The 56,922-nt window shown below is 72.1% G+C and carries 54 protein-coding genes and 1 riboswitch (2 of these 55 running past the window's edge); of the genes, 10 read left to right on the top strand and 44 right to left on the bottom strand.

Annotated features, from left to right (window positions below):
- The 14 genes from pyk to AC3WRT_RS13235 all read right to left on the bottom strand — a co-directional run.
- Positions 1–909 carry the 5' portion of a pyruvate kinase gene (gene pyk / locus AC3WRT_RS13300; protein WP_492722616.1) on the bottom strand. It extends 549 nt beyond the left edge of the window, so only the first 909 of its 1,458 coding nucleotides appear in the window; it begins with the start codon at positions 907–909; the stop codon falls past the left edge of the window.
- Between the two features lie 55 nt (positions 910–964).
- Positions 965–2,422 carry a glutamate synthase subunit beta gene (locus tag AC3WRT_RS13295; RefSeq protein ID WP_492722614.1) on the bottom strand — a complete coding sequence of 486 codons (1,458 nt, stop codon included), beginning with the start codon at positions 2,420–2,422 and terminating at the stop codon, positions 965–967.
- Positions 2,415–6,980 (bottom strand): glutamate synthase large subunit, encoded by a 4,566-nt coding sequence (gene gltB / locus AC3WRT_RS13290; protein ID WP_492722612.1) that lies wholly within the window; start codon positions 6,978–6,980, stop codon positions 2,415–2,417. Before gltB ends, AC3WRT_RS13295 begins: the two co-directional genes overlap by 8 nt.
- Positions 6,981–7,179: 199 nt before the next feature.
- Positions 7,180–8,172 (bottom strand): prolipoprotein diacylglyceryl transferase, encoded by a 993-nt coding sequence (gene lgt, locus AC3WRT_RS13285; protein WP_492722610.1) that lies wholly within the window; start codon positions 8,170–8,172, stop codon positions 7,180–7,182.
- Positions 8,169–8,969: a tryptophan synthase subunit alpha gene (gene trpA, locus AC3WRT_RS13280; RefSeq protein ID WP_492722608.1), complete on the bottom strand. Its 801-nt coding sequence runs from the start codon at positions 8,967–8,969 to the stop codon at positions 8,169–8,171. Before trpA ends, lgt begins: the two co-directional genes overlap by 4 nt.
- Positions 8,966–10,225 carry a tryptophan synthase subunit beta gene (trpB, locus tag AC3WRT_RS13275; protein ID WP_492722606.1) on the bottom strand — a complete coding sequence of 420 codons (1,260 nt, stop codon included), beginning with the start codon at positions 10,223–10,225 and terminating at the stop codon, positions 8,966–8,968. The genes trpA and trpB overlap by 4 nt, the downstream gene beginning before the upstream one ends.
- A 2-nt stretch (positions 10,226–10,227) precedes the next feature.
- Positions 10,228–11,055, bottom strand: coding sequence for an indole-3-glycerol phosphate synthase TrpC (gene trpC / locus AC3WRT_RS13270; RefSeq protein WP_492722604.1), 828 nt, complete (start codon positions 11,053–11,055; stop codon positions 10,228–10,230).
- 5 nt (positions 11,056–11,060) lie between these two features.
- On the bottom strand, positions 11,061–11,330 hold the full coding sequence (locus AC3WRT_RS13265; protein WP_492722602.1) for an HGxxPAAW family protein: 270 nt from the start codon (positions 11,328–11,330) through the stop codon (positions 11,061–11,063).
- Positions 11,331–11,388: 58 nt separating this feature from the next.
- Positions 11,389–12,009, bottom strand: a complete 621-nt coding sequence (locus AC3WRT_RS13260; RefSeq protein WP_492722601.1) for a Trp biosynthesis-associated membrane protein — start codon at positions 12,007–12,009, stop codon at positions 11,389–11,391.
- Positions 12,006–13,589 (bottom strand): anthranilate synthase component I, encoded by a 1,584-nt coding sequence (locus tag AC3WRT_RS13255; protein WP_492722599.1) that lies wholly within the window; start codon positions 13,587–13,589, stop codon positions 12,006–12,008. The genes AC3WRT_RS13260 and AC3WRT_RS13255 overlap by 4 nt, the downstream gene beginning before the upstream one ends.
- Before the next feature lie 50 nt (positions 13,590–13,639).
- Positions 13,640–14,032, bottom strand: coding sequence for a phosphoribosyl-AMP cyclohydrolase (gene hisI, locus AC3WRT_RS13250; protein WP_492722596.1), 393 nt, complete (start codon positions 14,030–14,032; stop codon positions 13,640–13,642).
- Positions 14,033–14,074: 42 nt separating this feature from the next.
- Positions 14,075–15,883, bottom strand: a complete 1,809-nt coding sequence (locus AC3WRT_RS13245; protein WP_492722594.1) for an ABC transporter ATP-binding protein — start codon at positions 15,881–15,883, stop codon at positions 14,075–14,077.
- On the bottom strand, positions 15,880–17,748 hold the full coding sequence (locus tag AC3WRT_RS13240; protein WP_492722592.1) for an ABC transporter ATP-binding protein: 1,869 nt from the start codon (positions 17,746–17,748) through the stop codon (positions 15,880–15,882). The genes AC3WRT_RS13245 and AC3WRT_RS13240 overlap by 4 nt, the downstream gene beginning before the upstream one ends.
- A gap of 61 nt (positions 17,749–17,809) precedes the next feature.
- Entirely contained in the window at positions 17,810–18,838 is a 1,029-nt protein-coding gene (locus AC3WRT_RS13235; protein WP_492722591.1) for a GNAT family N-acetyltransferase, read from the bottom strand.
- A gap of 74 nt (positions 18,839–18,912) precedes the next feature.
- On the opposite strand from AC3WRT_RS13235, the gene AC3WRT_RS13230 reads away from it, so the two are divergent.
- Positions 18,913–19,554: a TIGR03085 family metal-binding protein gene (locus AC3WRT_RS13230; RefSeq protein WP_492722589.1), complete on the top strand. Its 642-nt coding sequence runs from the start codon at positions 18,913–18,915 to the stop codon at positions 19,552–19,554.
- 12 nt (positions 19,555–19,566) lie between these two features.
- Here the strand turns inward: AC3WRT_RS13230 and hisF are convergent, their stop codons facing one another.
- Positions 19,567–20,340, bottom strand: a complete 774-nt coding sequence (gene hisF / locus AC3WRT_RS13225) for an imidazole glycerol phosphate synthase subunit HisF (protein ID WP_492722588.1) — start codon at positions 20,338–20,340, stop codon at positions 19,567–19,569.
- 45 nt (positions 20,341–20,385) lie between these two features.
- On the opposite strand from hisF, the gene AC3WRT_RS13220 reads away from it, so the two are divergent.
- The 4 genes from AC3WRT_RS13220 (at position 20,386) to AC3WRT_RS13205 (ending at position 26,689) form a co-directional block, all read left to right on the top strand.
- Positions 20,386–20,973 (top strand): uridine kinase family protein, encoded by a 588-nt coding sequence (locus AC3WRT_RS13220; protein ID WP_492722586.1) that lies wholly within the window; start codon positions 20,386–20,388, stop codon positions 20,971–20,973.
- Between the two features lie 2 nt (positions 20,974–20,975).
- A complete protein-coding gene (locus AC3WRT_RS13215) occupies positions 20,976–22,172 on the top strand; it encodes an MFS transporter (RefSeq protein ID WP_492722584.1) in 1,197 nt (398 codons plus the stop codon).
- Between the two features lie 118 nt (positions 22,173–22,290).
- Entirely contained in the window at positions 22,291–26,148 is a 3,858-nt protein-coding gene (locus tag AC3WRT_RS13210) for an IPT/TIG domain-containing protein (RefSeq protein ID WP_492722582.1), read from the top strand.
- A 43-nt stretch (positions 26,149–26,191) separates the two neighbouring features.
- Positions 26,192–26,689, top strand: a complete 498-nt coding sequence (locus AC3WRT_RS13205; protein WP_492722580.1) for a group II truncated hemoglobin — start codon at positions 26,192–26,194, stop codon at positions 26,687–26,689.
- On the opposite strand, the gene AC3WRT_RS13200 is transcribed toward AC3WRT_RS13205, so the two are convergent.
- The 16 genes from AC3WRT_RS13200 to AC3WRT_RS13125 form a co-directional block, all read right to left on the bottom strand.
- A complete protein-coding gene (locus AC3WRT_RS13200) occupies positions 26,677–27,216 on the bottom strand; it encodes a flavin reductase family protein (protein ID WP_492722578.1) in 540 nt (179 codons plus the stop codon). The two genes, AC3WRT_RS13205 and AC3WRT_RS13200, sit on opposite strands and share 13 nt — an antisense overlap.
- Positions 27,213–27,725 carry a PH domain-containing protein gene (locus tag AC3WRT_RS13195; RefSeq protein WP_492722576.1) on the bottom strand — a complete coding sequence of 171 codons (513 nt, stop codon included), beginning with the start codon at positions 27,723–27,725 and terminating at the stop codon, positions 27,213–27,215. Before AC3WRT_RS13195 ends, AC3WRT_RS13200 begins: the two co-directional genes overlap by 4 nt.
- Positions 27,722–28,567, bottom strand: a complete 846-nt coding sequence (gene hisG, locus AC3WRT_RS13190; RefSeq protein ID WP_492722574.1) for an ATP phosphoribosyltransferase — start codon at positions 28,565–28,567, stop codon at positions 27,722–27,724. Before hisG ends, AC3WRT_RS13195 begins: the two co-directional genes overlap by 4 nt.
- A 13-nt stretch (positions 28,568–28,580) precedes the next feature.
- Positions 28,581–28,844, bottom strand: coding sequence for a phosphoribosyl-ATP diphosphatase (locus tag AC3WRT_RS13185; protein WP_492722572.1), 264 nt, complete (start codon positions 28,842–28,844; stop codon positions 28,581–28,583).
- 44 nt (positions 28,845–28,888) lie between these two features.
- Positions 28,889–29,359, bottom strand: a complete 471-nt coding sequence (ribH, locus tag AC3WRT_RS13180; protein WP_492722570.1) for a 6,7-dimethyl-8-ribityllumazine synthase — start codon at positions 29,357–29,359, stop codon at positions 28,889–28,891.
- Positions 29,356–30,594, bottom strand: coding sequence for a 3,4-dihydroxy-2-butanone-4-phosphate synthase (ribB, locus tag AC3WRT_RS13175; protein ID WP_492722568.1), 1,239 nt, complete (start codon positions 30,592–30,594; stop codon positions 29,356–29,358). Before ribB ends, ribH begins: the two co-directional genes overlap by 4 nt.
- On the bottom strand, positions 30,591–31,196 hold the full coding sequence (locus AC3WRT_RS13170) for a riboflavin synthase (RefSeq protein WP_492722566.1): 606 nt from the start codon (positions 31,194–31,196) through the stop codon (positions 30,591–30,593). Before AC3WRT_RS13170 ends, ribB begins: the two co-directional genes overlap by 4 nt.
- 10 nt (positions 31,197–31,206) lie before the next feature.
- Positions 31,207–32,259: a bifunctional diaminohydroxyphosphoribosylaminopyrimidine deaminase/5-amino-6-(5-phosphoribosylamino)uracil reductase RibD gene (ribD, locus tag AC3WRT_RS13165; RefSeq protein ID WP_492722564.1), complete on the bottom strand. Its 1,053-nt coding sequence runs from the start codon at positions 32,257–32,259 to the stop codon at positions 31,207–31,209.
- 3 nt (positions 32,260–32,262) lie between these two features.
- Positions 32,263–33,021 carry a nicotinamide riboside transporter PnuC gene (pnuC, locus tag AC3WRT_RS13160; RefSeq protein ID WP_492722562.1) on the bottom strand — a complete coding sequence of 253 codons (759 nt, stop codon included), beginning with the start codon at positions 33,019–33,021 and terminating at the stop codon, positions 32,263–32,265.
- Between the two features lie 116 nt (positions 33,022–33,137).
- Positions 33,138–33,266, bottom strand: a riboswitch (FMN riboswitch).
- Positions 33,267–33,369: 103 nt separating this feature from the next.
- Positions 33,370–34,026, bottom strand: a complete 657-nt coding sequence (rpe, locus tag AC3WRT_RS13155) for a ribulose-phosphate 3-epimerase (RefSeq protein ID WP_492722560.1) — start codon at positions 34,024–34,026, stop codon at positions 33,370–33,372.
- A gap of 236 nt (positions 34,027–34,262) precedes the next feature.
- Positions 34,263–35,045, bottom strand: coding sequence for a class I SAM-dependent DNA methyltransferase (locus AC3WRT_RS13150; protein WP_492722559.1), 783 nt, complete (start codon positions 35,043–35,045; stop codon positions 34,263–34,265).
- Positions 35,046–35,095: 50 nt separating this feature from the next.
- Positions 35,096–36,631 carry an RsmB/NOP family class I SAM-dependent RNA methyltransferase gene (locus tag AC3WRT_RS13145; protein ID WP_492722557.1) on the bottom strand — a complete coding sequence of 512 codons (1,536 nt, stop codon included), beginning with the start codon at positions 36,629–36,631 and terminating at the stop codon, positions 35,096–35,098.
- The gene (gene fmt, locus AC3WRT_RS13140) at positions 36,624–37,571 is read right to left on the bottom strand and encodes a methionyl-tRNA formyltransferase (protein WP_492722555.1); all 948 of its coding nucleotides are present in this window, start codon (positions 37,569–37,571) and stop codon (positions 36,624–36,626) included. The genes AC3WRT_RS13145 and fmt overlap by 8 nt, the downstream gene beginning before the upstream one ends.
- Before the next feature lies 1 nt (position 37,572).
- On the bottom strand, positions 37,573–38,118 hold the full coding sequence (def, locus tag AC3WRT_RS13135) for a peptide deformylase (RefSeq protein ID WP_492722554.1): 546 nt from the start codon (positions 38,116–38,118) through the stop codon (positions 37,573–37,575).
- 39 nt (positions 38,119–38,157) lie between these two features.
- Complete coding sequence (locus tag AC3WRT_RS13130; RefSeq protein WP_492722552.1) at positions 38,158–39,432, bottom strand: MFS transporter; 1,275 nt, start codon at positions 39,430–39,432, stop codon at positions 38,158–38,160.
- Positions 39,429–39,965, bottom strand: a complete 537-nt coding sequence (locus AC3WRT_RS13125) for a helix-turn-helix domain-containing protein (protein WP_492722550.1) — start codon at positions 39,963–39,965, stop codon at positions 39,429–39,431. The genes AC3WRT_RS13130 and AC3WRT_RS13125 overlap by 4 nt, the downstream gene beginning before the upstream one ends.
- A 131-nt stretch (positions 39,966–40,096) precedes the next feature.
- On the opposite strand from AC3WRT_RS13125, the gene AC3WRT_RS13120 reads away from it, so the two are divergent.
- From AC3WRT_RS13120 to AC3WRT_RS13100, 5 genes are all read left to right on the top strand, one after another.
- A complete protein-coding gene (locus AC3WRT_RS13120; RefSeq protein ID WP_492722549.1) occupies positions 40,097–41,131 on the top strand; it encodes a methylenetetrahydrofolate reductase in 1,035 nt (344 codons plus the stop codon).
- On the top strand, positions 41,128–41,922 hold the full coding sequence (locus tag AC3WRT_RS13115) for a class I SAM-dependent methyltransferase (protein WP_492722547.1): 795 nt from the start codon (positions 41,128–41,130) through the stop codon (positions 41,920–41,922). Before AC3WRT_RS13120 ends, AC3WRT_RS13115 begins: the two co-directional genes overlap by 4 nt.
- 297 nt (positions 41,923–42,219) lie before the next feature.
- Entirely contained in the window at positions 42,220–42,747 is a 528-nt protein-coding gene (locus AC3WRT_RS13110) for a hypothetical protein (protein ID WP_492722545.1), read from the top strand.
- A 114-nt stretch (positions 42,748–42,861) separates the two neighbouring features.
- A complete protein-coding gene (locus AC3WRT_RS13105; RefSeq protein ID WP_492722543.1) occupies positions 42,862–44,085 on the top strand; it encodes a sensor histidine kinase in 1,224 nt (407 codons plus the stop codon).
- Positions 44,082–44,747: a response regulator transcription factor gene (locus AC3WRT_RS13100; RefSeq protein ID WP_492722541.1), complete on the top strand. Its 666-nt coding sequence runs from the start codon at positions 44,082–44,084 to the stop codon at positions 44,745–44,747. The genes AC3WRT_RS13105 and AC3WRT_RS13100 overlap by 4 nt, the downstream gene beginning before the upstream one ends.
- Before the next feature lie 181 nt (positions 44,748–44,928).
- Here AC3WRT_RS13100 and AC3WRT_RS13095 read toward each other — a convergent pair whose 3' ends face one another.
- From AC3WRT_RS13095 to carB, 13 genes are all read right to left on the bottom strand, one after another.
- Positions 44,929–46,185: a saccharopine dehydrogenase family protein gene (locus tag AC3WRT_RS13095; protein WP_492722540.1), complete on the bottom strand. Its 1,257-nt coding sequence runs from the start codon at positions 46,183–46,185 to the stop codon at positions 44,929–44,931.
- Between the two features lie 59 nt (positions 46,186–46,244).
- On the bottom strand, positions 46,245–48,284 hold the full coding sequence (locus tag AC3WRT_RS13090; protein WP_492722538.1) for a primosomal protein N': 2,040 nt from the start codon (positions 48,282–48,284) through the stop codon (positions 46,245–46,247).
- 16 nt (positions 48,285–48,300) lie between these two features.
- A complete protein-coding gene (metK, locus tag AC3WRT_RS13085; RefSeq protein WP_492722536.1) occupies positions 48,301–49,524 on the bottom strand; it encodes a methionine adenosyltransferase in 1,224 nt (407 codons plus the stop codon).
- Positions 49,525–49,612: 88 nt separating this feature from the next.
- Entirely contained in the window at positions 49,613–50,878 is a 1,266-nt protein-coding gene (gene coaBC, locus AC3WRT_RS13080; RefSeq protein WP_492722620.1) for a bifunctional phosphopantothenoylcysteine decarboxylase/phosphopantothenate--cysteine ligase CoaBC, read from the bottom strand.
- Positions 50,875–51,138 (bottom strand): DNA-directed RNA polymerase subunit omega, encoded by a 264-nt coding sequence (gene rpoZ / locus AC3WRT_RS13075; protein ID WP_020143994.1) that lies wholly within the window; start codon positions 51,136–51,138, stop codon positions 50,875–50,877. The genes coaBC and rpoZ overlap by 4 nt, the downstream gene beginning before the upstream one ends.
- Positions 51,139–51,239: 101 nt before the next feature.
- Positions 51,240–51,860: a guanylate kinase gene (gene gmk, locus AC3WRT_RS13070; protein WP_492722534.1), complete on the bottom strand. Its 621-nt coding sequence runs from the start codon at positions 51,858–51,860 to the stop codon at positions 51,240–51,242.
- Complete coding sequence (gene mihF / locus AC3WRT_RS13065; RefSeq protein ID WP_492722532.1) at positions 51,860–52,177, bottom strand: integration host factor, actinobacterial type; 318 nt, start codon at positions 52,175–52,177, stop codon at positions 51,860–51,862. The genes gmk and mihF overlap by 1 nt, the downstream gene beginning before the upstream one ends.
- 166 nt (positions 52,178–52,343) lie before the next feature.
- Positions 52,344–52,730 (bottom strand): hypothetical protein, encoded by a 387-nt coding sequence (locus tag AC3WRT_RS13060; protein WP_492722530.1) that lies wholly within the window; start codon positions 52,728–52,730, stop codon positions 52,344–52,346.
- Between the two features lie 74 nt (positions 52,731–52,804).
- The gene (locus AC3WRT_RS13055) at positions 52,805–53,284 is read right to left on the bottom strand and encodes a hypothetical protein (RefSeq protein ID WP_492722528.1); all 480 of its coding nucleotides are present in this window, start codon (positions 53,282–53,284) and stop codon (positions 52,805–52,807) included.
- Positions 53,285–53,354: 70 nt separating this feature from the next.
- Positions 53,355–54,194: an orotidine-5'-phosphate decarboxylase gene (pyrF, locus tag AC3WRT_RS13050; RefSeq protein ID WP_492722527.1), complete on the bottom strand. Its 840-nt coding sequence runs from the start codon at positions 54,192–54,194 to the stop codon at positions 53,355–53,357.
- Between the two features lie 33 nt (positions 54,195–54,227).
- Positions 54,228–55,226, bottom strand: a complete 999-nt coding sequence (locus AC3WRT_RS13045) for a dihydroorotate dehydrogenase (protein ID WP_492722525.1) — start codon at positions 55,224–55,226, stop codon at positions 54,228–54,230.
- Positions 55,226–56,116 carry a dihydroorotate dehydrogenase electron transfer subunit gene (locus tag AC3WRT_RS13040; protein WP_492722523.1) on the bottom strand — a complete coding sequence of 297 codons (891 nt, stop codon included), beginning with the start codon at positions 56,114–56,116 and terminating at the stop codon, positions 55,226–55,228. The genes AC3WRT_RS13045 and AC3WRT_RS13040 overlap by 1 nt, the downstream gene beginning before the upstream one ends.
- Positions 56,113–56,922, bottom strand: partial view of a carbamoyl-phosphate synthase large subunit gene (carB, locus tag AC3WRT_RS13035; protein WP_492722521.1) — the end only. The gene runs 2,538 nt beyond the window's last position; only the last 810 of its 3,348 coding nucleotides appear in the window; its start codon lies beyond the right edge, outside the window — the gene reads right to left on this strand; its stop codon occupies positions 56,113–56,115. The genes AC3WRT_RS13040 and carB overlap by 4 nt, the downstream gene beginning before the upstream one ends.

Genomic DNA, 56,922 nt, shown 5'->3' with positions numbered 1-56,922 from the left:
CGCGCCGTCCAGCACGGCGTTGGCGGCGTCGGAGGCCTCGGCGCGGGTCGGCCGGGGGTTCTCGATCATCGACTCGAGCACCTGCGTGGCGACGATCACCGGCTTGGCCTCGCGGCGGGCGAGCTCGATGGCGCGCTTCTGCACGAGCGGCACGTCCTCCAGCGGCATCTCGACGCCGAGGTCGCCACGCGCGACCATGATCCCGTCGAAGGCCGCCACGATGCCCTCGAGGTTGTCGACGGCCTGCGGCTTCTCGATCTTCGCGATGACCGGCACTCGGTCGCCGAACTCGTCCATGATCGCGTGCACGTCGACGATGTCGTCGGCAGAGCGCACGAACGACAGCGCGATCATGTCGACTCCGAGGCGCATCGCGAAGCGGAGGTCCTCGCGGTCCTTGTCGGACAGCGCCGGCACGCTGACGGCCACGCCGGGAAGGTTGATGCCCTTGTTGTTGCTGACCTGCCCGCCCACCACGGTCTCGGTCAGCACGTCGGTGTCGGTGACCTCGACCGCGCGAAGCATCACCTTGCCGTCGTCGATGAGCAGGACGTCGCCGGGAGTCACGTCCCCGGGCAGGCCGGCATACGTCGTGCCCACGATGGTGTCGTCGCCGTCGACCTCACGGGTGGTGATGGTGAAGCGCTGACCCTGGCTCAGCGTCACCGGGCCCCCGGAGAAGCGGCCCGTGCGGATCTTGGGGCCCTGGAGGTCCACGAGGATGCCGACGGCGCGGCCCGAGGCGTCGCTCGCCGCGCGGACGTCGCGGTAGACCTGCTCGTGCACGGAGTGGTCACCGTGGGAGAGGTTGAGCCGGGCGACGTCCATGCCGGCGTCGACAAGGGCGCGCAGCTGGGTGGGAGATGAGGTCTTGGGTCCGATCGTGCAGACGATCTTGGCGCGACGCATGTTTCAACCTTATGGGTGCTGTGACGTGGGTCACCGCGTGGGGTGCCGGTGAAGGTCAGACGGTCAGCGGGCGGTCGGTCGGCGCCACGGGTCGCGGGAGCGAGCTGGAACCCGTCAGCCAGGCGTCGACGCCGGCTGCAGCCGCGCGGCCCTCGGCGATGGCCCAGACGATGAGCGACTGGCCGCGACCGGCGTCGCCGGCCACGAAGACGCCGGGAACGGAGCTCATGAAGTTCTGGTCGCGCCGGACGTTGCTCCGCTCGTCGAGGTCGACGCCGAGCTGCTCGACGACCCCCGGTCCCTGCGGCCCGAGGAAGCCCATCGCGAAGAGCACGAGCTGAGCCGGTATCTCTCGCTCGGTGCCCGGCTTGGCGCTCGGCCGGCCGTCCACGAACTCCACCTGGGTGAGGCGCAGCGCGGCGACGTTGCCGTCATCGTCGCCGAGGAACTCCGTGCTGCTGACGGCGTAGACCCGCTCGCCGCCCTCCTCGTGCGCGCTCGCGACGCGGTAGAGCATCGGGTAGGTCGGCCAGGGCTGGTTGGCAGGGCGCTCCTCACCGGGCTGCGGCATGATCTCGAGGCTCGTGACCGAGGCCGCACCCTGACGGTGCGCGGTGCCGATGCAGTCGGCTCCGGTGTCGCCGCCACCGATGACGATGACGTGCTTGCCGGTGGCGAGGATCTGGCCCTCGACCTGCTCGCCGAGCGCCGCACGGTTCCCCTGCGGGAGGTACTCCATCGCCTGGTGGATGCCGCCGAGCCGGCGGCCCGGGACGTCGAGGTCGCGCGGGACCGTCGCGCCGAGCGCGAGCACGACGGCGTCGTAGCGGTCGCGGAGCTGGCGGCCGGTGATGTCGACGCCGACGTTCATGCCGTTGCGGAAACGGGTGCCCTCCGCCGCCATCTGGTCGAGCCGGCGGTCCAGGACCGACTTCTCCATCTTGAACTCGGGGATGCCGTAGCGCAGCAGGCCACCGGGCTTGTCGGCGCGCTCGAAGACGGCGACGGTGTGGCCGGCGCGGGTCAGCTGCTGGGCGGCCGCAAGTCCTGCGGGGCCCGAGCCGACGACGGCGACGGTCTTGCCGGAGAGGCGCTCGGGAGGCAGCGGCTTGACGAGGCCCTCGTCGAACGCCCGCTCGATCGTGGTGACCTCGACCTGCTTGATCGTCACGGCCGGCTGGTTGATGCCGAGCACGCACGCGGTCTCGCACGGCGCCGGACAGAGGCGCCCGGTGAACTCCGGGAAGTTGTTCGTCGCGTGCAGCCGCTCGATGGCATCCGACCAGTCGCCGCGCCACGCCAGGTTGTTCCACTCGGGGATGAGGTTGCCCAGGGGGCATCCCGAGTGGCAGAACGGGATGCCGCAGTCCATGCAGCGACCGGCCTGGCGCTGGAGCTGCCCGAGCTCCTGCTCCTCGTAGACCTCCTTCCAGTCCCGGATGCGCACCGGGACCGGACGGCGGGCCGGGAGCTCGCGCTCGCGGGTGGTGAGAAAGCCTTGGGGGTCAGCCACGGGAAGCCTCCATGATCCGGTTCCACACGTCAGGTCCGTCGAGGTCGAGGCCCTGCTGCTGTGCCTGGGCACGGACGTCGAGGACTCGTTGGTAGTCACGCGGCAGTACGAGCGTGAACCGTTCGCGTGCCGTGGCCCAGTCGTCGAGCAGTGATCGCGCCACCGGGGACTCCGTCCACCTCGAGTGGTACTCGAGCAGCTCGCGAAGGGGCTCGTCGTCGCCCTCGCGCAGCGGCAGCAAATCGACCATCTCGGGGTTGACGAGGGCGGCGTCGAGGTCGAGGACGAATGCGAGGCCGCCGGACATACCGGCCGCGAAGTTGCGCCCGGTCCCGCCGAGCACGACCGCGGTGCCGCCCGTCATGTACTCGCAGCCGTGGTCGCCCACGCCCTCGACGACGGCGTGGGCACCCGAGTTGCGCACGCAGAAGCGCTCCCCGACGATGCCGCGCAGGAACAGCTGCCCGGCGGTGGCGCCGTAGCCGATGACGTTGCCGGCAATGACGTTCTCCTCTGCCACGAGCGCAGTCCCCCGGTGCGGACGCACCACGACGCGGCCGCCCGAGAGGCCCTTGCCGACGTAGTCGTTCGCGTCGCCGAACAGCTGCATGGTCACGCCGGCGGGCAGGAACGCGCCGAAGGACTGCCCGCCGGAGCCCGTCATGGTCAGCTCGATGGTGTTGTCGGCGAGGCCGTGCGGGTGCGCCTTGGTCACGTGGTGGCCGAGCATCGTGCCGACCGTGCGGTTGACGTTGCGCACCGCGATCTGGGTGCGCAACGGCTCGCCGGTCTCGATGGCCGACAGGGCACGGCTCAGCAGCTCGTTGTCGAGCGCCTTGTCAAGCCCGTGGTCCTGCGTGGCCGACTGGTGCAGCGTGCCACCCGTGGGGTTGTCGGCGACGGCGAGGATGGGGCTGAGGTCGAGGCCGGAGGCCTTCCAGTGCGCGATGGCCTTCTCGAGGTCGAGGCTGCCGACCTGGCCGACGGCCTCCTCGACGGAGCGGAAGCCGAGCGAGGCGAGGTGCTCGCGCACCTCCTCGGCGATGTACTCGAAGAAGGTCTCGACGAACTCCGGCTTGCCCGAGAAGCGCGAGCGCAGCTCGGGGTTCTGGGTCGCGATGCCGACGGGACAGGTGTCGAGGTGGCAGACACGCATCATGACGCACCCGGAGACCACGAGGGGCGCCGTGGCGAAGCCGAACTCCTCGGCGCCGAGCAGCGCTGCCACGACGACGTCGCGGCCGGTCTTGAGCTGACCATCGACCTGGACCACGATGCGGTCGCGCAGCCCGTTCAGCACGAGGGTCTGCTGCGCCTCGGCGAGGCCGAGCTCCCACGGCGCGCCCGCGTGCTTGAGCGAGGTGAGCGGCGAGGCGCCCGTACCGCCGTCGTGCCCGGAGATGAGCACGACGTCGGCGTGCGCCTTGGAGACGCCGGCGGCGACGGTGCCCACCCCGATCTCGGAGACGAGCTTGACGTGGATGCGGGCCGCCGGGTTCGCGTTCTTGAGGTCGTGGATCAGCTGGGCCAGGTCCTCGATCGAGTAGATGTCATGGTGCGGCGGCGGCGAGATCAGGCCGACACCGGGCGTGGAGTGCCGGGTCTTGGCGACCCAGGGGTAGACCTTGTGACCGGGCAGCTGCCCGCCCTCGCCGGGCTTGGCACCCTGCGCCATCTTGATCTGGATGTCGTCGGAGTGCGTGAGGTAGAGGCTCGTCACCCCGAATCGGCCGGAGGCGACCTGCTTGACGGCGGAACGGCGTTCGGGGTCGAGCAGGCGGTCGACGTCCTCACCGCCCTCACCGGTGTTGGAGCGGCCGCCGAGGCGGTTCATCGCGATCGCGAGGGTCTCGTGCGCCTCCTGGGAGATCGAGCCGTAGCTCATCGCCCCGGTGTTGAAGCGCTTGACGATCTCGCTGACCGGCTCGACCTCCTCGATCGGCACGGGCAGCCGCCCCGTCACGCCGGTCGGCTTGAAGCCCATCAGCCCGCGCAGCGTCATCAGGCGCGAGGTCTGGTCGTCGACCCGTCCGGTGTACTGCTTGAAGATGTCGTAGCGGCGCTGGCGGGTCGAGTGCTGGAGGCGGAAGACCGTCTCCGGGTCGAAGAGGTGCGGCTCGCCCTCGCGGCGCCACTGGTACTCGCCACCCACCTCGAGGGTGCGGTGCGGCTGGTGGACGCCGTCCGGCGGGTAGGCCCTGGCGTGCCGCTCGGCGGTCTCGCGGGCGATCACGTCGAGCCCGACGCCACCGAGCTGCGACACGGTGCCGGTGAAGTAGCGGTCGACGAGCTGCTGGGACAGGCCGATGGCCTCGAAGACCTGCGCGCCACGGTAGGACGCCACGGTCGAGATGCCCATCTTGGACATCACCTTGAGCACGCCCTTGCCCAGCGCCTTGATCAGGTTGGCGACGGCCTTCTCCGGCGTCACACCCTCGATCTCGCCGGCCCGCACGAGGTCCTCGACGGTCTCCATGGCGAGGTAGGGGTTGACCGCCGCGGCACCGAAGCCGATGAGCAGGGCCACGTGGTGCACCTCGCGCACGTCGCCTGCCTCGACGAGCAGGCCAACCTGGGTGCGGGTCTTCTCGCGGATGAGGTGGTGGTGCACGGCCGCCGTCAACAGCAGCGACGGGATGGGAGCGAGGTCGCGGCCCGAGTCACGGTCGGAGAGCACGACGAAGCGGGCGCCGCGGGAGATGGCCTGCGACACCTCGGCGAAGATCTCCTCCAGGCGGTCGCGCATGGCGGCCGCTCCCCCGGTGACGTCGTAGAGGCCGCGCACCACGTGCGTCGCGTAGCCGGGCAGGTCGCCGTCGGCGTTGATGTGCACGATCTTGGCGAGCTCGTCGTTGTCGATGACCGGGAAGTCGAGCACGAGCTGACGCGCGTGCGACGGCGACGCCGACAGGGCGTTGCCCTCGGGGCCCATGTACGTGCCCAGGGACGTGACGAGCTCCTCACGGATCGCGTCGAGCGGCGGGTTGGTCACCTGTGCGAACAGCTGCGTGAAGTAGTCGAAGAGCAACCGCGGGCGCGACGACAGGACGGCGATCGGCGTGTCGGTCCCCATCGAGCCGAGGGCCTCTCCCCCGGACTTCGCCATCGGGGTCAGCAGGATGCGCAGCTCCTCGGCTGTGTAGCCGAACGTCTGCTGGCGCCGGGCCACCGACGCGGCGGTGTGGACGATGTGCTCGCGCTCCGGGAGGTCCTCGAGGCGGATCAGGCCTGCGTGCAGCCACTCGGCAAACGGCTTGGCGGCAGCGAGCTGGCTCTTGATCTCCTCGTCGCTGACGATGCGCCCGTGCTCGGTGTCGACGAGGAACATCTTCCCGGGCTGCAGCCGCCCGCGCTGCACGATGGTGCCCGGGTCGAGCTCGAGCACGCCCGACTCGGACGCGAGGACGACGAGGCCGTCGCTCGTCACGGTGTAGCGGCCCGGCCGGAGCCCGTTGCGGTCGAGGACCGCGCCCACCAGCGTGCCGTCGGTGAAGCAGACGTCCGCCGGGCCGTCCCAGGGCTCCATGAACGTCGAGTGGAACTCGTAGAACGCCTTGCGCGCACGGTCCATGGTCGCGTGGTTCTCCCACGCCTCGGGGATCATCATGAGCACGGCGTGCGGGAGCGAGCGGCCGCCGAGGTGGAGCAGCTCGAGCACCTCGTCGAAGCTCGCCGAGTCGGACGCCCCCGGGGTGCAGATCGGGAATAGCCGCTCGAGGTCGCCGGGGATGATGTCGGAGGTCAGGAGGCTCTCGCGGGCGTGCATCCAGTTGCGGTTGCCCTTGACGGTGTTGATCTCGCCGTTGTGGGCGATGAGCCGGTAAGGGTGCGCCAGCGGCCACGACGGGAACGTGTTGGTCGAGAAGCGCGAGTGCACCAGCGCCAGCTCGGTCGTGAACGACGGGTCGGACAGGTCAGGGAAGAAGTGCTCGAGCTGGCCGGGCGTCAGCATTCCCTTGTAGACGATCGTCCGCGAGCTCAGGGACGGGAAGTAGACGTCGACCTCGTGCTCGGCGCGCTTGCGCAGGCAGAACGCGAGCCGGTCGAGGCCCAGCGCCACCTGGCGACCGATCGAGCTGCTGACGAAGAGCTGCTCGAAGAACGGCATGCAGTCGCGGGCGGCCCGGCCCACGAGCCCCGCCTCGACGGGCACCTCGCGCCAGCCGAGGACCTTGAGGTTCTCCGCGACGGCGATCTCCTCGATCCTCGCCTTGGCCTCTGCCCGCTCCTGCGGGTCGCGGGGCAGAAAGGCGATGCCGGCGGCATACGCCCCGCTGTTGGGCAGGATGAACGGGACCGCGGCCCGGAGGAACTCGTCCGGTATCTGCGTCAGGATCCCCGCCCCGTCCCCGACGAGCGGGTCGGCGCCGGTGGCGCCGCGGTGGTCGAGGTTGAGCAGCGCCGTGAGGGCGTGGTCGACGATGTCGTGCCCCGCCGTCCCCCGCATCGTCGCGATGAGCGCCACCCCGCAGGCATCGTGCTCGTGCTCGCGGCGGTAGAGCCCGGAGTTCTCCGGGTGTGCACTGAAAAGGGCACGGGTGGGGGTGTGCGGCGGCATCTTCACCGTCCTTCTGCTGGGTCCCGCGCGGCCACGCGACTGGGCCACGCGACATGACTGAGGGCATGTGGACGGCACTGGCCACAGGCGATGCGACGACGATATCGGAGCGACCGCTTGTCCTACCTGTTGATACGGCGGATTCCGGATCGTGAGACGGCGTGCTCAGGAGCAGACCCGCGACGTGAGCGACCGCGCGTCACGACTGGGCCGGACGGTCCACCTTCGCGGCACCGCTCGCGGCGTCATTCGGCCCGTCGCCGGTGGCCGGGGCCGAAGGATCTTCGGTGCCGGCACCGATCTCCGGGCCGGGCGCCGTCGGGGCGCTCGGCTGTTCCATCTGCCCGAACCGGCGCCAGAGGTAGACGCCGAGGAGGAACACGAGGATCGAGACCCAGGTGTTGACCCGCTGGCCGAGGATGAGGTTGGCCGAGTCGCTGCGCATGTTCTCGATGACGATGCGTCCGACGGGGTAGCCCATGACGTAGGCCGCGAAGGTCTGCCCGGCCTTGAGGTGGCGGCGGCGCCCGAGCCAGATCAGGAAGGCTGCGAGCAGCAGGCACCACAGTGCCTCGTAGAGGAAGGTCGGGTGGAAGTAGCCCCTGACGACAGGGTTGCCCTGCGCGTCGACGACCGCGCGGCCGACCGAGGTGTCCCACTCGTAGATGCGCAGCTTCCACGGGAGGTCAGTGGGCGCGCCGTAGATCTCGTTGTTGAACCAGTTGCCGAAGCGCCCCATCGCCTGGGCGATCGCCAGGCCGGGCGCCGCTGCGTCGACGAAGTCACGGAAGGCGACGCCGTTCTTGCGGCAGCCGATCCAGGCACCGACTGCGCCGAGGGCGACGGCTCCCCAGATGCCGAGGCCACCCTCGTAGATGGCGAAGGCCTTCCACGGGTCGCCGTTCTCGCCGAAGTAGGGCTGTGGCGTCGTGATGAGGTGGTAGAGGCGTCCGCCGACGATGCCGAAGGGCACGGCCCACGCGGAGATGTCGATGGCGATGCTCTTGCGGTGGCCGCGCGCCTCGAGGCGCTTCTGCGTCAGCCACACCGCGACGACGATGCCGGCGAGGATGCACAGGGCATACCCGCGGACCGGCAGGGGTCCGAGGTGCCAGACCCCCACGCTGGGCGAGGGGATCTCGGCCGGCAGGGCCGCACGGACGGCGGCAGGAAGCCCCGCGAGCCCTGTCATGACCGGCTCCGCCGAACACCGTCGGCGAGCTGGCGGGCCAGGGCTCCGAGCGCCTCGAGCCCCTGCTCCTCGGAGGAGGCCTCGGTGAGGCACCGCACGAGCGCGGACCCGACGATCACACCGTCTGCGTACTGGCCCACCTGCGCTGCCTGGTCACCCGTCGAGACGCCGAGCCCCACGCAGACGGGAAGGTCGGTGTGCTCGCGGGTGCGGGAGACGAGAGCGTCGGCGGCGTCGCCGACGCTCGTCCGCGCGCCCGTGACACCCATGACGGCGGTCGCGTAGACGAAGCCCCGGCAGGCAGCGGTCACCGATGCGAGTCGCTCCGGGGTGGAGCTGGGGGCGACGAGGAAGACCTTGTCGAGGTCGTGGGCGTCAGCGGCCGCGATCCAGTCGCCGGCCTCGTCGGGGATGAGGTCGGGCGTGATGAGTCCCGCTCCCCCGGCAGCCTGCAGGTCGGCGGCGAAGCGCTCCACTCCGTAGCGGAGCACGGGGTTCCAGTAGGTCATGACGAGCGCCCCGGCGCCGGCTCCGCTGACCTCGCGCGCCGCTGTGAAGATGTCGCTGAGATGCACGCCTGCGGCGAGGGCCCGCACGGCGGCGTCCTGGATGACCGGGCCGTCCATGACGGGGTCGCTGTAGGGCACGCCGATCTCGACGATGTCGACGCCGGACTCGACGAGCACCTTCATCGCCGAGATCGAGCCCTTGACCGTCGGGAAGCCGACGGGGAGGTAGCCGATCAGGGCCGCGCGGTTGTCGGCACGGCACTTCTCGATGACGACACCGACGCTCATTGCTGGACTCCCATGCCCTTGGCGCCGTCGTCCTCCGGCAGGCGCGGCGAGCCGTCGTCGTCGATCAGTCCGAACCACTCGGCAGCGGTGTGGACGTCCTTGTCGCCGCGGCCCGAGAGGTTGACGAGGAGCACGGCGTCCGGGCCGAGCTCACGGCCGACCTTCATGGCGCCGGCCAAGGCGTGGGCGCTCTCGATGGCCGGCAGGATGCCCTCGGTGCGCGAGAGGAGGGAGAAGGCCTCCATCGCCTCGACGTCGGTGATGGGGCGATACTCCGCACGGCCCGACTCGAGCAGGTGCGCGTGCTCAGGACCCACGCTGGGGTAGTCGAGGCCCGCCGAGACGCTGTGCGACTCGACCGTCTGGCCGTCGACGTCCTGCATCACGTAGGTGTAGGCGCCGTGCAGCACTCCCGGGATGCCGGCGGAGAAGCGCGCCGCGTGCTTGCCGGTGGCCACACCCTCGCCACCGGCCTCCAAGCCGATGAGCCGGACGGACTGGTCGTCGATGAAGCGGTGGAAGATCCCCATGGCGTTGGAGCCACCGCCGACGCAGGCCAGCACGGCGTCAGGCAGGCGCCCGACGAGGTCGAGCACCTGCTGGCGCGCCTCGACGCCGATGACCCGGTGGAAGTCACGAACCATCTCGGGGAACGGGTGCGGCCCCGTGACCGTACCGAGCACGTAGTGGGTGGTCGAGACGTTGGCGACCCAGTCGCGGAAGGCCTCGTTGACGGCGTCCTTGAGGGTCCTGCTGCCGTGGTCGACGGCGACGACCTGGGCCCCGAGCAGGCGCATGCGCGCGACGTTGAGCGCCTGGCGCTCGGTGTCCTTCCGGCCCATGTAGATGACGCAGTCGAGACCGAGCAGCGCGGCCGCGGTGGCCGTGGCGACGCCGTGCTGACCGGCGCCCGTCTCCGCGATGACGCGCGTCTTGCCCATCCGCTTGGTCAGCAACGCCTGGCCCAGCACGTTGTTGATCTTGTGGGAGCCGGTGTGGTTGAGGTCCTCGCGCTTGAGGATGACGCGCGCTCCCCCGCAGTGCTCGGCGAATCGCGGCACCTCGGTGATGATGCTGGGCCGGCCTGTGTAGGTGCGCTGGAGGCGCTCGAGCTCGCCGACGAACTCGGGGTCGACGACGGCCTTGCGCCAGACCTCCTCGAGCTGCTCGAGCGCGGGGATGAGGGCTTCGGGCACGTAGCGCCCACCGAAACCGCCGAAGCGGCCGTATGCCGGCACGTTGGATGTCGTGGTCATGCTCACTCTCCTGCCGCTCCGGGCCGGGCGGTGGCCCGAACGGCGGTGGCGGCGTCGATGAAGCCTCGGATGGCGGCCTCCGGGGCGCCGCCCCGGACGAGCGCCTCGCCGACGAGCACCGCACCGGCGCCCGCTCGGACGTAGGCGGCTACGTCGGAGGGGCCTGCCACGCCGGACTCCGCGACGCCGACGACGCCCTCCGGCACCCGCGGCAGCAGGTCGGTCACGGTGCGGGGGTCGACCTCGAGGGTCTTGAGGTTGCGGGCGTTGACGCCTACGAGGACGGGGTCGATGGCCAGGGCCTGGTCGAGCTCCGCCGCGTCGTGCACCTCGACGAGCGCGGTCATGCCGAGCTCGCGGGCCTGGTCGTGCAGGTCCCGCAGAAGCACGTCGTCGAGCGCCGCGACGATGAGCAGGATGAGGTCGGCGCCGTGCACCCGGGCCTCGGTCACCTGGTAGGCGTCGACCATGAAGTCCTTGCGCAGCAAGGGAGTCGGCACTGCAGCCCGGACCTCGTCGAGGTCGGCGAGGCTGCCCGAGAACCGGCGCTCCTCGGTGAGCACGCTGATGGCGCTGGCCCCGCCGGCGGCATACGACCGCGCCAACTGTCCGGGCTCGGGGATGCCGGCGAGGGCGCCCTTGCTGGGGCTGGCGCGCTTCACCTCTGCGATGACGGCCACGCCCGCGGCAGACCGGATGCCGGGCATCGGGTCGAGCGCCGGAGCCACGCCGTCCAGCAGCGCCTCCAGCTCGGCCGGCGGCAGCGTGGCACGGCGACGCCCGAGATCCTCGCGGACGCCGCTGAGGATCCCGTCGAGAACCGTGGGCACCGCGCTCAGCTCTTGCCGAGCGTCTGGGCGCCTGCCTCGTCGGGCGCGTCGATGGCCGAACCCATCTGCGCATGGTGCCCGCCGCCGCCGTAGCCGGCCATCGACAGGACCTTGCCCGCGACGACCCCGGCGATGATCACGACGGCGCCGATGATTCCGAGGACGAGGCTGGGGATGACGACCGCCACTGCGGCAATGGCCGTGCCGAGCAGGATGACCCCGACTCCGGTCCAGGCGGCGGTGCTGTGACCGTGGTCCTCGTGCTGCTCTTCCATGGCGTCCTCTCTCGTCCGGTCGGCTCCACGCCCGTGCGGCCCGACGCCCTCCATTCTGTCAGGTCTCGTCGGGGCCGTCGCGCAGGGTGGGGTCACCGCCGTCGGACAGCTCGTCCCACGTCGTGCGGACCTGGCCGCGTGGTCCGCTGGCCGGTCGGTCACCGCGTTCGTAGCGGCCCGAGAGCCCGGCCCAGGACCGGCTCGAGACCGCCGTCAGGCCGGCACCCAGCACGAGCAGCACAGCCGCCGCGACGGCCAGCCACACCCAGACGGTGCTCGAGCCGGTGGCGGCGGGGGCCGTCGTGCGGGCCAGCTCGCGAGCCACCGCACCGGCCACGGTCTCGACGGGGCGCAGGGCGACGAGCGCCGTCATCACCAGGGTTCCGAGCGAGGCGAGCACGAGGACGGCCGCGGCCACGGCGCGGATGACGCGGCCTCCCGTCATGAGGCCGAGCAGCGCGACCACGCACACGGCGGTGAGGCCCACGACGCCCGGTGCGGCCGCCGCACCGCCGACCTGCGTCACGGCCTGGCTCAGCACGTCCTTGGACTCGCCCGTCGCCCACGGCAGCGTCGTGAGGCCCAGGAGCACGGCCGCCGGAACGAGCACCACGAGCGCCGCCCGCTTCTTGTCCAGCGCGCGACCCGGTTCGGTGGCGGGCTGTGCGTCCGAGGTCACGCCCGGTGCTCCCCGAGCGGTCGCAGGCCGGCCGCAGCGGCCACGGCCCGTAGCGCGGCGGCCGCCTTGTTGACCGTCTCCTCGTACTCGAGGTGCGGCACCGAGTCCGCGACGATGCCGGCGCCGGCCTGGACGTGGGCGTGACCGTCCTTGATGAGGGCCGTGCGGATCGCGATGGCCATGTCGAGGTCTCCGGCGAAGTCGAGGTAGCCGACGACCCCGCCGTAGAGACCCCGGCGCAGTCCCTCGTAGGCGTCGATGAGCGCCATCGCGCGAGGCTTCGGCGCGCCGCTGAGGGTGCCCGCGGGGAAGGTCGCGACGAGCGCGTCGTAGGCGGTGCGGTCGTCGCGCAGGTCGCCGACGACCGTCGACTCGATGTGCATGATGTGGCTGTAGCGTCGGATCGACATGAAGTCGACGGTGTCGACCGTGCCCGCCCGGCAGATGCGCTGGAGGTCGTTGCGGGCGAGGTCGACGAGCATGAGGTGCTCGGCCCGCTCCTTGGCGTCGCCGAGCAGCTCCTCGGCCAGGTGGGCGTCGCGGTCGGGGCTCTTGCCGCGAGGCCGCGATCCCGCGATCGGGTGGGTGATCGCCTGCTGGCCGGTCACCTTGATGAGCGCCTCGGGGCTGGACCCCACGATGTCGTATGCCGTGCCGTCCGGGTGCGGCAGGCGCAGCAGGTACATGTAGGGGCTGGGGTTGCTGACCCGCAGGGCGCGGTAGACGTCCAGGGCGTCGGCCGGGCAGGGCACGGTGAAGCGCTGGGAGACGACGATCTGGAAGGCCTCGCCGGCGCGGATCGCCTCCTTCGCCTCCTCGACCATCCCCTCGAACTGCGGCTGCGTGTGGCTGCTCGTCGGGTGACACTCGGCGGGCTCGATGGTCGCCACGGTGCTCGGGGCCGGTGCGGCGAGCTCATCGGTCATCCGGTCGAGCCGGCTCACGGCGTCGGCCCAGGCGTCCTCGATCCGCTCGTCGGTCGCGTCGTGGTTGACGGCGTTGGCGACAAGCAGCAGCGAGCCGTCGCTGTGGTCGAAGACGGCGAGGTCGGTGGCGAGCATCATCGCCACCTCGGGCAGGTCGAGGTCGTCGCGACCGCCGTCGGGCACGTTCTCCCAGCGTCGGACGGCGTCGTAAGTGATCGCGCCGACGAGTCCTCCGGTCAGGGGCGGCAGGCCCGGCGTGCGCGGTGTCGCGAGGGCCGCGACCGTGTCGCGGACTGCTGCGGTCGGGTCGCCGTCGGCGGGGAGCCCGACGGGGGGCTCGCCGATCCAGTGGGCGTTGCCGTCCTTCTCGGTGAGAGTCGCGGCGCTGCGGGCTCCGACGATCGAGTAGCGGGACCAGACGCCCCCGTGCTCGGCGGACTCGAGCAGGAAGGTGCCCGGCGCGTCCTTGGCCAGCTTGCGGTAGACACCGACCGGGGTCTCGGCGTCGGCGAGCACGCGGCGAACGACGGGGATGACCCGGCGGTGCTCGAGGGCCAGCTCGGTGAAGACCTCGAGGCTCGGCCAGGTACGGCCCCACGCGAGGTCGGCCTGTGGCGTGGGCGCGGCGGCGAGGGAGGTCGTCGAGTCGGGCACCGAGCCATTCTGGCCCACCCGGTCGTATGCCGTGTTCCCACCTCCCCCGGTCAAGCGCTGGGGGTGCCGACGGTTGCGGGGAGGACGCGCGCGTCGAAGCACGTGCGGTCACCCGTGTGGCAGGCCGCGCCGACCTGGTCGACGCTGACCAGCAGGGCGTCGCCGTCGCAGTCGAGGCGCACGCCCTTGACCCACTGGGAGTGGCCGCTGGTGTCGCCCTTGCGCCAGTACTCCTGGCGGCTGCGCGACCAGAAGGTGACCCGCCCCTCGCCCAGCGTCCGGCGCAGGGCCTCGTCGTCCATCCAGCCCACCATCAGCACCTCGCCGGTGTCGTGCTGCTGCACCACGGCGGCCACGAGCCCGTGCTCGTCGCGCTTGAGCAGACGGGCGATCTGCGGGTCGAGGCTCGTGGGGTCGGGCGTCGGGTCGAGGGCGTCGGTCACCCGGACATTCTGCCGTCCTCCGATGCAGCTGCCGCCCGCGGGTCAGACGGCCTGCTGCTGGGCGACCCAGGACTCGTGCAGCCTGGAGTAGACGCCACCCTGGCGGACGAGCTCGGCGTGGGGACCGCGCTCGACGATGCGTCCGGCGTCGACGACGATGACCTCGTCGGCGGCCTGGGCGGTCGAGAGGCGGTGCGCGATGGCGATCGAGGTGCGGCCGCGGGTCAGGGAGTCGAGGGCACGCTGCAGGCGCACCTCGGTGCTCGGGTCGACCGCGGAGGTCGCCTCGTCGAGGACGAGCAGGTCGGGGTCGGCGAGGTAGGCCCGGGCCAGGGCGACCAGCTGGCGCTCGCCGGCCGACAGCGACTCGCCGCGCTGCCCTACGTCGGTGGCCAGGCCGAGCGGCAAGGTGGACACCCAGGCGTCGAGTCCGAGCTCGGTGAGGGTGAGCCGGACGTCCTCCTCGCTGGCCTCGGGCCGCCCGAAGCGCACGTTGTCGAGCAGCGTGCCGTCGAAGAGGAACCCCTCCTGCGGGACGAGCACGACGCGGGAGCGCAGCGACGAGAACCGGATGGTGCGCAGATCGACCCCGTCGAGGAGGACCTGTCCGCTGCTGGAGTCCATCAGGCGCGTGAGCAGCTTGGCGAGGGTCGACTTGCCCGAGCCGGTCTCGCCGACGATCGCGACCCGGCTGCGCGGCGCGATGGTCAGGTCGATGTCGTGGAGCACGGGCTCGCCCCCGGGGTAGGCGAACCCGACCTCGTTGAACTGCACGGTGATCGGCCCGCGCGGCAGCGTGACGCCCGCCTCGCCGGGGTCGGAGACGTCGGCCGGGGTGTCGATGATGCCGATGACGCGGCGCCAGCCGGCGACGGCGTTCTGCATCTCGTTGAGGATCTCGGTGGCTTGCTGCACCGGCTGGGTGAAGAGGTTGACGAGGAAGAGGAAGGCGAGCAGCTCGCCGAGGGTGAGGTTCCCGTTGACAGCGAGCACCGTGCCGACGACCAGGACGACCGCCGTGGTGAGGCCGGACACGAGCTGACCGGAGGTGAACGCGACCACCGAGCGTGCCTGCGCGCCGATGGCTGCCTTCCGGTGCGCCTCGACGGCGGCGTCGATGCGAACGGCGGTGCGGTCCTCGACGCCGTAGGCGCGGATCGCCTGGGCACCCACGACGGCCTCGGAGATGGCCCCGAGCATGTCGCCGACCCGCTCGCGCACCCGCGTGTAGGCGCGGCCGACGATGCCCTGGAACCTGCGGATGATGAGGAACAGGGGCACGAAGCAGAGCCACACGACCAGGCCCAGCAGCGGGCTGTAGACGACCATGAGCACGGTCGCGAGGGTGATCTGTGCGATGTTGATCATCAGCATCAGACCGCCGAACTGCACGAACATCGAGATGGTGTCGACGTCCGAGGTCACGCGGGAGACGAGCGAGCCACGCCGCTCGTTGTTCTGGGTGAGCATCGCCAGGTCGTGGATGTGGCGGAACGCCTTGAGGCGCAAGGTCGCCAGGCCGTTCTCGGACGAGCGGAAGAGCCGGATGTTGACGAAGTACGCGGAGACGGCCGTCACGACCACGCCGACGAGCGCGATGCCGATGTAGACGGCCACGACACCCATGTCCGGGCCACCGGCGGCCAGGATGCCCTCGTCGGTGATGCGCTGGACGACGAAGGGCACCAGGACGCGCCCGAGGGTCGAGAGGACGGCGAGCATGACCGTGACCCCGATGCCCTTGCGCAGCTCGGGCGAGAGCTCGACGCCGCGGCGCAGGGTCTGCCAGGTCGTGAGGCTCGTGCCGGTCGCCACGCCATGGTGCTCGACGACCTGGGTGCGCAGGCTCATCGGGAGACCTCCTCTGGCGCGCCGGCGCCACGTCCGTGGTCGTCGCCGAGCTCCCCGTCGGCGGCGATCGCCTCGCGCTCGGCGGCTTCGCGGGCGTATGCCGTGACGAGCCTCTCGTAGCCGACGCACCGGCCGAGGAGCTGGTCGTGGGTGCCGTGGTCGACGACCCGGCCGCTTTCGAGGTAGACGACCTCGTCGGCGAGCAGGATCGTGGCCATGCGGTAGGCGACGACGAGCACCGTCGTGCCCGCGCTCGCGGCGCGCAGCCGAGCGAGGATGGCCTGCTCCACGCTGGGGTCGACGGCTGACGTCGCGTCGTCGAGGATGAGCAGCTGCGGCTCGCGGATCACCGCGCGCGCCAAGGCGATTCGTTGCCGCTGCCCTCCGGAGAGGCTTGCGCCACGCTCGCCCACGTGGGTGTCCAGCCCGTCGGGCAGCTTCTCGACGAAGCCGGCGCCCTGCGCGACGTCGAGGGCGCGCCAGACGCTGGCGTCGTCGTGTGGGGTGCCGAGGGTGATGTTGCCGCGGACGCTGTCGTCGAACATGAAGGTCTGCTGGGCCACGAGGGCGGCGACGTCGCTGATCCCGCCGTGGCGCACCTCGCGAAGGTCGACGTCGTCGATGAGCACGGCGCCGCCGTCCGGGTCGACGAGACGCATGACGAGGTTGGTCAGCGTGGACTTGCCGCTCCCTGTGGGGCCCACGAGCGCGACGGTGGCACCCGGAGCCAGGTCGAGGGTGACGTCGACGACCGCAGGGTTGAGGTCTGCCTCCCCGGTCTCGGTCTCGATCTCGTAGGCGTACGCGAGGCGCTCGGCCTGCAGGTGGCTGGCTGCCCCTGTCGGCAGGGACCGCTCGCCGTAGGCCATGCTGCCGCTGGCGTCGAGGACGGCCGAGACACGGTTCCAGCCGACGACGGCGCGAGGCAGCTCGGCGAGCACCCAGCCGAGGGCCCGCACCGGGAAGGCCAGGATCGAGAAGAGGTAGGCGATCTGGACCACCTCGGCGGCGGAGAGCAGCCCGCTGCGCACCCGCAGGGTGCCCACGAAGAGGACGGTGAGCGTGCCGATGGTGGGGATGGCCTCGATGGCAGGGTCGAACCGGCCGCGGGTGCGGCCGACCTCGATGTTGGCGTCGCGCAGCTCGTCGGTGACGGCGCGGAAGCGCTCGGCCTCGTGGTCCTCACGGCCGAGCGACTTGACGATCAAAGCCGCCTCGAAGCTCTCGTGCGCGACCTCCGACACGTCGGCGCGAAGCTTCTGCGCGCGGGTCACGCGTGGCGACATGGCGCGCTGGAAGGCGACGTTGGCCAGGAAGAGCATCGGGAAGACGGTGAGGCCGACGAGTGCCAGCCACGGATCGACGATGACCATCTGGATGACGCCGAAGACCAGCATCACGACGACGCCGAGGGCCATCGGCAGCGGGGCGAAGATGTTCCACGTCGCCTCGACGTCGGCGTTGGCGTTGGAGAGCAGCTGCCCGGACGGGTGCTTGTGGTGCCAGCTGAGGGGGAGCCGGAGGTACTGGCGCGTCACCTGGCGGCGGTACATCGCGCCGAGGTTGTACATCGTGACACCACCGGCGATGCGCCGGCCGATGACCCCGACGATGGTCGTCAGCACGACGGCCGCCATGACCCCGCCGATGAACCACAGCTGGGACGCCGTCACGGCACCCGCCTCGATGGCGGGGGTGACGGCGCGCTTGACGACGAAGCCGATGGCCGCTGCCGTGAGGCTCGTCATGACGCCGTAGACGACGCTGCCGAGGACCGCGACGGAGAACCATCGCGGCTGGCCCTTGATGCCTCGGCCGACGACGGCGAGACCCTGACGCAGGGTCGAGGTGGTCGGGACGGTCACGGTGTGCTGCTCCCCTGGTGACGTGCGTGGTGGCGGGCTCTCTGGACGACCCCTCAGCCTCTCACGGGTCGCCGACAGCGCCGGCACCCGTCCCTCTGACCCAGAGCCACTCGTTCTCGGCGCGGCCCTCGTTGTCAGCCCGCCGGAACCCGAGACGCGCCAGCACCCGGTGGCTCGCGACGTTGGCGGGGTCGGTGTGCGCCACGACGAGCAGCCCCGCCGCCTCGAGCGAACGCACCATCCCCGACAGCACGTCGGTCATCAGGCCACCACCCCGGGCGTCCGGGACGAGGCCGTAGCCCACCTCGACGACGCCGTCCTCGGGTGGGCCGAAGCAGCCGATCGAACCGACGGCGAGGCCGTCTGCCCGGCGGACGATGTGGCGCGGTGACCACGTCGTCGGGCCGGAGGTCAGCATCCCGATCGCGTCGAGGTCATCCGCGCGCGGGTAGCCCTCGGCCCAGCCCGCCGGGCGCTCCCCTGCCCGCATCGCCGCGGCCTCCTCGGAGGTCACGGGCACGAGCCACGCCTGCCGGGTCTCGACCGGGCCGCCGTCGATCGGCCGGGCGGGCGCGTCGGTGCGGATCCACTGACGCAGCACGCCGTCCCGCTCGTCCTCGAGGACGCCGCCGCACGAGGCGATCGTGCGGGCGGACGCGGTGTTGGTGGCGTCGCACGTCACGAGGACCGGGTCGATGCCCCGGGCAGCGGCCATCCGCAGGGCCAGGGCCAGCGCCGAGCGCGCGATGCCCTGGCGCCGCTCACGTGGCGCGACGGCATACCCGATGTGCCCGCCCTCGGCCACGAGCGACGGGCTGAGGGCGTGGCGCACGGCGATGGTGCCGACGACGCGCCCGTCGCGCACGATCCACCGGTTGGACGACGGGACCCAGCCCTCGGGGAGGGCCTCGTCGGACCGCTCCATCCGGCCGAGCCAGTCGACCCACTCCTCGAAGGCCTCCGGGTCGCGCAGCACCTCACGGTCCCCGGCCCGGTAGCCCGAGCCGTGGATGGTGTCGCCGGCGAAGTCGTCGACCATCTCCCACCACGAGTCGGCCAGGTCGACGGTGGGGCGCACGAGCTCGATCATGGCCCGACCCTAGGCATCGGCCACCGCTGCGGGCCACCGCGTATCGACCGGCCCCACCCTGAGAGGATGGACGAATGACGCGCCACGCCCAGTCCGAACGCCTCCGGCTCTGCGACGAGCTCGACCGGCTCGGGCCCGACGAGCCGACCCTGTGCGAGGGCTGGAAGACCGGTGACCTCGCGGCCCACCTCGTCATCCGCGAAGGACGGCCCGACCTCGCCGTGGGGCGCGTGCTGCCGTTCCTGGCGGGGCGCCTGGACCGCGAGCGGCGCCGGATGGCGCAGGGCGACTACCGGGCGCTCGTGGAGCGGGTGCGCCGCGGCGCCCCCGCCTGGAACCCGATGTCGAGGCCGAAGGTGGACGAGCTGACCAACCTCGTCGAGTTCTTCGTGCACCTGGAGGACGTCCGGCGGGCCCAGCCCGGCTGGGAGCCGCGCGAGCTGCCTGCCGCCCTGCAAGGCAAGCTGTGGACTGCCCTCAAGCGCTCCGCGCGCCTGATGTTCCGCAGGTCGCCGACCGGAATCGTGCTCATCGCCGAGGGACAGGGGCGGTATGCCGCCAAGCTGCCCGACCACCACGGCACCGTCATCCTGCGCGGCACGCCCGCCGAGCTCGTGCTCTACGCCTACGGCCGCAAGGGCGTGGCCCGCGTGCAGCTCGAGGGCGACGCCGACGACATCGCCGCGCTGCAGGAGGCCGAGCTCGGCCTGGGCTGAGCCACTCCCGCGTCAGCGAACGGTCACACCAGCCGCGCGCAGCGCGTCCTTGACCTCGCCCACCGTCAGCTCCCGGAAGTGGAAGACGCTCGCTGCGAGGACGGCGTCCGCTCCCGCCTCCACCGCGGGCGCGAAGTGCTCGACTCGGCCAGCCCCGCCGCTCGCGATGACGGGGACGGAGACCGCTGCCCGGACCTGCCGGATCAGCTCGAGGTCGAAGCCGTCCTTGGTCCCGTCGGCGTCCATCGAGTTGAGCAGGATCTCGCCGGCCCCGAGCTCGGCGGCCCGCGCGCACCACTCGACGGCGTCGACGTCGACGGAGGTGCGCCCGCCGTGGGTGGTCATGACGAAGTCGTCGGTGGCGCGCCCGTCGTCGCCCGGACGGCGGCGCACGTCGGCCGAGAGCACGAGGACCTGCGCCCCGAAGCGGCTCGCGATCTCGGAGATCAGCTCGGGGCGGGCGATGGCGGCGGTGTTGACCCCGACCTTGTCGGCCCCCGACCGCAGCAGGCGGTCCACGTCGTCGACCGTGCGCACGCCCCCGCCGACGGTGAGCGGGATGAACACCTGCTCGGCGGTCCGGCGCACGACGTCGTAGGTGGTCTCCCGGTCGCCGCTGCTTGCCGTCACGTCGAGGAAGGTCAGCTCGTCGACGCCCTGGTCGTCGTAGACCTTGGCGAGCTCGACGGGGTCCCCGGCGTCGCGGAGGTTCTCGAAGTTGACGCCCTTGACGACGCGACCGGCGTCGACGTCCAGGCAGGCGATGACTCTCGTGGCGACGGACATGACGACAAATCTAGGCCAGCACAACCAGTGGGTAGGGTCGCGTCCATGTGGGACGAGGTGACGCGCGAGCCGCGGGAGGAGCACGTCCTCGCCGTCGTGTCCCGGACGCTCGCGGCCGAGCCTCGCTGTGGCTCAGTGGTGGTCGTCGCGATCGACGGCCCGAGCGGCGCCGGCAAGACGACCCTCGCCCGGGCCGTGCGGCTCTCGCTCGAGCCGACCGGCCCGGTCGCCGTCGTGCACATGGACCACCTCTACCCGGGGTGGGACGGTCTCGCACAAGGGCCGGGGCTGCTCACCACGCAGGTGCTGGAGCCGCTCTCCCGGGGCGAGCGGGCGGCATACCGGCTCTGGAGCTGGGTGCAGGACGTGTGGGGCGGCACCCGGGAGGTGCCGGCGTGCCGCTTCCTCGTCGTCGAAGGGTGCGCCGCGAGCGTGCTGCCGGCGGGGTCGTATGCCGCCGTGTCCGTCTTCGTCGACGCCGACGTCGCGGTGCGGATGCGTCGCGGGATCGACCGCGACGGCGAGGCGTACCGACCGCAGTGGCAGCGCTGGGCCGACCAGGAGACGGCGCTCTTCGCCGCTGATGCGACCAGGGAGCGCGCGGACCTCGTCCTCGACACATCTAGGCTCTGATCGTGCAGAACCGAGACCGCGCCCTCCGGCCCCTCCCCGCCGTGTGGGTCATGGCCATCGCACTCGTGGCCGTCGCCGCCAACCTGCGGATCGCGATCACGAGCGTGCCCCCGCTGCTGGACGCGATCTCCGCCGACCTCGGCCTCAGCCACGCGGCCGCTGGTGCGCTGACGACACTGCCGGTGCTGTGCATGGGCCTGTTCGCGCCGGTCGCCAGCCGGATCGCCCACCACACCGGCGCTGCCGGCGCCGTGCTCGCCGCGGTCCTCAGCATCCTCGCCGGCACCGCGAGCCGCTTCGCCGGTGACCACACGGTCGTGCTCTACGCCGGTACGTTCGTCTGCGGCGTCGGCATCGCGGTCGCCGGCACCCTGTTGCCCCGTCTCGTCAAGACCTTCTTCCCGCCCGAGCGCACCGGCCTGGTCACCGGCCTCTACATGCTCGCGATGATGGGTGGTGCCGCCCTCAGCTCTGCCCTGGCGGTGCCGCTGGCGGACCGGCTGGGCAGCTGGGAGGCCTCACTCGGCTCCTGGTCGGTCGTCGCCCTCGTCGGCGCCCTGGCGTGGGCGCCCTTCACCGTCCGGGCCAACCCGCACCACACGCCCGGCGAGGAGGGGCCCGGCCGGCTCCCCTGGCGCCACCCGACGGCATGGCTCGTCGCCTGCTACCTTGCGCTGCAGTCCTGGTGCTTCTACTCGGCCGTCACCTGGCTCGCCCCGACCTACGTGGAGCACGGGTGGTCACGTGGGTCGGCGGGCTACCTCGCTGCCGTCTTCAGCAGCGCCCAGATCGTGTCCGGCCTGCTCGGACCGGTGCTCAGCGACCGCACCGGCGACATGCGCCGGCTCCTGCTGCCTGCCGCAGCGCTCGGCGTCCTCGGCTCGATCGGCATCTGGCTGGCACCCCTCACCGCCCCCTGGCTCTGGGCCGTCGTCACGGGGCTGGGCCAGGGGGCCGCCTTCTCGCTCGCCCTCGTGCTCCTCGTCCGCTACGCCTTCACCCCTGAGGCGAGCGGCCGGCTCACCGGCATGGCCTTCCTCATCTCCTACGGCATCGCGTCCATCGGGCCTCTTGCCATGGGCCTGGTGCGCGACGTGACCGGAGGTCTGTCGCTCGTGTGGGCCATCCTCGCCGCGGTCGGCGTGGTGCAGGCCGTCGTGGTCCTGCGCCTGCGACCCGACCTGCGCCGCGTGGACTGAGCACTCCTCGGCCGGGCGGTCGGCTCGGCAGCAGAGCAATTCGGGCAAACGCCGTACAACGGATGTAAACGCTGTGCAGAATGCTCGCCGGACGTGCTGACTGCGAGGAGACCGACGAATGCTGCCTGCCCCACACCCATCGCGAGGTCATCGAGGCGAGGGGCTCCGAGGGCGGACCGGCCGTTCCGTCCCCGCCCTCGTCGCCCTCGCCGTCCTGGCGGGCGTCCCGGGCCTCACTGGGGCCACGACCGCGTCGGCGGCCCCCGTTGCCGCGACCACCGTCACCGCCACGAGCGCCACTGCTCCGACCGGCGTGGGCCTGTCCGTCGTCGCCGGTCCCACGCGGGGAGGGACGACCCTCGACGTGACGGGCTCCGGGGTCGGCGCCGCCACGAAGGTGTGGTTCGGCAGCACGGTCGTCACGAGGATCACCAAGGTCTCGAGCACTCGCGTGCGGGTGGTGACGCCGGCGCACCCGGCAGGTCTCACCAACGTGCGTGTCACGACCCCGGCGGGCACATCGGCGGTGTCGTCGCGCTCGACCTTCGCCTTCGACGCGGTGCCGACCGTGTCGGCACTGTCCTCGCGCAGCTCCACGACCCGCGGTGGCACGACCGTGACGGTGACCGGCACCGGCCTGCAGCGGACCAGCGTGGTCCGGTTCGGCGCCACGGCCGCCACGAACCTCAGCCGCCTGTCATCGACGCAGGTCCGCGTCACGGTCCCCGCCCACGCGCAGGGAACCGCCGACGTCAGGGTCACGACGACGGGGGGCACCTCCCCCGTCACGACGTCGGGCCGCTTCACCTACACGGCTGCGCCTGTGGCCGTTCCCCCGACGGTCACGCGCCTGTCGACGTCCGCCGGCCCCGTCCGTGGCGGCACCGTCGTGACGCTGACAGGCACGGGCTTCAGCGGCGCGTCGGCAGTGACGTTCGGTGCGACGGCCGCCCAGTTCACCGTCCTCTCGAGCACCCAGATCCGCGTGACCTCCCCGGCGCACGCGGCCGGGGTGGTCACCGTGGGCGTCCGCACGGCGGCCGGCCAGTCGGCCGCTACAGCAGCCAACTCCTTTGCTTACGAAGCTGTTCCGACACTGACCGCCATCAGCCCTTCCTCGGGCCCCACCGCCGGAGGTGCCGTCGTCACGCTGACCGGCACCGGCCTGGGCCGTGCCACGGCGGTCGCCTTCGGCGCGACCACGACGACGAGGGTCGTCCGGGTCTCGGCGACGACGCTGCGGGTCACGAGCCCGGCCCGTCCCGTGGGCACCGTCGACGTGCGCGTCACGACGCCGGGCGGCACCTCGGCCGTCACGACGCGCGGACGCTACACCTACCAGGCGCCGCCCGCCGTCACGTCCCTGTCGAGCAACGCCGGCCCGGTCGCCGGCGGTGCCGTGGTCACCCTGACCGGCACCCGCTTCACCGGCGCGACCCGCGTCGCCTTCGGTGGCACGACCGCCCGCTACACCGTGGTCTCGGCCACCACGATCCGGGCCACGACGCCGGCGCACCCCGTCGGCACCGTGGCGGTCACCGTCACCACCCCCTACGGCACGTCGCCCGCCGGCGCGGCGACGGCGTACGCGTACGACCCGGTCCCCAGCGTCACCGCGCTGGCTCCCCCGACCGGGCCGCCAGCAGGCGGAACTGTGGTCACGCTGACCGGCACAGGCCTCGCGCGGGCGACCGCCGTCCGTTTCGGCACCACCACGACGACGAACCTCGTGCGGGTGTCCGCGACCCAGCTGCGGGTCACCACTCCGGCGCACGCGCCCGGCCCGGTCGACGTCGTCGTCACCACCCCGGGCGGCACGTCGGTCCCGAGCTCCGTCGTCCGCTACGCCTACGGCTTCCCGCCGGTCGTCACCGGGCTCTCCGTCACCGCCGGTCCCCTGGTCGGTGGCACCGTCGTCACGGTCACCGGCACGCATCTCGGCGATGTCACCGAGGTGCGCTTCGGCGCCGTCGCAGCCACCGGCCTCGTCCACGTCTCCGCCACGACGCTGCGCGTCACGTCCCCGGCGCAGGCGGAGGGCACGGTCGCCGTACGCGCCACCAACCCCAACGGGAACAGCCCCGAGACTGCCGGCGGCCGCTTCACCTACGTCGGCGTGCCGGCCCTGTCCGCCCTGTCGACCCCGGCCGGCCCGCTGGCGGGCAGGGTGGTCGTGACCGTCAGCGGCACCCGCCTCGCGCTGGCGACCTCCGTCACGTTCGGCGGCGTTCCGGCGACCGACCTCGTCCGCGTCTCGGACACCACCCTGCGCGTGGCCGTCCCCGCCCACGTGGCCGGCGCCGTCGACGTACGCGTCCGCACCCCCGGCGGCATCTCGCCGCACGCCGTACCCGTCCGGTTCACCTACCTGCCGGTGCCCACCATCACGGCCGTGTCGCCGGCCCTCGCTCCCACCAGGGGGGGCGGCGTCGTCACCCTCAACGGGACGGCATACGACCTCGTGTCCTCGGTGACCTTCGGCGGGGTGCCCGCGACCGCGCTGACGCGCATCTCGGCCACGGAGCTTCTCGTCACGCTGCCCGCCCACGCCGAGGGCGACGTCGACGTGCGTGTCACCACCCCCGGCGGCACCTCCGCCGTCGTGCCGGCCGGTCGCTTCTCCTTCCAGGACGCGCCCGTCGTCGCCTCGGTCGCTCCCGCGTCGGGGCCCCTGCGCGGCGGCACGGTGGTGACGCTGCGGGGCACGTCGTTCACCGAGGTCCGCAGCGTCGTCGTCGGCGGCGTCGCCACCTCCTTCACGCGGGTCTCGGCGACCCAGCTGACCGCCGTGGTGCCCGCCCGCACCGCCACGGGCCGCGTGCCGATCGAGGTGACCACCCGCGCCGGCTCCGACGTGCGTCCGAACGGCTACACGTACGTCGCCGGGACCACCCTCTCGTCCGGGCAGTGGCTCTCCTCCGCGACGTCCCTTCGCTCGCCGGGCGGGGGCTACGTCGCCACCATGAGGGCGGACGGCAGCCTCGTCATCACGACGTCGGCCGGCGTGCCTCGGTGGTCGAGCGCCACAACTGGGGCGGGCAACCGCCTCCAGGTGCGGACCGACGGCAACGTCGTCATCCTCCGCAGGAACGGCACCCTCGCGTGGTCGAGCGGCACGAACGGCTGGACCGGCGGGGCACTGACCCTGACGGACGCCGGCCTGCTCCAGCTGCGCCAGGGCTCGACGACGGTGTGGGACCACCGCGGCCTGCGCTACGACCGGATGCTGCCCGGCCAGACCCTGCGTCCCGGCGAGTCGATCGTCTCGACCAACCTGGCGTGGAGCCTGCTCATGCGCACCGACGGCAACCTGGTCCTCAGCTCCGCCAAGGGCGTACGCCAGTGGTCGGCCTTCACGACCGGCGCGGGCAACACGGCGAGCATGCAGACCGACGGCAACTTCGTCGTGCGCAACACGCGCGGCGTCACGCAGTGGTCCACCGGGACGAGCGGCTCCGGCTCGGTCGTGCGCGTCCTCGGCACCGCCAACGTGGCGGTCTACCGCGGCACAGCGGTGACGTGGGCCATCACCGGAGGCCCCGCCCCGAAGAGCTGGGCCTGCTACTCCCGGGCGACGCAGTACTGCATCCAGCGCTTCGGCTACTACGGCCAGCGGTCCTGGAACTACCCCGTCGACGCGTGGGGCAACAACTGCACGAACTTCTCCGCCTACCGCCTCTCGCGGGACGGCGTGCGCAACCCTGGCAACCTCGGCAACGCGACGAACTGGGACACCAACGCCCGGGCCAAGGGCTTCGCCGTCGACCAGAGGCCGCGCGTCGGGGACATCGCGCAATGGAACTCCAACCACGTGGCGTACGTGGACTGGGTCAGCGCTGACGGCAACTCCGTCGCGATCTCCGAGAGCGGCTACGGGGGCACCGTGCTGGGCAAGACGTACACGTCGATGAGCGGCCGTCGGGTCCTGACGCGCGGCAGCTACTCGTGGCCGTCGAACTTCATCCACTTCCGCTGACCGGGGCCTTGCGGTGCGGTGGGGCCGGTGCCACCCTGCGTGGGTGGCACCGGACCGGACGATCTTCGACGCCGCGGGCGGTATGCCGGCGCTGACGCGCCTCGCGCACGCCTGGCACGGGCGCTGTCTCGCCGACCCGGTCGTCTCCCACGCCTTCTCGCACGGCTACCACCCGGACCACTCGGCGCACCTGGCCGCCTACTGGGCCGAGGCGCTCGGAGGTCCGGCCGACTACACCGACTCCGTCGCCAGCGAGACGGACGTCGTGCGCCTGCACTCGGGCAACGGGGAGCACCGCGAGATGGACGAGCGGGCGGTGGACTGCTTCGCCAGGGCCCTCGACGACGTGGGCCTCTCGCGCGACCCGGCCGTCCGCGACGCGCTCCTCACCTACTTCACGTGGACCACGGGATACCTGGGTACCTACCACCACTCCGCCGACGACGTGCCCGACGGCCTCACCGTGCCGCAGTGGTCGTGGGAGGGGCTGGTGGGGGGCGCGGATGCCCGCCGCACCGCCGCCGGGCCTCAGCCCCAGTAGTCGTCCATGGCCTCGGCCGCGTCGTCGGACACCGAGGACGTACGCCGTTCGGTGACCGAGAGCCGACCGCGGTAGAAGAGCATCGGCCGCCCGGACTCGACGTCCTCGAGGTCCAGCACGCGGCCGACGACGACGTCGTGGTCACCGGCGACGTGCACCTGCTCGACCGAGCAGTGCACCCGGACGAGGACACCGGGCAGGCTGGGACCTCCGTGAACGGACGGCGCCCACTCGAGGCCCTCGAAGCGCGCACCTGCCGTCGAGCCGAATCGCCCGATGAGGTCGCGCTGGCCGTGACCGAGCACGTTGACGGTGAAACGGCCCTGGTCGCGCATCCGCGGCCAGGACCGGCCCCGGTGGTCGGCGCAGAAGAGCACGAGCGGCGGGTGCAGCGAGACCGACGCGAAGGACTGGCACGCGAAGCCCACGGGGACGCCGTCGGGCGCCCAGCCGGTCACGATCGTCACGCCCGTGGCGAAGTGGCCCAGCGCATGGCGCATCCGCTCCGGCGTCGGCTCGCCCGTCACGCCGGGTCCTGCGGGTGGTTCGGCTCGCGCGCCTCCCCGAGAGCCTGCACGAGCGCAGCCAGCCGGGAGGCCTCCCGGTCGGCGACGGGACCGTCGGCCTTCTGGATCGCCATGACGGCGACGGTGTCGCCGTCCTCGAGGTCGAGCGTCACCCACGGCTCTCCACCCCCGAACTGGATGCCGACGACCTCCGCCCACTCGAGAGTGCGCGTCAGCACGAGGTTGCGCACCACGAGGCCGGCACGGCTGGGGACTGCGACGATGGAGGCATAGCGCCAGGCGACGAACGCGACGGCCACACCGAGGCCGAAGAACATCAACCGGTCACCGATCCCCCACCCGCCGCCGACCTGGGCCGGCATGGCGACGGCGATGGCACCGAAGACGAGCAGGGACACCCACACGACGCCGAGCGCCACGGCGCGCCCGCGCCGGGACCGGAAGGGCGCCATCGCCTCGGGGCCCGGGGTCGAGTGCGGGTCCGGGGTCGAGTGCGGGTCCGGGTTCACAGTCGGCAGGCCGCGATGTCGGTGACGAGGATCGCCCGGGCACCGAGGTCGTAGAGCTCGTCCATGAGCCGGTTGCGACCGACCCGCGGCACCATGGCCCGGACCGCCACCCACGCCTCGTCCTGCATCGGGGAAACGGTCGGCGACTCGAGGCCGGGCGTCAGCTCGCACGCCTTGTCGACGAGATCCCTGGGGCAGTCGTAGTCGAGCATGACGTAGGTGCGTGCCGTGATGACGCCGGCGATGCGGCGTTGCAGCACCTCGATGGCCTGGTCCTCGCCGGGGCGGTCGCCGCGGATGAGGACCGCCTCGGAGCGCAGGATGGGCTCCCCGAAGACCTCGAGGCCCTGCTGGCGCAGCGTCGTCCCGGTCTCCACGACGTCCGCGATGCAGTCGGCGACCCCCAGCGTGATGGCCGTCTCGACGGCACCGTCAAGGCGCACGACCTCGGCCGACAGCCCGCGGGCGGCGAGGTCCGCTCGGACGAGACCGGCATACGAGGTCGCGACCCGCTTGCCCCCGATGTCCTCGACGGTGGCCACGTGACCGGGCTTGCCGGCATACCGGAAGGTGGAGGTGCCGAAGCCGAGGGACATCACCTCGACCGCGCTCGAGCCGGAGTCGAGCAGCAGGTCACGGCCGGTCACGCCGGCGTCCACGGTGCCGGAGCCGACGTAGACGGCGATGTCGCGGGGACGCAGGTAGAAGAACTCGACGTCGTTCTCCGCGTCGGCGACGACGAGCTCCTTGGAGTCGCGGCGGGTGCGGTAGCCGGCCTCGCGCAGCAGCTCGACAGTCGCGTCCGAGAGAGAGCCCTTGTTGGGCATGGCAATTCGCAGCATGGGGCGCGGGTCCTCAGAGGTGGGTGTAGACGTCGTCGAGCGAGATGCCCTTGGCGAGCATGAGGACCTGCAGATGGTAGAGCAGCTGGCTGATCTCCTCGGCCGCCTCGTCGTTCGACTGGTACTCGGCGGCCATCCACACCTCGGCTGCCTCCTCGACGATCTTCTTGCCGATCGCGTGGACCCCGGCGTCGAGCTGCGCGACGGTGCCCGACCCCGCGGGTCGCGTCTGCGCCTTCTCGGCCAGCTCCGCATACAGCTGCTCAAAGCTCTTCACGGTGCCCCAGCCTACGGGCCGCACGTCGTCCGTCCGGACGGCGCTCACGTGCTGGTGGGCTCACGCAGCGCGACGACCGTGGCGACGGCGGCGGACGCGGCCTCGTGGCCCTTGTCCTCCGCCGATCCCGGAAGTCCGGCGCGGTCCAGGGCCTGTGCCTCGTCGTCGCAGGTGAGGACCCCGAAGCCGATGGGGGTGGTGGCGCGGATGGAGACGTCGGTGATGCCGACGGTCGCCGCCTGGCAGACGTACTCGAAGTGCGGGGTGCCGCCGCGGATGACGACGCCGAGCGCGACGAGCGCGTCGTAGCGGCCGGCGAGCGAGGCGCACGCCACGGGTAGCTCGAACGTGCCGGGCACGCGGACGACGTCGACCGACGTCACCCCTGCGTCGGCGAGTCCCCGGCGGGCTCCGTCGAGGAGTCCGTCCATGACCTGCTGGTGCCAGCTCGCGGCCACCACCGCGACGCGCAGCCCCGTGCCGTCGGTGGTGATCTCGGGTGCGCCGTCCTTCATGCCGTCTCCTTGCCGTGCCGGTCGGTCGTGACCGGGATGTCGTGGCCCATGCGCTCGCGCTTGGTGACGAGGTAGCGCTCGTTGTCCTCGCCCATCGGTCCGTGCAGGCGCTCGACCGCGACGACGTCGAGCCCGAGCGCACGCAGGGCCGCCACCTTCTGCGGGTTGTTGGTCAGCAGCACCACGTCCGTCACGCCGAGGTCGTGCAGGATGGCCGCGCCGGCGGCGTACTCCCTGGCGTCGACCGGCAGCCCCAGGGCCGTCTGGGCGTCGACGGTGTCGACCCCACGGTCCTGCTCGGCGTACGCGCGCAGCTTGTCGACGAGCCCGACACCGCGGCCCTCGTGGCCGCCGAGGTAGACGACGACGCCGCCCTCGCGGCCCACGCGCGCCAGCGATGCCTGCAGCTGGGGCCCGCAGTCGCAGCGCAGCGAGCCGAACGCGTCGCCGGTCAGGCACTCCGAGTGCAGGCGCGTGAGCACCGGACCGGAGCGGCTGTGGCCCTGCAGCCCACGAGGGCTGACGAGGGCGACGTGCTCGTCACCGGTGAGGGTGTCGCGGTAGCCGTGTGCGGTGAAGGTGCCGTGGACGGTCGGGATGCGGGTCGTCGCCAGGCGTTCCACCCGGTCGAGCCGCTGTCGGTGGTCGATCAGCTGCTTGATGGTGAGGACGGGCAGGTCGAACTCGCGGCCGAGGTCGACGACGGCGTCGAAGCGCATCATCGTGCCGTCGTCGTGGACGAGCTCGCCGATGACGCCGACGGGTGACAGGCCCGCGAGCCGCGTCAGGTCGACGGCCGCCTCGGTGTGGCCGGGACGCGTGAGCACGCCGCCGTGCCGCGCCCGTAAGGGCAGGATGTGCCCGGGGCGGATGAGGTCGGCGGGGGTGGAGTCGGCGTCGGCGAGGACCTGGACCGTGCGCAAGCGGTCGGCAGCGCTGATGCCGGTGCTGACTCCCGTGGCGGCGTCGACCGACACCGTGTAGGCGGTGCGCAGGGGGTCCCGGTTCTCGGCGACCATGAGCGGCAGCTTCAGGCGGTCGGCGACCTCGTCGGGCACGGGCGCGCAGAGGTAGCCGGACGAGTGGCGGATCGTCCACGCCATCCACTCCTCGGTGGCGGTCTGCGCGGCGAGCACGAGGTCTCCCTCGTTCTCCCGGTCCTCGTCGTCGAGGACGAGGACCGGTCGGCCGGCGCGGAGGGCCTCGAGGGCCGACTCCACGGTCGAGAGGGTCATGACGCGGCCTCCTGCCGGTGGGTGAGCAGTCGCTCGACGTACTTCGCGATGACGTCGACCTCCAGGTTGACGACGTCACCGACTCCCTTGCGGCCCAATGTCGTCAGCTCGAGAGTGGTGGGGATCAGGGAGACGCCGAAGGCGTCCTCGGCCACGTGCGCGACGGTGAGCGAGACCCCGTCGACCGTGATGGACCCCTTCTCGACGACGTATGCCGCAAGGCTGGCCGGGAGCGTGAAGTCCACCGTCTCCCAACGCTCCCCGGGCGTGCGCGCCGCGATGGTGGCGATGCCGTCGACGTGTCCCTGGACGACGTGGCCACCGAACCGCCCGTCGGCCGGCATCGCACGCTCGAGGTTGACACGGTCGCCCGGTGCGAGCGCGCCGAGGCTGCTGCGGTCCAGGGTCTCGGCCATGACGTCGACGGTGAAACTGGTTGCGTCGTGGTCCGTCACGGTCAGGCAGACACCGTTGACGGCGATGGAGGCGCCGTGGGTCGCGTCGCTGACGACGAGCGGGCCGTCGATACGCAGCACGGCCGACTCGGCGCCGAGCTCGATCGCGGAGACGGTGCCGAGCTCCTCGACGATTCCGGTGAACATGACTGTCTCCTCAGGGTTCTGCGAGCTCTCGCGGATCATGGGTTGGGGCAAGCTCAGTCGGGACGGCGTGGATGCGCACGTCTCCCCCGACGACCACTGCGTCGACGAGCTCGAGGCGCAGGGCGCCGGTGATCGACTCGATGCCGAGGTCGTCGACGGCGAGGCGGCCCGCGCCGAGGATCATCGGTGCCACGTAGGCATAGACGTCGTCGACGAGGCCGGCGCGCAGGAAGGCCGCGGCCAGCGTCGGCCCGCCCTCGAGCCAGACGTCGCGCAGACCCTGCTGCCAGAGCAGGTCCAGGGCTTCGAGCGGGTCCTGCGTCGGCAGGTGCATCACCTCGCCGGGGGTCTGGTGGATGCGAGCCCCCGCAGGGATCGCGCGCCGCCCCATGACCGCGCGCACCGGCTGGTCCGGCGCCGGGGAGCCGTCGGGCCCCCGCACCGTCAGCCGGGGATCGTCGGAGAGAAGGGTGCCGGTGCCGACGACGACGGCGTCACGCGTTCCGCGCAGGCGATGCACGTCGGCCCGCGCGAGCTCGCCGGTGATCCACTGGCTGCTGCCGTCCGCGGCGGCGCTGCGGCCGTCGAGGCTGGTCGCGGCCTTCCAGGTCACGAGCGGGCGGCCGAGGACGACGCTGCGGGCCCATCGCTCGTTCAGCGCCGCGGCCTCGTCCGCGAGGACACCGCCGGTGACCTGGATGCCGGCTGCATGCAGCCGCTCGGCGCCGCCCGCAGCGTCCGGGTTGGGGTCCGACTGGGCGAAGACGACCCGTGCGACGCCCGCCGCCAGCAGCGCGTCGGTGCACGGCGGTGTGCGCCCGGAGTGGGAGCACGGTTCGAGCGTCACATAGGCGGTCGCTCCGCGGGCCGCGACCCCCGCCGCATGCAGCGCCTGGACCTCGGCGTGCGGCGTCCCGGCGCCGCGGTGGTGCCCCTCGCCGACGAGGGTGCCGTCGGGTGCCACGAGCACGCAGCCGACGCGCGGGTTGGGGTCGGGCCACGGGCCGGAGGCGGCGAGCTGCAGCGCCCGTCGCATCCAGCTCGGTGCAGCCGAGTCGCCCATGGCTCAGCTGGTCCGCCCGGCGAGCTCCGGCTCGACGTCGGGAGCTTCGACCCTGGACACCTTGACCCACTGCGTGAAGCCGTAGAGGACGAAGAGCCCGTAGAAGGTGTAGAGCACCGCCGTCGGCACGTAGTCGGTCGCGAAGGCGAAGGGCACACCGACGAGGTCGACACCGATCCAGGCGAGCCAGAACTCGTTCCAGCCACGCGCCATGGCGTACGTCGCGACGATCGATCCGACGAAGATCCACGCGTCGCACCAGTAGAACCACCATTCGGGCGTGAAGAACGGGTTCGGCGACAGGTTCCACAGCCACACGAAGGCCTGGTGCACGAGCACCGTGCCGACGAGCCAGAAGACGACGACGGCGATGCGCTCGTGGGTCGTGGCCCAGCGCGGGGTGATCGCGACGCCGCTGCCGTCAGCGGCGTGGTTGAGCCGGCGAGAGCGCGACCAGCGCCACCAGCCGTAGATGCTCGTGATGATGAAGAAGACCTGACGACCGGCCTGCCCGAAGAGCGGGATGCGCTCGTCGGCGCCGAAGACCGCGCCGAGGTAGACGAAGAAGAGCATGACGTTGGCCAGGATGCCGACGGGCCAGGCCCAGACCCACCGGCGCATGCCGAGGTAGGCCGAGGCGAGCCCGATGAGGACTCCGATGAGCTCCAGCCAGTGCAGCTGGTACTGCCCGAAGGGGATGGTGGCGTCGATGGCCTGCTGGAAGACGTTCTTCGTCTCGTCGGCCAGAGCTAGTGCCTGCATGTGGTGTTCGTCCTTGGTGGTTCGTCGTGACACGGACGAACTCCGGGGTACCTCCACACGCCCCCGGGTCCCGGACCGAAGGACGATGCCGACGGCCCAGACCACACGTGGCCTGTTTCGTGCTGCCTCCCATCCGGACTTTCACCGTCGGTCCTGGAGTTTCACCAGGTCAACCGGCCGCTGGATGCGGTCGGGTCGCGGACTGTAACCGCCGGCTCGGAATTACACCGACCCCGGAGCACGTAGGGCCAGTATGCACCCGCCACCCCGGACGACGCACACTCCCGACCGCGTGACGGCGAACACCGCATACGCCCGCTGTTGGCGTGCGCTGGGGCGTCGGGACGATCAGTGACGGTGCCCCACGGCCAGGGCGCGCAGGTGGTCGACGGCTGCGGCGGCGTCGTCGGCGCCGTAGACCGCGGATCCGGCGACGAAGACGTCAGCGCCCGCCTCGGCGCACTGCTCGATCGTGTCGGTGCTGACTCCGCCGTCGACCTGAACCCAGATCTCGCCGCCGTGGCGGCGCACGGCCTCACGGACCTGGCGCACCTTGGGCATCTGGTCGGCCATGAACGACTGGCCCCCGAAACCCGGCTCGACGGTCATGACCAGCACCATGTCGAGATCGGGCAGCAGGTCCTCGTAGGGGGCGAAGGGCGTGCCGGGCTTGATCGCCATCGACGCGCGGGCGCCCGCCGCGCGCAGCGTCCGCGCCAGGGTGCGCGGCTCGCGGGCCGCTTCGACGTGGAAGGTCACCGACTGGCAGCCGGCCTCGGCGTAGCCGGGGGCCCACCGATCAGGGTCCTCGATCATCAGGTGGGCGTCGATCGGGATCGGGCTCACGGCGAGCAGGGCCTCGACGACGGGCAGGCCGAGCGTCAGGTTGGGCACGAAATGGCCGTCCATGACGTCGACGTGTGCCCAGTCGGCGTTCGCGACACGGCCGAGTTCCGTCTCCAGGTTCGCGAAGTCGGCGGACAGGATGCTCGGTGAGATCTGCACGCGCACAGCCTAGGGGCCGGTGGGTTCCGGGCAGGTGTTCGCCTGGGCCATGGCGGACGATCAGAACGGCGGCGGCTCGGCTCGGCTGACCGCCTGAACTCCTCAGGGCTCCGAGCCCCGTCCAGCCGGACGGCACCCGGGCAGCCGAAGGACGACATGCTCGAGGCCGCGGTGTACGGCACGCCGGCGGCCCTCAGACAGTTGGTCCCTTTCGCTCTATCAGACACCAGTTCGCGTCACCTGGAAGGAGTTGTCCACATCGAGACGTGCGACTGGGAATCGGCCGTGAACGGCGCCCTGGTCCAGTCGGCCCACCGGTGCTGCAGCGTCATCCCGGCCAGACGGGCCATGAGGTCGAGCTCGGAGGGCCAGACGTAGCGGTGCGCCGAGGTCGAGCAGGTCGCGACCGCCCGGCCTGAGTCGTCGAGCACACCGTCGGTCCTGACGAAGTGGTGCGACACGCAGCGCTGCGACACGACGTCGACCGTATCGAGGCCGACGTGCCGCGACCCGACGTGGAAGGGGACGGCGGTCTGGCCGGGCGGCATCCGACGTAGCTGCGGCACGAACACCTCGACGACGAATGCCCCTCCCGGCGCGAGTTGCGCGGCGACGGTTCGGAAGCACTCGACCTGCTCGTCCTGGGTCAGCAGGTTGGTGATCGTGTTGTAGACGAGATAGGCCAGGCGGTAGCCCTCGCCGACGCGTGTGGTCGCCATGTCGCCGATGGTCACGGGCAGCCGCTCGCCACCGGGCTTGCGGCGCAACTCGGCGACCATGGCCTCCGAGAAGTCGATGCCGTGCACCTCCACGCCGCGCGCCGCCAGGGGCAGGCCGACCCGACCGGTGCCGACGGCCAGCTCGAGCGCCGGGCCGTCACCCGCGAGCTCGTGCAGCAGGTCGACGGTCGGGCCGAGCACCTCCGGTTCGAACATGTGGGCCGAGCCTGCGTCGTAGGTGGGCGCGACCCGCTCGTCGAAGGGGTTCGGCTCGAGGTCATCCATCTCGTATGCCGTCACGGCCCCACCCTGCCCATCGGCCGCTCGGCGCGCGAGGGGTTTTCTGGCAGCTAGCGCTTGCGCAGGAGGGCGAAGAACATCGCATCGGTGCCGTGGATGTGCGGCCAGAGCTGGACGTACGGCCCTTCTCCGAGCGCCGTCAGCTCGCGTCCCGACGCGTCGAGGAAGTACGGACGGGCGTCGACGAGCTCGACGTCGTCCCGGCCCTTGAGGACGTCGGCGACGACGAACCGGGTCTCGTTGAGGTGTGGGCTGCACGTCGCGTAGCCGATGAGGCCGCCCGCCGCGGTGGCGTCCACTCCGGACGTCAGCAGCTCGCGCTGGAGCTCCGAGAGACCCGCGACGTCCGACGGGACCCGCCGCCAGCGCGCCTCCGGGCGACGACGGAGCGCCCCGAGACCGGTGCACGGGGCGTCGATGAGGACACGGCTGAAGCCGCCGGGGTCGAGCTCGCCGAGGTCGCGGCCGTCACCGTGACGCACCTTGAGGCTGGTGTCCAGCTCGCGGGCCTCCGCCCGGGCGGCGGCAAGCGTCTGCCACACGAGATCGGCACGGTGCTCGCTGATCTCGTTGGCCACGAAGGGGATTCGCCGCTGGATGGCAAGGGCGGCGAGCAGCCCAGCCTTGCCACCCGGCCCGGCGCAGAGGTCGAGCCAGCGCTCGCGCTGCGCCGCGTCACCCTCGACGTCGGCAGCCGCCAGCGCGAGGACGAGCAGCTGCGACCCTTCGTCCTGAACGGCGGCGCGACCCTCGCGCACCGCTGCGACGGCGCCGGGGTCGCCCTCGGGCCACGTCGCGCCGACGGGGCTGAGGCCGGAGCGCTCCGCGCCGGAGTCCTCGAGCTCGTCGAGCGAGGCCAGGCCCGGACGGGCCGCGAGCGACACCTTGGCTGCAGCGTTGTCGCTCTCGAGCAGAGTGGTCAGCGACTCCTCGACCTCGGCGGGGCTGACCGTGCCGTGCCCGATGAGGCCGGCGCGCAGCGCCTTGGCAATCCACAGCGGGTGCGAGGTGCGAAGCGCCAGCCGCTCGACGGGGTCGGTGACACCTTCGGTGACCAGCTCGACCCACGCGTCGGGCTCGCGCTCGCTGATGCGCCGCATGACGGCGTTGACGAAGCCGGCCGCGCCGGCGCCGTTGACCTGACGAGCGAGGGCAACCGTCTCATCGACGGCGGCGTGGTTCGGCACGCGCATCCCGAGCAGCTGGTGGGCCCCGAGCCGCAGGGTGTCCAGCACGTTCGCGTCGATCTTGTCGACGGAACGTCCCGCGGCGGAGGCGATGATGGCGTCGTAGAGCCCCGCCAGACGGGTCGCGCCGTAGACGAGCTCCGTGGCGAAGCCGGCGTCACGACCGCTGATCCCCTTGTCGCGCAAGAGCTTCGGCAGCGCGAGGTTGCCATAGGCGCCGTCGGCGATCTCTCGCATCGCGGTGTAGGCAGCGAGCCGCGGCGCGTCGGTGCGTCGCGCACGTTCGGACGGTCGCTGCTCGGAGCGGTGCCGGGCGGAGCGCTCGCGTGCCGGCGGCCGTTGCCTGTCCCCGCGCCGCCCGTCACCCTGCGCGCCGCCACCCCGTGGTTCGTCACTCATCGCCGACCCGCTCCCCTGCCTCGATCCGTAGGCCCCGTGCCCAGTCGGCGGCCGCCATCGGCTTCTTCCCGTGGGCCTGCACGGTGCCGAGACGCAAGGGCTGGGTGCCGGTGCCGACGAAGACGGCCTTCTTCGTGACGTGGAGATCACCGGCACGCAGTGTGGCACCCTCCGGGACGTCGTCGACCGGCACGAGGCTGACGGGCGACACCTTGAGCCGCTCGCCACGGAATGTCGTCCACGCGCCCGGCGCCGGCGTGCAGCCGCGCACGAGCCGGTCGACGGCCACGGCCGGTCGGGTCCAGACGATGCGGGCGCCGTCCACCTCGATCTTCGGTGCGAGCGAGACACCGTCGGACGGCTGCGGCACGGCGACGAGGTCGCCGGACTCGAGACCGTCGAGCGTGGCGACGAGCAGGCCGGCGCCAGCCGTCGACAACCGGCCCAGCAGGTCTCCGGCAGTGTCGCTGGGTCGGATCGCCTCGGTCATGACGCCGAGGACGGGACCGGTGTCGAGCCCGCGTTCGATGACGAAGGTCGAGGCCCCCGTGAGCTCGTCACCGGCCATGATCGCGTGCTGCACCGGGGCGGCGCCGCGCCAGGCGGGCAGGAGGGAGAAGTGAAGGTTGATCCAGCCAAGGCGCGGGATGGCCAGCGCGTCGGCCGGGATGAGGTTGCCGTAGGCGACGACGGGGCAGGCGTCCGGGGCCAGGTCGCGCAGGGCCTCGAGGAAGTCGGGGTCCTTGACGCGGTTCGGCGTCAACACGGGCACGCCCAGCTCCTCTGCCCTGCGGCGGACCGGCGACGCCTCGAGCCGCCGGCCCCGTCCGGAGGGCGCATCCGGTCGCGTCACCACTCCCACGAGCTCGTGGCTCGAGGCCGCGACGGCCTCCAGGCTCGGCACCGCAGCCTCGGGGGTGCCGGCGAAGACGAGCCTCATGTCACATCGCCCGGCCGAAGGTGGAGTGCGGGCTGATCCGCACCTCGGGCGGGTTGTCGGCGAACCACTCGGCCTCGCGGATGGCTCGCATCGCCTCGCGGCGCGCCTCGGGGTCCAGGCGGTCGACGAAGAGGATGCCGTCGAGGTGGTCGGTCTCGTGCTGGACGCACCGCGCCAGCAGCTGCGTGCCCTCGAGGACGACCGGCTCACCCCACATGTTCTGTCCCTTGGCGACGACCGACAGGGCACGCCTGGTGTCGAAGGCCAGGCCGGGGATCGAGAGGCAGCCCTCGGGGCCGTCCTGCTCGTCGTCGGAGAGGTCGAGCAGCGGGTTGACGAGGTGACCGAGCACGCCGTCGACCCAGTAGGTGAAGACGCGCAGGCCCACGCCGATCTGCGGCGCGGCGAGGCCCGCGCCCGGCGCGTCGAGCATGGTGTCCTCGAGGTCCTTGACGAGGACACGCAGCTGCTTGTCGAAGTCGGTCACCTCTGCGGCAGAGGTGCGCAGGACCGGGTCACCGAAGAGTCGGATGTCCTTGATCGACACGGGTCTCCAGGGGTCGGGAATGCGTGGGCCGCCGCCAGTCTAGGACCGTGCCGGCTCGCCGGTCTCCGCCCCGGCCCTCGCCGGGTCCTCGTCGCTGCGCCCGAGCTCACGCACCGACCTCGACAGCAACGCCGACAACGAGATGACCACGTAGACGCCGGCGCTGACGACCATCAGGGTCTCGGTGTCGACGGTAGTCGCGAGCCAGCCGTAGAGGAAGGTGCCGATCGGGATCGCGACGAACGAGCCGAGCGCGTCGTAGCTCGACACCCTCGAGAGCACCGACACGGGCACGTGCTCGTGCAGTGCGGTTGTCCACCCGACGCCGAAGACCTCGACCGCCGCACCGGCGAGGAGGAAGCCGACGGCGACCGGCACGAGCGCCGGGGCGACCCCGAGGAGCACCATCGGCACGGCGAGCACGCAGATGGCGAGCATCCCGGCGCGCAACGGTCTCCGGAGCCGCAGACGTAGCATGACGAGCGTCATGAGCACCGTGCCGACGGCCTCGGCGCTGAGCACGAGGCCCCAGCCCGCCTCGCCGATCGAGGTGCTGGACTTCGCGACAAGGGGACCGAGCACCCCGATGACGCCCGAGTGGATGGCGTTCGTGAGCCCGAAGGCGAGCACGACGACCCACAGCCACTCCCGTCCCGTGAACTCACTCCAGCCCTCGCGCAGCTCGCGCGCCATCGAGTGGCGCGGCGCGCTCACCTCTTCCGAGCGTCTCGGCAGACCGACGCGCGTCAGGCAGACGATGGCGACGGCATACGTCATCGCGTCGGCGGCGAGCGCCCACCCCGGACCGACGCCGACGACGAGCAGGCCCGCGACCGCCGGTCCGACGACGGCCAGGCCGCTGCGGCTGAAGGACAGCAGCGCATTGGCCTGCTGGAGCCGCGACCGGTCGACGACGAGCGGGACGACGCCCATCATCGCGGGCATCGTGAAGGCCGACACGGCGCCGTTGACCCCTTCGATGACGGTCAGCTGGGTCAGCGTGGCGTCACCGCTGATGATGAGGTATGCCGCGAGCGCCTGGGTGACGCAGGTGAGCACGTGCGACACCTGGAGCACGACGATGCGCGAGAAGCGGTCGGCGACCACACCTCCGACGAGGAGGAAGAGGACCATCGTCAAGGTGCGCACCCCGAGCACCTGGGCGAGGGCTCCGGCGGACTGGTCGATGTGCAGCACGGCGAAGGCGAGCGCAACGGGGACCATGACGGATCCGGCCGTCGAAACCGTGCGGGCAGTGAAGTACCACGCGAACCGTCGGTCGGACAGCGCCCCCATGGACTGCTGGACCTTCATGAGGACTCCCGCCCGTCCCTGAGGCGGAAGGCGGCCACCGAGAGCGCGGCGCGGACGGCGCCCTCGGTGCGCGGTGGCCGCGCCGAGGCGTGCAGCAGCGTGCTCGCCTCGTCGACGAGCGCCGTGACCCTCTCCCACACCTCGGGCTCGACCCAGAGGTCAGCGTCGGTGAACCGGCTCGGGGTGCCCGGCTCCCGCTCGAGGAAGCGTCTCGGGATCATGTCGGCGAGCACCCGCACGTAGGCGAGCCGGTCCTCCTCCCCGGTCGCCTGGGGACGCACGACGGGCGCGTCCCACGGATGGCGGTACTTCTTGGCCTTGCCGCCGCGGACCGTCTCCTCCCCCGCGACCTCGAGCAGGTTGGCCGCGAGGAGCAGGCGCAGGTGGTAGCTGGCGTTGGCCTGCGTGACGCCCAGCTCGCGAGCGACCTCGGCGGCGCTCAGCTCGGCTCCGGTGAGCAGCGAGAGCATCTGCAGCCGGAGCGGGTGGGCCGTGGCGCGCAGCTCACCGATGCGCTCTTCCTCCAAAGACATGTTTGGGAGTATGCCCCCCGGTGCGCTCGACCGTCAAGCGATCCTTTGGCGGTTGTCCTGACGTGCTGGACGCTGCGGCCCCGGCGCCCGCATGGTCGCGCCGGGAGCAGGTGGCTGACAGGGTGGGCATCGTGGAGCTGACACAGCAGCGGGTCCCCGGCTGCCCGAAGCGGATGGTCTACGGCCCGTGCGGAGGGGTCCGCGACGACGGTTCTTGCGAGATGGTCTCGTCCCCGTGTGTGTTCGACGCGCTCCCCGATCTCTCGCCGGCCGAGCTCGGCGGGCTGGATGCACCTTTCCCCCGACTCGCTCGATCCTCGGACGCCTGGCGACCCCCGATGATCCTCACCGACCTGAGCGTTCCGCCGGCCGACGCAGCCACCCTCCGGTCCACTGCGCAGCTGCTCGCCGCGAGCTGCGACGCGGTCCTGGTCGGCGACCACCAGGACCGAGTCGACTTCCCGCCCAGCACGCTCGCCCGGCTGATCGCCGACGCGGGCGCCGTGCCGTGGGTGACGCTGGCCTGCCGGGACCGTAACCGGATCGCCCTCGAGCAGGAGCTGCGCGCCCTGGCACTGGACCGGCTCGCCACGGTGCTGTGCGTCACGGGGGACGGCCGGGCATACGACGTCCGCCCTGAGGTGACCCAGGCCTTCGACCTGGACGGCACCCGGCTGGCCGCCCTGGCCGCCTCGCTGGGACTTCCCGTCGCGGTCGCCGAGACCCCGACCGCCCGCCCGGTGGCCTTGCGGCCCCGGAGGCTGGCCCACAAGGAGCAGGCCGGGGCCCGGGTGGGCGTGCTCAACCACGTGCCCACCGCCGCGCAGCTGTTCGACTTCCTTGATGCGGCCCGCGCGGCGGGGCTCGGGATGCCGGTGCTCGCCTCGGTTGTCGTGTTCACCGACCAGCGTTCAGCGGACGTCCTGGCCGCGCTGCCGGGTCTGGAGATCGCAGCCGACCGCCTGGAGCTGGTGCTGACCGCCGACGATCCCGTCGAGGCCGGCATCGAAGCAGCGGTGGACGAGGCGGTCCTGCTGTTGGGACTGCCGGGTATGGCCGGGGTGAACCTGTCCGGGCTCGCGTCAGCCCGGGGCGTGCAGGCCGCCGCCGAGATCCAGGCCGAGATCGGACGCCGAATCCGCGTCACGCAAGGAGTGAGACCGTGAGCAGCTCGTCCGACTCGAGGGATGCCACGGATGCCATGGACTCCATGGACGCCGAGTTCGACACCGTGGCGGCGTGGAGCGCTGAGGTGGTCGGCGGTCTCGACCCGGCCCACCGGATCCCGGCCGGATGCCGAGGCAGCGGCAGTCCCGGCGCCCTGCACTGGTTGCTCGACCACCTGGCCCCTGAGCCCGAGCAGGTCTTCCTGGACTGTGGCGCCGGCGTGGGCGGACCGGCCGCTTTCGCGGCCCGAGAGACCGGCGTACGTCCGGTGCTCACCGACCCGGAGCCGGGAGCGTGCCGAGCCGCTCGCTCACTGTTCGACCTCCCCGCGATCCAGGCGGGCACGCAGCTGCCGATCGCGACCGGGGTCGTCGACGTCGGGTGGAGCCTCGGGGTGCTGTGCACGGTGGACGACCAACCGGCATACCTCGCGGAGATCCGACGGGTCCTGCGGCCGGAGGCGCGCTTCGGCCTGATCGTCTACTGCGCCGCGCATCCCGGAGCCCTTCGCCTGGAGCCGCCGGAGGGCAACGACTTCCCGACCGTCGAGGCCCTCGACGGACTACTCGACCGGGCATCGCTGCGGGTGCTGAGCAGTGGCTGGACGGACCACTTCGCCGCGTTCCCGGCCGACTGGCAAGAGGTGATGGCAAAGGTCGAGCGCGAGCTCGAGCGCCGCCACGGTGACGACCCCCGCTGGCAGACGGCCCAAGAGCAGTCGGGCCGGATGGGCTCGCTCCTCGCGGCCGGTGAGGTACGCGGGCGGATGTTGGTCCTGGAGGCAGACTGACCCACCTCGCCAGAGGATTGACGTTGCCATCCGCTTGGAGGAGCTGACCGCCTCGGGACACCCCAAAGTCTCCGGGCTCACCGGAGCCCTTCAGTGTGGCTTGGCGGAGTCAGCAGGTCTCAGCGGAACCGCTTAGCGCGGCGATCCATGCGCTCGAGCATTCGATGCGTCCGCCGGCTCACACCGCTTGAGCGGAGAAGCGCTCGCGTCCATAGACCTGGAGGTTGACCGACGGTTCAACCCGACATCAACCGTGGCTCCGACGACGGGCCTTCGCGCGCCGCGCAGCCTTGAGTCATGACTCTCACCGACTACCTCATCAACGCGATCTTTGTCGTCGTCGTCCTCCGCCAGGCCCGTGAGCGGCGCCTCGACGCCCGCAGCATCATTGCTCCGATGGCCCTCGTGGTGTTCGTCGCCACGCACTACGTGCACACCTTCCCTACCGGCGGCCCGGACCTCGCTCTGGTCGTCGCCCTGACCCTGCTCGGCCTGAGCCTGGGTGTCCTGTGCGGCTATGCCACGCACGTCCGCGCGGACGCGGACGGCACCCGGTTCGCCCGCGTGGGCCCGGTCGCGGGGGCACTGCTCCTGATCGGCATCAGCGCTCGGCTGGTCTTCGTGTTCGCCCTCGAGCACGGCGCCGGGCCGGCCATCCGCGACTTCAGCATCGTCCACCACATCAGCGCAGCCGCCTGGCCACTCGCCCTGGTCTCCATGGCGTTGTGCGAGGTGACCGCCCGCCTGGTCATCGTCCAGGTTCGCGGGCAGCGACTAGCCCCGAGACACCCGGCCCGTATCACCCTGTCCGACGACCGCGCCTGACCTGCCTCCCTCCCACATCCGACCCGTCCTCGGGCTCGCCTGCGCGGGCTCGAGGATGTTCCATTGACGGAAGGGCACACCGGGGGCCACCCTCCGGACAGCGAGGTGACGAGCATGACGACACGCGCAGAAGGCCCTGGTGGCGCAACGGCGCAAGCCCATGCCACTGCGCACGAACGACTGCGCCACCAGCGTGACCTGCTCAGACCGCTGGGATGGGCCGTCATCGCGGTGGTCGCCGCCACCGCGCTGACGAGCCCACCCACTCCCGGCCTACGCGTCGCGCCCGTGGCCCTGGCCCTTTCCGGGTATGCCGCCACGACCGCGGTCGCCATCAGCGACCGGTTCGTCGACCGCCCGCCGGTGGTCCAGGTCGCGTTCATCACCGTGATGGGGGCGGCGGGGGCTGGCTTGGTCGCCCTCCAGCCGCGCGGTGCGACCGGGCTGGCGGTCGGCGCCGCCGTGTGGATGGCCATGACCCGCCTGCGACTCGCCGTTGGCGTCCTTGTGGCTGTGGCCATGACCGCGGGGCAGGACATCGCCGCGCTGCAAGGCGGCGCGACGACCGCGGCGGTGCTGGCCGCCACGCTCCTCAACGCCCTGCTGGGACTGGTCGCCTACGTGGTGCGCGCCGCGCGGTCAGCGCAGGACCGCACCGAGCTTCTCCTTGCCCAGCTGGCCGAAGCCCGCGACGAGCAGTCGCGTGCCGCGGCCCTCGCCGAACGCAGCCGGATCGCCGCCGAGCTGCATGACGTGCTGGCCCACTGCCTGTCCGGCGCCGCGATCCAGCTGCAGGGCGCCCGGCTCCTGGCCACCCGCGAGCCCAGCAGCGCGCTGGTGCAGGACGCGATCCAGCGGGCCAGCGACCTGGTCAACGACGGCCTGGCAAACGCCCGGGCCGCGGTCGGGGCGCTGCGCGGGGAACCGCTGCCCGGCATCGCGGACCTCGAAGACCTCGTCGCAGGCTTCCGACGAGACTTTCTCGTGCCAGCGTCGCTCACCGTCCAGGGCCAGACCTACGCCCTGGGCGCCGAAACGGATCTGCTTCTCTACCGCGCGGCGCAGGAGACACTGACCAACGTCGCCCGGTACGCCCCCGGTGCCCCCACGTCCGTGTCGCTGCACTACCGTGACGGCCTCACCTGCCTGACCGTACGGAACCGGGCCGCCCACCCCGGTCCGATCGGCGACTCGCTCCCGGCTTCCTTCGGTCTGGCAACCGTCGGTGGCGGCCACGGACTGGCCGGCCTCAGCGAACGCCTCGCACGGGTCGGTGGCACCCTGCACGCAGGGCCGCACCTGGACGGCTGGCAGGTTGATGTGGAAGTGCCGGCATGACCGAGGCCTCGTTGCGGGTGGTCATCGCCGACGACCAACGCGTCGTGCGCGAGGGGCTGGCCATGCTCATCGGCCTCTTCGACGACATCGAGGTCGTCGCCACCGCGGTCGACGGTCTCGACGCGCTCGAGCAGGCACTGCTGCACCGGCCCGACGTCGTGGTGATGGACCTGCGGATGCCCCGCCTCGACGGGGTGCAGGCCACCGCGCGGATCCGGTCCGAGCTGCCGCAGACCCAGGTGCTGGTCCTGACGACGTATGCCGACGACGACGCCCTGTTCCCCGCACTGCGGGCTGGCGCGCGCGGCTACCTGACCAAGAACGCCAGCGCAGAGGAAATCAAACAGGCGCTGTCCTCCCTGGCCCGCGGCCAGACCCACCTCGCTCCGGAGGTCCAGCATCGCCTCGTGGCCGCCACCCTGGACTCGCAGGGAGCCACCAAGGCGGAGGCCTCCACGGCAGGCCTGCCCGACGGGCTCTCCCCCCGCGAGGCCGAGGTGCTCGCCCTCATCGCCGCCGGCCTGTCCAACACCGACATCGCCCGCCGGCTCGTCCTGAGCAACGCCACCGTCAAGACCCACGTCAACCACATCTTCGCCAAGATCGGCGCCCGCGACCGCGCCCAAGCCGTCCACTACGCATACGACCACGGCATGACCTAACCGCATCGCTCCCTCACACATCCCGATTGGCGTTCACCGCTCGTCGGCATGTCACTGACACGTCGCCCTTGACCGTGACCCGAGAAGAGCCGCCGATTCAGACCCCGTAAGGGAATGCACCGCAAGCCACCGGCGGTGGCCCCTGACTTGTACTGCACCCGCCGCCTGACGTGCACCTTCCTCAGTCTTCGCGCTCCACCTCGAAGGTGAAGCCCTGGGCGCGCAGCCGCTCGACGAGGACCTCCCCGAGCGCCGTGGCGGGGGTGCACACCCCCGTCCGGGCCGGCATCCCTTCGTCGAGAGCCAGGGCGAGGGTCGTCTCCCCGAACATGATCGCCGTCCCGCCGTAGCCAGGGTCGTAGCTCGCGCCGACCCTGGTCCGGTACCTCGCCCCGGTTGTCGTCGTGGAGCGGATCTCCATCAGGAAGCGACCGGTCGCCTGGGCCTCAGGGCTCGGCCCCTCACCCGCCTTGGGCAGGAATCGGTCGATCACGGCCCGCGTCGGCCGGAACGCCATGCCGGCCACGACCCCGCCGAGTCCCACCGCCATGCCGGCCGCCAGGACCGGCGACATCGGTCCTGACCCGAAGTCGGTGACCTCGCGGTAGCGGAGGTCCCGGCCGTAGGACCAGTCGGTCAGAGTGTTGGACAGGCGCACGATGCGGGTGTTGAAGGAGGCCATCACGAACGGCCCGGTCCACCGACCCGTCGCGGGGTCGCGGTCGACGGGCACGAGCCGGCGCAGCCGGCCCAGCACCCCGCCCTGCGCCCGACGCCCCGACGACGGCTCCTCCGAGCGCCGCGGGCTCAGCGCGTACGGGTCGCCGAGCAGGCGGCGTACGTTCGCGTCCGCACGGGCCGTGATGGCCTGCTGCCGGGTGGAGTCGATGGTGCCGCCGGAGAAGCCGCCCCTGAGCGAGCGGACGAGCAGTGTCGTCTCGGCGAGGGTGCCCTCACCGTCGGCGGCCACTCGCTGGGCCGTCATCAGGACGCCGAGGTCGGACGGGATGGAGTCGAAGCCGCACGCGTGCACGATGGCCGTGCCGGTCTCCCGGGCCCGGGCATCCAGCTCGTCGAGGGACCACCGGACGAAGAGCACCTCACCGGTCAGGTCGGCGTAGTGCGTGCCCGAGTCGGCGCACGCGCGCGCCACCTCCTTGCCGTATGCGGCATACGGCCCGACCGTCGTCGCGAGGACCCGGGTGCGGGCCGCCAACCCGTGCAGGCCGGCGACGTCGGTGGCGTCGACGGTCACGAGCTCCCACGAGTCGGCGGCCCGACCGAGCTCGACCCGTAGGGCCTCGAGCTTGGGCCGCGAGCGGCCGGCCAGGGCGATCCGCAGGTGCGAGGGCGCATGCCGGGCCAGATGGGCCGCGGTCAGGGCACCGACGAACCCGGTGGCGCCGTACAGGACGATGTCGAGCTCGCGTTCGGGCATGGCGCCACTCTGTCACGGCCACCAGTCGCGAAGGTTGTGTGACGACGACGTGCCGGACCTCAGAACGTGTCGAGCGGGTCGACGCGCACGGCGATGGCGTCGGCCTCCTTTCGGGCGGACCGAAACGCCTTGAGCCCCATGAGAGCCCGCGACAGCGCGGTGGTGTCCGCATCAGGCACACGGACGAGGACATGGTGGTCGGCGGGCGCCCGCTCGGCGTCGCCCTCCCCAGACGCGCGACGCGGCGTGACCCCGTGCGACAGGGGCACGGGACCAAGCACCTGGGCCGTGGGCGGCAGGTCGGCCTGGGCGAGAGCCTCCTCGAGGGCGCGACGACGGCCGGTCAGCTGGGCGACGCGCAGAGCCGGTGGCAGCCCGAGCTCGCGCCGCTCCGCGAGCTCGCGCGCGGCGAGCCAGGCGGGGTCCCACCGCACCAGCGCCTCGAGGGCCGGAAGCGCCACGGCCTCGGGAGCGCCTGCGAGCACGACCGCACGCCCCTCCCGGGCGAGCGCTGCGGCCGCCATCCACCGGCGCAGCGCCTCGAGCGGCGCGTCGAGCACCGGCAGGTCGAGGCTCGCCCAGGCGTCGAGCAGCAGCACCGCGGTGTAGCCGCCATCGGCCACCGGCTCGGCCCCCGGCGTCGCGATGACCAGGGAGGGCTCACGCCCCACCACGGCGAGCACCTCGCCGGACCCTGACGTGTGCACCGGGAAACCGGGGAAGGCGCGGCCGATCTCCTCGGCCGTGCGCCGGGCGCCGGTGATCGACGAGCGCAGCCGCCTCGAGCCGCAGTGGCCGCACTCGAAGCCGTGTGCTGACAGGGCGAGGCCGCACCAGCGACAGGCCGGGGCGCCGCCCGAGGCGCCGAGGGCCACCGGCCCCTGGCAGCGGGTGCAGCGAACCGGCGTGCGGCACTCGGCACAGCTGAGCGACGGCAGATAGCCGCGCCGTGGCACCTGGACGAGCACCGGCCCGTCGACGAGGGCGTCCTTGGCGACACGCCAGGCGCGCGAGGGGATGTGCGCCCGGGCAGCCGGCCCGTCGCGTTCCTCGTCGACGCCCTCCCCCGCGACCGTGACCCGCGGAGCCGCCGCCCGGAGGGTGCTGGCGTCGGCCTCGACGGGCACGAGCACGCCGCCCTCGACGGCGACCTGGACGCGCAGGCTGCGCCCGAAGCCCCCGGCCAGCAGGGCCGCGCCCGTCTCGGCGGCACGCAGGCCGAGCACGACGCCGACGTGGTGGTAGGGCGCCCGCGGCTCGGAGAGAAGGTCGTCTCCGTCGTCCCACCACGCGACGAGCCCGAGGTCGTGCACCGGGGCGAACGCGGCGGCGCGTGTGCCGATGACGACCTTGGCGTGGCCCCGCAGCACCTTCAGCCATGCGGTGTAGCGCGCCTGAGGCCCCTGGTCGGCCGTGAGCCGGACGTGCCGGCCATTGCCGAGCACGGTGGTCAGCGCGGCGTCGAGACGGTCGACGTCGCGGTGGTCGGGCACGACCAGGAGTGCGCCCCGCCCGGCTGCCAGCGCGGTGGCCGCCGCAACGGCCAGGGCGGCCGGCCAGTCGGCCTCGCCCGTGCGCCCCGGGAGCGCAGCCCAGGCCGCGGCCGGGCCCTCCCCCGCCGCGACGCGACGCAGCCACGCACCGCCGGCCGGGTAGGCCGCCCACGGCCCCGGGTCCGGAGCGGAGAGCTCGTCCTGGGGCGGGGCCTGCTCCGCAAGGTTGCGCTCGGCCGTGGCGTGCCGCTTGGGCACGGCGAGGCGCAGCACGTCGCTCAGCGTGCCGGCATACCGGTCGGCGACCGCGCGGCAGAGAGCGAGCACCTCGGGGGTCAGCACGGGCTCGGGACTGACGACCCGGCGCAGCGGCGTCAGCCGGCCGTCGTGCTCCGGACGCTCACGGCGCTCGACGACGAAGCCGTCGAGCTCACGACCCGAGAAGCGCACCCGGACGCGCGCACCCGGCACCGCGTCCGCGTCGAGCTCGTCCGGGACGGCGTACTCGAAGACCCGGTCGAGGTGCGCGAGCGGGGTCTCGACGACGACAGCAGCGACCCGCCCCCCCCCCCGCCCGCCCCGCTGCTCGGTCTCGTCGTCGCCCACGGGGGCGAATCTAGCCTCAGCGGGAGACAGCGCTGCGCAGGGCCTCCACGCGGTCGGTGCGCTCCCACGTGAAGGGGTTCTCGACGCCGTCGGCCTTGGTACGCCCGAAGTGGCCGTAGGCGGCCGTGGGCCGGTAGATCGGGCGGAGCAGGTCGAGCGCGTCGACGATGGCGGCCGGGCGCAGGTCGAAGACGTCGCCGATGGCCTGCTGGATGGAGTCGACCGGGACGGTCTCGGTACCGAAGGTCTCGACGTAGAGGCCGACCGGCTGCGCCTTGCCGATGGCGTAGGCGACCTGGACCTCGCAGCGACGGGCGAGGCCCGCGGCGACGATGTTCTTGGCGACCCAGCGCATGGCGTAGGCGGCCGAGCGGTCGACCTTGCTGGGGTCCTTGCCGGAGAAGGCGCCGCCGCCGTGGCGGGCCATGCCGCCGTAGGTGTCGACGATGATCTTGCGGCCGGTCAGGCCGGCGTCGCCCATCGGGCCGCCGATCTCGAAGCGGCCGGTCGGGTTGATCAGGGCGCGGTAGCTGCTGACGTCGAGGTCGGTGCCGCTCTCGCGCAGCTCGGCCAGCACCGGCTCGATGACGTGGGTGCGGATGTCGGGCTCGAGCATCCCTTCGAGCGAGACGTCGGGCGCATGCTGGGTGGAGAGCACGACGGTGTCGAGGGACACGGCACGGTCGCCCTCGTAGGCGATGGTGACCTGGGTCTTGCCGTCGGGGCGCAGGTAGGCGAGCTCCTCGCTCTTGCGGACCTGCGTCAGGCGCTCCGAGAGGCGGTGCGCGAGGTGGATCGGCAGTGGCATGAGCTCGGCCGTGTCGTCGCAGGCATAGCCGAACATCAGGCCCTGGTCCCCGGCGCCCTGCTTGTCGAGAAGGTCGCCGATGTCGCCGGTGCGGTGCTCGTGGGCGGTGTCGACGCCCTGGGCGATGTCGGGCGACTGCGCACCGATGGAGATCGAGACGCCGCACGTGCGGCCGTCGAAGCCCTTCTGCGAGCCGTCGTAGCCGACCTCGAGGATGGTCTCGCGCACGATCCTCGGGATCTCGACGTAGGCGGTGGTCGAGACCTCGCCGGCCACGTGCACGAGCCCGGTCGTGACCATCGTCTCGACGGCGACGCGCGCCTGGGGGTCGTCGGTGAGCAGCGCGTCGAGGATCGAGTCGCTGATCTGGTCGCAGATCTTGTCCGGATGACCCTCGGTGACGGACTCGGACGTGAACAGACGTGCGGACACTGGAACTCCCTGGCTCGGGTGCATGGTGGGGCGGGGGCGCTCAGCCGCCGAGCTGGCGTCGCCCGCGTCTGGGGCGAGAGTCTAGTGCTCAGCCGAGCAGGGTCGAGATGGTGTCCCAGAGAGCGTCGGCGACGGCGTCCTTGGAGGCCGGCCCGACCGTGACGACCTCGTCGCTGTCGCGGCGCAGCAGGTGCACCGTCGTGTCGTCCTTGCCGAACGTCAGGTCGGTGCCGACCTCGTTGACGACCTGCAGGTCGCTGCCCTTGCGGGCGAACTTGGCGCGGGCGTGCTGCATCACCGTGGCCTCGGCGTCGCCGGTCTCGGCGGCGAAGCTGACGACCAGCGGACGTGTGTCGCCGCGCTCGGTGCGCGCGGCGACCAGTCCACGGACGATGTCGGGGTTCTCGACGAGCTCTACTCGCAGTCCGGCGTCGGGATCGGACGACTTCTTGATCTTGCTCCCGCTGACCGATGCGGGGCGGTAGTCGGCCGGTGCCGCGGCCATGACGACGACGTCGACACCGGCAGCCGTCTCCTCGACCGCACGCTGCAGCTCCAGGGTCGTCTCGACCCGCACGACGTCGACGTCGTCCGGCAGCGGGACCGACACGTGGGCGGCCACGAGCGTGACCTTCGCTCCTCGCGCGGCCGCGGCGCGGGCGATGGCCACGCCCTGCTTGCCCGACGACCGGTTGCCGAGGTAGCGCACGGGGTCGAGCGGCTCGCGAGTGCCACCCGCCGAGACGACGACGCGACGACCCTCGAGGTCGCGCACGGCCTCCGCCGAGGCGGCGGTGCCACCGGACACGATTGCGAGGCACGCGGCATACAGCTGCTCGGGCTCGGGAAGGCGTCCCGCACCGGTGTCCTTGCCGGTGAGGCGGCCGACGGCGGGGTCGATCACGTGGGCGCCGCGCGAGCGCAGCGTGGCGACGTTGGCCTGGGTGGCCGGGTGCTCCCACATCTCGGTGTGCATGGCCGGCGCGAACGCGACCGGGCAGCGGGCGGTGAGCAGGGTGTTGGTCAACAGGTCGTCGGCCAGCCCGTGCGCGGCCTTGGCGAGCACGTCGGCAGTGGCCGGGGCGACGACCACGAGGTCGGCCGACTGGCCGATGCGCACGTGTGGCACCTCGTGGACGGACGTCCAGACCTCGGTGCTCACGGGCTTGCCCGACAGCGCCGACCAGGTCGGCGCGCCCACGAACTGCAGGGCCGCCGCGGTGGGCACGACGGTGACGTCGTGCCCGTGCTCAGTGAAGAGCCTGAGCAGCGAGCAGGCCTTGTAGGCGGCGATGCCACCACTCACCCCGAGGACGACGCGCATCGGCTGCTCCGGCCCCTTCGGGGTGCTCAGGCCTCGGTGGGCGTCGAGGTCAGCAGGCCCTCGTTGATCTCGCGCAGGGCGATCGACAGCGGCTTCTCGTGGACCTCGGTCTCGACGAGCGGGCCGACGTAGTCGAGCAGGCCCTCCTGCAGCTGGGAGTAGTAGGCGTTGATCTGACGGGCGCGCTTGGCGGAGTAGATGACGAGCGCGTACTTCGAGTCAGCGGCGGTCAGGAGGTCGTCGATCGGCGGGTTCGTGATGCCGATGGGAGCAGCCTGGGTACCGGACACAGTGATCTCGTTTCGTTGGTTTCAGCGGGCTTCTGGTGCGTGCTGCGGACTCGACGGTGGAGCAGTCGTATGCCGTCGGCTGACACACATCACATCGGAACTCACCGGTCGGTGCGTCCCGATCTCATCAATGATACGAGTTCTTCGCTGGCCCGCCGAACATCGTCGTTGACGATGACCTCGTCGAACTCGCTCTGGGCGGCCAGCTCGGCTCGTGCCGTGGACAGCCGACGCTCACGCTCGGCCTCGTCCTCGGTGCCGCGGCCGACGAGCCGGCGCACCAGCTCGTCCCAGCTCGGTGGAGCCAGGAAGACGAAGAGCGCCTCGGGCCAGGTGTCGCGCACCTGGCGCGCGCCCTGCAGGTCGATCTCGAGCAGCGCGTCCCGCCCCTCGCGCAGGACTCGCTCCACGGGGCCGCGTGGGGTGCCGTACTTGGCGGCGCCGTGGACGACGGCGTGCTCGAGGAACTCGCCCGCCTCCACCAGCCGGTCGAACTCCTGGTCGTCGACGAAGTGGTAGTGCACCCCGTCGACCTCGCCCGGTCGTGGCAGGCGCGTCGTCATGGAGACCGAGAACCACACCCCCGGGAAGTGGGTGCGCACGTAGGCCGCGATGGTGCCCTTGCCGACGGCCGTCGGTCCCGCGAGCACGGTGAGGCGGCTGTGCCGGCCCTCGGCTCCGTCGGTCTGCGGTGGCGCGGTGGGCTGGTCGGCAGCTGACATCAGGACTTCTCGAAGCGGTGCAGCAGGGCGGCGACCTGGTTGGTCCCGAGCCCGCGCACGCGCCGGGACTCCGCGATGCCGACCTCGGCCATGATCGCCTTGGCCCGCACGCGGCCGACACCCGGCATCGACTCGAGCAGCTCGGTGACCTTCATCTTGCCGATGACGGGGTCGACCTTGCCGTCCTCGAGGACCTCGGCGAGCGAGCCGCTGGAGTACTTCAGCCGGTTCTTGACCGCTGCTCGTTCCCGCCGTGCGGCTGCAGCCTTCTCGAGCGCTGCGGCCCGTTGCTCGGGGGTGAGCGGTGGTAGCGCCACGGTCTTCGGTCTCCTCGCTGGCTGCGGGAGCGCCCTGCACCCCCGCCGTTGTTCACGTCTCGCGTGTTGTCTCCGCCGAACCTAGCGACCGCGCCGTGGGCGCCGCAACGCGGGCCGCGGCGACGACGGCCGACCGGTCGGCGGCAGCGGCGGCGCCGGCGACCACTCAGCGTCCGAGGTCGACGCCGCACGTCTCCTTGGCGTGGGTCTCGATCCGCTTGGCGGACGTCTCGAAACCCTGCATCTGCTTCGTCAGCGCCGTGAGGTCGGGGTTGGCCACCGTGAACTTCTCCACGAGGGTGCGCAGCGAGGCCCAGTCCGCCTTGACCTCCTCGGGGGCGCTGGCCTGCACGCGGGTGATCGTGGCGGCGAAGCGGGCGGCTGCCGGGGGGTCCTCGAGCGTGTTGCCGGCGTCCTTCCAGCCCGACTCCGCCGACCGCAGCACGTCGCAGTACGAGCCAGTCGATGACGCCGAGCAGGCCGCTAGGGCCAGCGCAGCGAGGCCCGGCACGAGAGCCACCGAGAGACCCTTGAGCAGGGCGGTCGTTCGCATGCCCACACCGTATGCCGTGTGGGGTCTTCGGGTGGCGTGGCCGACACCAGCGCCGGCTTGGTGACTCGGGCGCGTCAGGAGATGCCGAAGCCGCAGGTGGCCATGGCGTTCTGCTGGATCTTCATCCCGGCCGGCTCCATCTTGGCGGTCGCAGTCGCCAGGGCCTTCTTGTCCCCGGACGCTGCGGCATCGACGAAGGCCACGAAGTCACCCCACGCAGCCTTGACCTCGGCCGGCGCCGCGGCCTCGATCTTCCTCAGGACCGCCTTGCCCTGCTCGAGGGCGGCCTTGTCGCTGATCTTGGCCGACATGGACTGGAGCTCCTGCCGCCCTGACCTCAGCGCGGCACAGTAGGCAGCGTCAGCAGGGGCGACCGTCTTGGTCGTCGTGCTCGTGCTCGTCGAGGAGGACGTGGCCGAGGCGGCCGGACCGCCGGAGGCCGACGCGCCCGCTCCGGCCGGCGCGGGGCTGGAGCTGCACGCAGCGGCGAGCGGGATCGTGGCGGCGATGGCGGCGGTGGCGACCAGTCGGTGAACGCGGAGGGCTCGGGTCATGCCCCAGCGTAGGCGCCGGTCGGACGCGCCGGAGGTGAGATGGCCGGCGTAGGCACTGCGCACACCGCTTTCAGCGCAGGGAGTCCGCGATCTGCAGAGTCCGGTCCACGAGGCGGCTGGGATCTGGGCCGGCGCCGAGGATCTCCCGGCTCGACGCCGCCAGCACCTGGCCGCGGGCGTCGCCGAATGTCGCCGAGAGCGACTCCACGGTGCCGCCCTGGGCACCGAAGCCCGGAGCCAGGACGGGCGTCGCCGCCTCCACGAGGTCGAGCCCGAGGTCGTGCACGGCGGTGCCCACGGTGGCCCCGATGACCAGCCCGACGCTCCCGAGCTCGCCCCGGGCGCGGGCCGGGGCGTTGTCGCGTGCGGCACCGTGCGCGACCGACGCGGCGACGGACTCGCCCTCGCGGGACGCGTGCTGCACGCTGGCGCCCTCGGGGTTCGAGGTGAGGGCGAGCACGAAGAGGCCCCGCCCGGTCTGCTGGGCGAGGTCGATCGCGGGCCGCAGCGACTCGTAGCCCAGGTAGGGACTGACGGTCAGCGCGTCCGGTGGGGCGACGGCGTCGGGTCCGAGGTAGGCGTGGGCGTATGCCGTCATGGTCGACCCGATGTCGCCCCGCTTCGCGTCGAGGATCGTCAGCGTCCCCGCCTCGCGCAGCTCGGTGAGCACCCGCTCGAGCACGGCCACGCCGCGGCTGCCGAAGACCTCGAAGAAGGCCGACTGCGGCTTGACCACGGCGACTCGACCCGCGAAGGCCTCGACGCACGTCAGGGCGAAGCGTTCGAGCCCCGCGACGTCGTAGGTCAGGCCCCACGACTCGACCAGCGCGCGGTGCGGGTCGATGCCGGCGCAGAGCGGGCCGAGCATCCCCATGGCCTCGTGCAGGCGCGCACCGAAGGACCGGTCCATCGTCGTTCTCCGTTCCTGGTCTGGAGTGGCTCGTCAGCGGCCGTGCGCCGCGGCGACAGCGTCGGTGAAGCGGTCGTAGCCCTTGGCGGCGAGCAGCTCGCACAGCTCGCGCAGCACTCGGACGGGCGCCGACGGGTCGTTGAAGACCGCCGTGCCCACCTGGATCGCGCTCGCGCCGGCGGCGACGAGCTCGAGGGCGTCGCGCCCGGTGCGCACTCCCCCGACGCCGATGATCGGCACGGTCGGAATGCGCCCCTCGAACATGGCCTGGCGCACCTGCCAGATGGCCCGCACGGCCACCGGCCGGATGCCCGGGCCCGACAGACCGCCGGTGACGCCACCGAGCTGGGGGCGCATCCGGTCGGTGTCGATGACCATGCCGAGCAGCGTGTTGATCATCGTCAGCCCCTCCGCGCCGGCCTTGACGCATGCCGCCGCGATGGCGGTGATGTCGGTGACGTCGGGGCTGAGCTTGGCGAAGATCGGGATGTCGCGCGGCAGCTGCTCACGCACCAGGGCGATGACCTTGGCGGACGCGAGCGGGTCGCAGGCGAAGACGAGGCCGCGGTTGGCCACGTTGGGGCACGAGATGTTGACCTCGACGCCGATGACGGCGTCGAAGGCGCGGCTGGCCCGCAGCGTTGCTGCCACGTGGGCGTACTCGGTGCTCGAGCTGCCGGCGATCGAGGGCAGCACGCGGGCCCCGACCGAGCGCAGCCACGGCAGGTCCTCCTCGACGAACGCCTCGATCCCCGGGCCCTGCAGGCCGATCGAGTTGAGCATCCCGGAGGGCGTCTCCGCCATCCGGGGGGTGCCGCGGCCCGAGCGCGGGTCGGCCATGACCGACTTGGTCACGAAGGCGCCGAGGTCGCCGACGTCGAAGAAGCGGTGCAGCTCGCGGCCGTTGGCTGCGCAGCCGGAGGCGGTCATCAGGGGGTTGGGCAGCCGGTGGCCGCCACCGAGATCGACGGAGAGGTCGACCGAGGGGTCAACGGGGAGGTCGACCGACTGGTCGACGGACTGGTCCAGCATCAGTGGCCACCCACCTTCGGGGCTCCGACGGCGTCGTCCGGCACCCGGGCGTGACCCACGTCAAAGGCGTCCCACCGCACGCGGTCGCCGCGGAAGACCGGTCCCTCGACGCACGAACGCACCATTCGGGTCCGCCCGTCCGAGCCGACGACGGGCATGACGCAGGTCATGCAGACACCGATGCCGCAGGCCATCGACTCCTCGACTGCGACCTGCGCCACGGCGCCGTGCGACTGTGCGACGCGGGTGATCGACTCGAGCATTCCCATGGGTCCGCAGCCGTAGACGACGGACGCCCGTGTGCGCTCGATGATCTGCGGCAGGGGGTCGCTGACCCAGCCCCGCTGGCCGGCCGAACCGTCGTCGGTCGTCACCGTGACGCCGTCACAGCTCCGCCTGGCCTCGACGACGCCGAAGAGCCGGTCCTCGCTCGCTGCGCCCAGCACCATCTCGACGTGGCAGCCGCGCTCGCGCAGCTCCCCGGCGAGCCAGAAGAGCGGGGCGCTCCCGTAGCCGCCGCCGACGAGGACGCAGGCGACCGGTTCGGTGGGCAGCGGGAACGCCTTGCCGAGAGGGCCGACGACGTCGATGGTGTCGTGCGGTGCCCGCTCGACGATCCACCGGCTGCCCGCGCCGACCGCCGAGACGACGATCTCGACGGTGCCGCCGTAGGTGCCGCTGGGGCTCACCTTGTGGATCGAGAACGACCGCCGCAGCAGCGTGCCCGAGGTCTCTCCACCGACGGCGAGGGCGACGAACTGGCCGGGACGGGCCAGCTCCGCGACGCCGGGTGCGACGAGGGTGAAGTGCTGGTAGGCGCCCACCCGACGGGTCGCGATGACCTCGGCGACCTCCTGGGTGACTCGAGCCCGCAGCTGCTGGCCGATCATGCGGGCGCCACCACCGTCGCGGTCGCGCCGGCGAGGGTGGAGCCGTTCCTGCCGTAGAGGTCGAGGTCTCGCGCATGGTCCTGCAACGACTTGACCCTGACCTCCTCGGTCAAGCCCGCCTCGATGCCGAGGACGGCCGCCGCGAGTGTGGCGATCGTCGTGATGATCGGCTTGTCGGCGCTCGTCGTCGCGGCCCGGATCGCATAGCCGTCGGCGCGGGCGTCCTGGCCGGACGGGGTGTTGACGACCATCTGCACCGTGCCGTCGAGGATCAGGTCGACGATGGACTTCTCCCCCGGGGCCTCGCTGTCGCGCTCGGTGATCTTGCGGACGACGGTGGCCCCGATTCCATTGCGCTTGAGCACCGCCGCCGTGCCGCTCGTGGCGAGGATCGTGAACCCGAGGTCGACGAGGCGCTTGACCGGGAAGAGCATCGCGCGCTTGTCGCGGTTGGCCACCGACACGAAGATCGCGCCCGAACGCGGCAAGGCTGCGCCGCCGCCCTGCTGGGCCTTGGAGAAGGCCGAGCCGAAGTCGACGTCGATGCCCATGACCTCGCCGGTCGAGCGCATCTCGGGTCCGAGCAGCGAGTCGACCGCGACGCCCTCCTTGGTGCGGAAGCGCTTGAAGGGCAGCACCGCCTCCTTGCAGGAGACCGGGGCGTGGTCCGGCATCCGGCCGCCGTCGCCCGTCGGGGGCAGCATGCCCTCCTTGCGCAGCTCCTTGACCGTGGCGCCGAGCATGACCCGGGCCGCCGCGCTCGCGATCGGCACGCCCGTCGCCTTGGCCACGAACGGCACGGTGCG

The organism is Terrabacter sp. FW104-15G4B (assembly GCF_058790095.1).
This window is presented reverse-complemented; position numbering and strand designations above follow the sequence as displayed.

What these genes read in the sequence shown, in the direction of transcription:
- gltB (WP_492722612.1), bottom strand. Translation starts at nt 6,980, where the DNA reads ATGCCGCCGCACACCCCCACCCGTGCCCTTTTCAGTGCACACCCGGAG.
- lgt (WP_492722610.1), bottom strand. Translation starts at nt 8,172, where the DNA reads ATGACAGGGCTCGCGGGGCTTCCTGCCGCCGTCCGTGCGGCCCTGCCG.
- trpA (WP_492722608.1), bottom strand. Translation starts at nt 8,969, where the DNA reads ATGAGCGTCGGTGTCGTCATCGAGAAGTGCCGTGCCGACAACCGCGCG.
- trpB (WP_492722606.1), bottom strand. Translation starts at nt 10,225, where the DNA reads ATGACCACGACATCCAACGTGCCGGCATACGGCCGCTTCGGCGGTTTC.
- AC3WRT_RS13265 (WP_492722602.1), bottom strand. Translation starts at nt 11,330, where the DNA reads ATGGAAGAGCAGCACGAGGACCACGGTCACAGCACCGCCGCCTGGACC.
- AC3WRT_RS13245 (WP_492722594.1), bottom strand. Translation starts at nt 15,883, where the DNA reads ATGAGCCTGCGCACCCAGGTCGTCGAGCACCATGGCGTGGCGACCGGC.
- AC3WRT_RS13235 (WP_492722591.1), bottom strand. Translation starts at nt 18,838, where the DNA reads ATGATCGAGCTCGTGCGCCCCACCGTCGACCTGGCCGACTCGTGGTGG.
- AC3WRT_RS13230 (WP_492722589.1), top strand. Translation starts at nt 18,913, where the DNA reads ATGACGCGCCACGCCCAGTCCGAACGCCTCCGGCTCTGCGACGAGCTC.
- hisF (WP_492722588.1), bottom strand. Translation starts at nt 20,340, where the DNA reads ATGTCCGTCGCCACGAGAGTCATCGCCTGCCTGGACGTCGACGCCGGT.
- AC3WRT_RS13220 (WP_492722586.1), top strand. Translation starts at nt 20,386, where the DNA reads ATGTGGGACGAGGTGACGCGCGAGCCGCGGGAGGAGCACGTCCTCGCC.
- AC3WRT_RS13210 (WP_492722582.1), top strand. Translation starts at nt 22,291, where the DNA reads ATGCTGCCTGCCCCACACCCATCGCGAGGTCATCGAGGCGAGGGGCTC.
- hisG (WP_492722574.1), bottom strand. Translation starts at nt 28,567, where the DNA reads ATGCTGCGAATTGCCATGCCCAACAAGGGCTCTCTCTCGGACGCGACT.
- ribH (WP_492722570.1), bottom strand. Translation starts at nt 29,359, where the DNA reads ATGAAGGACGGCGCACCCGAGATCACCACCGACGGCACGGGGCTGCGC.
- ribB (WP_492722568.1), bottom strand. Translation starts at nt 30,594, where the DNA reads ATGACCCTCTCGACCGTGGAGTCGGCCCTCGAGGCCCTCCGCGCCGGC.
- AC3WRT_RS13170 (WP_492722566.1), bottom strand. Translation starts at nt 31,196, where the DNA reads ATGTTCACCGGAATCGTCGAGGAGCTCGGCACCGTCTCCGCGATCGAG.
- ribD (WP_492722564.1), bottom strand. Translation starts at nt 32,259, where the DNA reads ATGGGCGACTCGGCTGCACCGAGCTGGATGCGACGGGCGCTGCAGCTC.
- pnuC (WP_492722562.1), bottom strand. Translation starts at nt 33,021, where the DNA reads ATGCAGGCACTAGCTCTGGCCGACGAGACGAAGAACGTCTTCCAGCAG.
- AC3WRT_RS13145 (WP_492722557.1), bottom strand. Translation starts at nt 36,631, where the DNA reads ATGAGTGACGAACCACGGGGTGGCGGCGCGCAGGGTGACGGGCGGCGC.
- fmt (WP_492722555.1), bottom strand. Translation starts at nt 37,571, where the DNA reads ATGAGGCTCGTCTTCGCCGGCACCCCCGAGGCTGCGGTGCCGAGCCTG.
- AC3WRT_RS13130 (WP_492722552.1), bottom strand. Translation starts at nt 39,432, where the DNA reads ATGAAGGTCCAGCAGTCCATGGGGGCGCTGTCCGACCGACGGTTCGCG.
- AC3WRT_RS13125 (WP_492722550.1), bottom strand. Translation starts at nt 39,965, where the DNA reads ATGTCTTTGGAGGAAGAGCGCATCGGTGAGCTGCGCGCCACGGCCCAC.
- AC3WRT_RS13110 (WP_492722545.1), top strand. Translation starts at nt 42,220, where the DNA reads ATGACTCTCACCGACTACCTCATCAACGCGATCTTTGTCGTCGTCGTC.
- AC3WRT_RS13105 (WP_492722543.1), top strand. Translation starts at nt 42,862, where the DNA reads ATGACGACACGCGCAGAAGGCCCTGGTGGCGCAACGGCGCAAGCCCAT.
- AC3WRT_RS13100 (WP_492722541.1), top strand. Translation starts at nt 44,082, where the DNA reads ATGACCGAGGCCTCGTTGCGGGTGGTCATCGCCGACGACCAACGCGTC.
- AC3WRT_RS13095 (WP_492722540.1), bottom strand. Translation starts at nt 46,185, where the DNA reads ATGCCCGAACGCGAGCTCGACATCGTCCTGTACGGCGCCACCGGGTTC.
- gmk (WP_492722534.1), bottom strand. Translation starts at nt 51,860, where the DNA reads ATGTCAGCTGCCGACCAGCCCACCGCGCCACCGCAGACCGACGGAGCC.
- AC3WRT_RS13060 (WP_492722530.1), bottom strand. Translation starts at nt 52,730, where the DNA reads ATGCGAACGACCGCCCTGCTCAAGGGTCTCTCGGTGGCTCTCGTGCCG.
- AC3WRT_RS13055 (WP_492722528.1), bottom strand. Translation starts at nt 53,284, where the DNA reads ATGACCCGAGCCCTCCGCGTTCACCGACTGGTCGCCACCGCCGCCATC.
- pyrF (WP_492722527.1), bottom strand. Translation starts at nt 54,194, where the DNA reads ATGGACCGGTCCTTCGGTGCGCGCCTGCACGAGGCCATGGGGATGCTC.
- AC3WRT_RS13045 (WP_492722525.1), bottom strand. Translation starts at nt 55,226, where the DNA reads ATGCTGGACCAGTCCGTCGACCAGTCGGTCGACCTCCCCGTTGACCCC.
- AC3WRT_RS13040 (WP_492722523.1), bottom strand. Translation starts at nt 56,116, where the DNA reads ATGATCGGCCAGCAGCTGCGGGCTCGAGTCACCCAGGAGGTCGCCGAG.